Below are 57,671 nucleotides of genomic sequence, written 5' to 3'. Positions count from 1 at the left end.
AGTACCTGCAGCATTTAATTTTGCCGTAGTTCTTGCTCCTAATGCATCCGATCCAGAACCTGGTTCAGTTAGTGCATAAGCTGCGATTTTTTCTCCTGTTGCAAGTGCAGGTAAATACTTTTGTTTTTGGTCCTCATTTCCAAATAAAACTATTGGAAGTGATCCAATCCCAACATGCGCACCGTGAGTGATGGAGAATCCTCCTGCACGTGACATTTTTTCTGCAATCAATGCCGAGCTAATTTTATCCAATCCTAATCCACCGTACTCTTCAGGAACGTCAGCACCAAGTAAGCCAAGCTCTCCAGCTTCCTTTAATAGCTTCACCGAGCGATCGAATTCATGGTGTTCTAAATATTCAACTTGTGGAACTACTTCATTGATAACATAGTCCTCAGTCATTTTAGCAATCATTTTTTGCTCATCCGTATATTCTTCTGGAGTGAAAACTTGTTCGATAGAAACATCATCAATTAAAAAGCTTCCGCCTTTGATCAACTTTTCAGTTTGGTTTGTCATTTTTTTTGCCCCCTTCAATTGGTTATTACAGTTTTTAAACGAAATATTTCGATTCAAATTGATTTATATGTTTAAGCTAGTAATTCAAATACACCCGCAGCACCCATGCCGCCACCAATACACATGGTTACAACACCAAATTGTTGGTTTCTACGTTTCATTTCATGTAACAAAGTCAATGTCAACTTTGCACCGGTACAACCAAGTGGGTGACCTAGTGCGATTGCTCCACCATTCACATTCACTATTTCTTCATCAATGCCCAGTTCTCGAATAACTTGGATCGATTGAGAAGCAAATGCTTCATTCAATTCAAATAGACCGATATCAGAAAGCTCTAAACCAGCAAGTTTTAATGCTTTAGGTATAGCAGCCACTGGCCCGATACCCATAATTTCTGGCGGAACCCCTGCTACTGCGAAGGAACGAAATCTACCCATTGGAGCCAATCCTAATGAGTCAGCCTTTTCACGGTCCATAACCATAACTGCTGCAGCTCCATCGCTAGTTTGAGACGAATTCCCAGCAGTAACCGATCCCATAACGTTAAATGCTGGTCTCAATTTCGCTAACCCTTCCATACTTGTTTCAGCACGTACACCTTCATCGTTTGTAAAAAGAATGGATTTTTCCTTTAATTTGTTGTCGCTTCCAACGGTGCGAAGAGTTACATCAACAGGAACAATCTCATCGACGAACTTTCCTTCTTGGATTGCTCTTAATGCCTTTTGGTGGCTTCGAACTGCGAATGCATCTTGGTCTTCTCTTGAGATGCCATATTTCTTCGCAACTTCTTCAGCAGTGTGACCCATGCCCATATAATATTGAGGTGCCGTTTCTGCAAGCTTTGCATTCGGTCTTACAACATGCCCCATCATCGGTACTAAACTCATGGACTCTGCTCCACCTGCAATAACGGTATCTGATTGACCAAGCATGATTCTTTCCGCCGCATAGGCGATAGTTTGAAGTCCGCTTGAGCAATAACGGTTAACTGTAATAGCTGGGACTGTATTTGGAAGTCCAGCTAAAGCACCAATATTCCTTGCCATATTCAAGCCTTGCTCTGCTTCTGGCATTGCGCAGCCGATGATTAAATCATCAATGTTTCCTTCATAGTTTCCAGCACGTTTAAGAGTCTCCTTTACTACTAGTGCTCCTAAGTCGTCCGGACGTACATTTGCAAGTGTACCTTTTTTTGCTCTACCAACCGGAGTTCGTGCTCCAGCAACGATTACCGCTTCTCTCATGGGGATCCCCCTTGCAAAATTTATTTACTTTTGTAACAGCCCATATTTTTAGGCTGTTACAAAAGGGTTAGGATTCTATTAATCTATCTTGATTCATTAATTACGTAATGGTTTACCTTTGACGAGCATATGCTGCATTCTTGCTTGTGATTTTGGTTGCGCTAATAAGCTTAAGAATGCTTCTCTTTCAAGGTCTAATAAGTATTGCTCATCTACTTCTGTTCCAAATGGTACTTTTCCACCAGCGATGACATATGCTAGCTTTTTAGCGATTGCTAAATCATGCTCGGAAATGTAACCTGATAAAAGCATATTTTGAGCTCCTAACAACAATGTCGCGTATCCCGTTTCACCAACCACTGGAACCTTTTTGCGAACAGGAGCTTTATATCCTTTTTCATAAAGAGACAGAGCAGCTTGCTTCGCATCATATAATAGATGGTCACCATTTACGCTTACCCCATCAGCGAAATTCAGGAAGTTTAGGTCTCGTGCTTCTTCACCTGATGTCGATACCTTCGCAGTAGCAATAGTTTCAAACACTTTATTTGCTACATTTTGCAGGTCAAAATCCACATCATTAGGCATGCTCTCAAGATACTTAATGTAAAGCTCTTTGTTACCGCCTCCACCTGGGATTAAACCTACCCCAACTTCAACTAGACCCATGTAAGTTTCTGCTGAAGCTTGAATGTGAGCAGTTGGTAAACAAACTTCAGTTCCTCCACCAAGTGTCATACTAAATGGTGCAGCAACTACTGGTTTAGAGCTGTACTTGATTTTCATCATCGCTTGTTGGAAGTGACGGACGACCATATCAATTTCATAAATATTGTCATCTTGTGCTTCCATTAGAATCAAGGCTAGGTTAGCACCTACACAGAAATTTTTACCTTGGTTACCTATTACAAGTCCTTTGAAGTTCTTTTCCACTTCATCCACTGCAAAATTGATCATCTGGATAATATCCATGCCAATCGCATTATTAGGTGAATGGAATTCAAGCAATGCGATACCATCACCTAAATCGATTAAACTTGCTCCAGAATTCTTTTTAATTACACCTTTTTGCTTTTTAAGACGCTTTAAATTGATTGCTTTTGGATTTTCTTTAACTTGCTTATACTCACCGTTGTGGTAGAAATAAAGGCCATCTTCTTTTTCTTCATAGAAGGTAGACTGGCCATTTACAATCATGTCTTCGATCCACTGAGGAATATTTCTTCCTTCTTCTTTCATCTTTGCAACAGATTTTTCTAATCCGATTGCATCCCATGTTTCAAAAGGTCCTAACTCCCAACCAAATCCCCATTTCATCGCTTGATCGATTGCCACGATGTCATCAGCAATCGTTCCTAATAGCTCTGCAGAGTATAGTAAGACTGGGCTAATAATATTCCATAGCAACTCACCAGCGCGATCTTTACTATAAACAAGCGCTTTCATTTTATTAGAAAGTCCTTTTTCTTGTTTGCTCATTTCTGTTGATGCGGTTTTTAATTTCTTTCTTTCTACATATTCTAGAGTTACAGGATCTAGTTCTAGAATTTCTTTACCTTTTTTCAAGAAGAATCCTTGCCCTGACTTAGAACCTAACCAGCCATTTCCAAGCATTTTCTTCATGAACTCTGGAACTTCAAATACTTCCTTCTCTTCACCTTCGACTTGGTCGTATACGTTTTTTGCAACGTGTGCAAATGTGTCAAGACCCACTACATCAAGTGTTCTAAACGTTGCGCTTTTAGGACGGCCAATTAATGGTCCTGTAACGGAATCTACTTCTCCGACACTGTAGCCACCTTTTGTCATCTCTTTTACTGTAACTAGCAATCCATATGTCCCAATGCGGTTTGCAATAAAGTTTGGTGTATCTTTCGCTTCTACTACGCCTTTTCCAAGTACGTCTTCTCCAAATTGCTTCATGAAAGCAAGAACTTCTGGATTCGTTTTCTTTGTTGGAATCACTTCTAAAAGCTTCAAATAGCGAGGTGGGTTAAAGAAATGCGTTCCAAGAAAGTGGCTCTGGAAATCTTCAGAACGGCCATCTGCCATCGCCTCTACAGATATACCCGAAGTATTAGAGCTTACGATGCTTCCAGGTTTTCTATATTGATCTACTTGTGAAAATACTTGTTTTTTCACATCTAGATTTTCGACCACTACTTCAATAATCCAATCCACTTCTGAAAGGCGTTTCATATCATCTTCAAAATTGCCTGCTTCTATCAATTCAAGATTTTTCTTTGAAGAAAGTGGAGCAGGTTTTTGTTTTAAAAGTTTTTGACGGTTACTTTCGCTTATGCGGTTTTTAACGACTTGATCTTCTAGGGTAAGTCCCTTGCTTGCTTCTGCTTCTGTTAATTCACGTGGCGCAATGTCAAGAAGCAATGTAGGAATTCCAATGTTCGCAAGATGTGCTGCAATACCAGATCCCATTACTCCAGATCCTAAGACTGCTGCTTTTTGTATTTGTCGAACCAATTTCATATCCCCCTTCAGTCTTTTGAATGAATACTCATTCATTTTTATGACAAAAAAAATTTCAAATATTTTCTTATACTCTTACTATAAAAGATTTTTGAAAATTCCGCAATAAATAATAATCTAACATTTGAAAAAACTTCTTAGTAAACATAATATGTGGTTTTTCAAGAAAAGATATTGTTAAAGGGGTGATATTTCATGGCAAGAATGAAGAAAAATCCATCCAAAGCTGGTGTAAGTGCCGCTAGCGTAAAAGGTAATGCCGGTCCGAAAATGCAAGTTGGTGGAGAAAGAAAAGTAAACAGCCAAAATAGCCAATATAAAGGTTAATCAAACGATTGATTAACTTTGACAAGCTGTTGGAAAGATTCATCTCTTCCAACAGCTTGTTTAATTATTAGACACCGTACCACTACCTTATTATGTTTACGACCTACTTTATATGTTTTATGGACAACTTTTCACATTTAACGCCCAACTTTCCCTGCTTAATGCCCAACTTGTCGAAATTCCTCTTACTTTTTATTTTCCTATACAAAAAACCCAAAAAGTCACCAGACCTTTTGGGTTACATCAAACATCTTTATTTCTTTAACATACCTTTTAAAACGAACGCTACGTTTGCAGGACGTTCAGCAAGACGACGCATGAAGTATCCATACCAGTCTGTTCCGTATGGTACGTAAACACGCATTTTATAGCCTTCTTTTACTAGCTCAAGTTGTCTTTCAGTACGGATTCCGTAAAGCATTTGGAATTCGAATTGATCATTAGGAATGTTATATTCCTTCACAAGTTGTTTAGTGTATTCAATCATTGCATCGTCATGAGAGGCAACAGCAGTATAGTTACCATTCAATAAGTGCATTTTAATGATTTTTTTATAGTTTTCATCTACATCTTTTTTATCTGGGAATGCTACTTCAGGTGATTCTTTATAAGCACCCTTAACTAAACGAAGATTTGGATGGTATTGATTTAAGTCTTCCATATCCCCTACTGTACGATATAGGTAAGATTGGATAACTGTTCCTACATTATCGTAATCTTTTCTAAGTTCTTTAAAGATATCCAAAGTTTTTTGGCATCTCGCATAGTCTTCCATGTCGATTGTTACGAAAACGTTATTTTCTTTCGCAGCATCTAGGATTCTTCTCATGTTGGACATGATTGTCTCATCAGAAATATCCATTCCCATTGAAGTCATTTTTAAAGAAAGTTGTGAATCTAATTTTTCTTTACCGATAGCTTTGATCGCAATAATGGCGTTGTCAGCCATTTCGTTTGCTTCTGCCACGTTATCCACAAATTCTCCTAAGTAATCGATCGTTACACAAAGACCTTGTTTGTTAAGATTTTTAATGACAGCTGTTGCTAGCTCGATTGTTTCACCAGCTACAAAACGAGAAGCTCCAAAGCGAAGGCCATATTTCTTTGCCATCTTTGTTGCAGCTTTGTTTTTAGATAAGAAGAGGAAAAAATCTCTCATTGCTTGCTCCATACCATTAACCCCCTGAGAAATGAAAACGCATACATGGTCTTCAAGTACTGTTACTCTATCTATGATGTTTCATTATTCCTAAAGATAATATTCAAAAATTCGACAAAATTATTCTATCATTTAATTTGCATTTTGGATATGCATATTTATGAATTCCAAGTCTTTTGTTTTATTAGAAAATTCTTGATTTATCAAGGTTTAAAGCGTTATAGCTCACAGGCAGATTCAATTACCAATTCTTCTACAATTTACCTTGATAATAAAAAACAAACTTACCATTTACATCATAATAATTGAGGTATAGACAAAGCTAAAGGACTTGTGAAAGGTATTAATAATTTGTTTCATTGACTGCTACATCGTTTTACTTTTTGCTGGAACAGTAAACCTTTCTATAGAACAAAAGAAAAACCGTTGTCATCGCAACGGTAATAATCATTTAGAGGACTGCCTTTTCACTTCGTTTAATTGTTTTATTTCAGCAATGATTTCCATTAGCTCTCCTTTTGCTTCTGGATAAGTTTCATTCCAATGTTTTGCTAGAGCTGGCATTTGTTTGGCTATATGGGAATAGAGTGCCCAGTAGACCACTTTTTGTTGTAAATCTTGATTCTGATCACCTAATAACAACTCACAGTACTTTTCTATTAATCCATCAAACTGTTCTTTAAAAGAATCCTTCACCTAGACCACCTCTAATTAAGACTATTCTTCAATTGGGTTTTACATATTTGTGGACACGTTTTACAAGAAGCTTTATTAGGTAACCTATTTGACAAGCAGCAAGTCATTCTTATTCTAATCGGTTCTTCATCAATATGGACCTTTGTTTTCTCATAATAATATCGCTTAATAGGATTGGAATGGTAATTGCCATATAAAAGAGCAGCCTCATCAGATAAGATAAAAAGAAAATCATCAGTTATGCGCTCTTTTATAGGCGAATCCTTGTACAAATCTTGTAGCATATCGTAAATCCAAAAAAGATATACAGCCACATTTTCCCAAAGAATTAATTTTGATATTTTTGTTCTTTTAGAAAGGACATTCATTACCTTGTAAATGTGTTGATTAAACAGTTCACTTAGGATTAACCTTCTCCACTCTTCCCGGTTCTTAGATAAATCCTTCACTTCCATAGTGTCAAATGTAAACTGAGGAAGCCATAATCCACTTTCTGTATAGTCTAGCAATGAAACATTTTCAAGAGAATAATCCAATTTTTTATTGAAAGCCGACATCATTACTAAACCGATGACCGGTAAAAATGCGTACCTTTTGATTAAGAGGGAAGCTGCCACTTTGTCTTCATCGGTGCCAATTTTCTCTTTTATCAGTTCCAGGCTCTGATCGATTGAATCCGTGAGAGCTTTACTACTTAGCCTTGACTCTTCATTTAGAGAACTCGCTGCGATGGATAACCGTAACTTTACTAATAGGGTCAATTCCTGTTCTGAGAGCATCATGATTGACCCAAGCTGCCTCCTTTAAGTACACATCGACCTTTTCCATGAGGGATGCATAAAGGTGTTCCAAAAAGTGGATCGACGGTAACCTCACAATCCATTTGGAATACATTTTTCACTAAGGAACAATTTACAACATATTCTGGCTTTCCTTGAGCAAAAATCTTTTTGTCTTTAATAGCTACAATATTATGAGCATATCGACATGCCAAATTTAAATCATGTAAAACCATAACAATAGTACGACTTTCTTTTTCGTTCAATTCAAACAGCAAATCCAGTATTTCTATTTGATGGGTCATATCAAGGTAAGTTGTTGGTTCATCAAGTAAAATGGTATCGGTATCTTGAGCAAGTATCATGGCAATCCATGCTCTTTGGCGTTGGCCACCTGACAAGGAATCTACTGGACGCTCTTTTAAATGCTCAACTCCTGTTGCTTTTAAAGCATACATGACTTTTTCTTCATCTTCTTCTGACCATTGCTTGTACCAGGATTGGTATGGATAACGTCCTTGCTTCACTAACTGTAAGACTGTCAACCCTTCTGGAGCAAGTGGAGATTGAGGCAAGATTGCCATCTTCTTTGCAATTTCCTTAGTTGGAAGTTTTGCAATCGCTTCGCCATCAAGGAGGATGGAGCCGGATTTTGGTTTCATTAATCGTGCAATTGATCGTAGCAGTGTGGATTTACCACATCCATTGCTTCCTATAAAAACGGTGATTTCCCCTTTGGGTATACTGAGGTCTAATTGATCTATAATTGGATTCTCTCCATATGAAAGTGTGAGAGACTTTGTAGATATAGCATCCATTTGTATTCGTTCCTTTCTCACCTACGAATTCCGAGTCTTGTACAATAAGTATATGAAATAAGGTGCACCAATGCTTGCGGTAAATACTCCCGCTGGAATTTCTAATGGAGCAAACACGGTTCTTCCGATTAAATCAGCCAACATGACCAGCAGTCCACCAATTAAGCCTGCCACAGGTAACAACGCACCAAATGAGCTACCAACTAATCTTCTTGCCATGTGTGGTGCCATCAACCCTACGAAAACAATCCCACCAGCAAATGCTACCGCCCCTCCAGTAAGAGCTGTTGCTGCCACTATGAGGATAAATCTTTGCACTTGTATTTTACTTCCTACTCCTACAGCTATTTCTTCACCAAGCTCTTGTACGTTAAGATTTCTCACAGAAATAGAGACAATAATTAAGAGAATAAGGATAATAGGAAATAATACGTTAACATCCCCCCACTTAGAGCCGTTAACAGATCCTGTAATCCAAATATTCGCTTGAGATGCTTGGTAAATAGGGCCCATTACCATCATCAAAGTAGTCCCTGCTTGCATAAGCGCAGAAATACCAATCCCTACTAATACTAAACGTATAGGTGAAACTCCATTTTTCCAAGCAAATACGTAGACAATAAAAGCTGTGACAGACGCTCCAATAAATGCCGACAGAGGTAACCACGAAATACTAACCTGTAAAACATTATCATCGTCCGTAAATATAGCCAAGAAGGCGACCACTGCAAAAGAGGCACCACCGGTTAAACCAATAATATCTGGTGAAGCTAATGGATTTCGTATGACGCCTTGTAAAATCCCGCCTGATATTGCCAAGGCCACACCAACCATTAGTGCAATTAGTATCCTAGGCAATCTAAATGATGTAATGACCGTTTCATGCATGGTCGTCCCTTGCCCGATAAGTGCTCGGATGACATCCATAGGTGCTATATATAATTGACCAATCGATGCACTAATTACCAAAACTCCCACAGTGATTACCAATAAAATTAAGAATACCATTACTGCCTTTTCTTCTAACAAGAAAGAGGGTCCATTTTTTCCCATTCGCATACTACGATATCTTTTCTTCATCATTTTGCATTGAACCCCCTTCTAGCGATGTATATGAAGAAAGGGGTACCTATTACGGCTGTCATTACTCCAACGGGTACTTCTTCCGGCATCATAATGTAGCGTGATGAAATATCCGCTAACAATAATAGGATGGCACCTAAAAGCGCACTAAAGGGTATAACCCATTTATGATTAATGCCTATAAGTGAACGAGCAATATGGGGGATAACAATTCCAACGAAGCCTATAGGGCCGGATACAGCCACTGCCCCACCTGCTAGTAAAATGACACATAACGCAGAGAATAATTTAATGAATCCCACCTTGAGCCCGAGTCCTTTTGCCACATCTTCACCCATCGATAGAAGATTCAATTTGGAGGAAAGAAAGAATGCCAAGAGTAAACCAACAGATATGTAAGGTAATACAGCAATAAGGGAATCTAATTTCCTTCCTGCCACCGATCCCGCTAGCCAAAAGAGGACTTGTTCTAAAGCCGTTTCATTTAAAACCAATAAACCTTGTGTTAACGAAGAGAACATAGCCGCAATCGCCGCACCTGCTAAGGTTAGCTTCATCGGAGTCAAGCCTTCTCTTCCAAATGAACCAATCATATATACTCCAAATGCAGCAATGCCTGCACCTAGAAAAGCAATCCATGTATACGCTTGTAAACTCGATACATTAAATACCGCCACAGCTACTACCACTGCAAAACCAGCTCCAGCATTTATACCAAATACCCCAGGCGACGCTAATGGATTTTTAGTCAAAGTTTGCATCAAAACACCTGCAACCGCAAGACATGCTCCTACTGCTGAAGCAATTAATGCTCTAGGTAACCGAACCGTCTGCAAAACTATATGTTCATTCGAACCATCGTATGATACAAAAGATTCGAATGCCATTTGCCAGGTTGTATTGGTATACCCGAAAACAATACTTGCACAAAGTAAAAATAAAAACGAAAGACATAGCCCGAGTAAACCAAGCCACTTTTGAGAAGTGCTTTTCAAAAGCATCATGATGAAACCCTCTCCCGAAACTTCTATTATTTATATATCATCTTTTTACATTTCCCCTTTATAAGTCTAAAGGATGATGCATACTACGTCAATGACGATGATATTCATTATCAATTAATTGTTGACAAGTGTTTATTTTCCCATTATGATTCTATTTGTGAGTAACAGTGATAATGATTATCATTACTAATCAATAATACATATTTTCAGGGGGAAGAATCATGTTCAAACAAAACAAGAAAAACTTTATGCTTCTTGCTTTAACACTAGTTTTCGCATTGTTCCTTGCAGCTTGTGGTAAAGAAGTAGAAAAAGAAGAGGTAAAAAGTGAAGATAAACCAAAAGAAGAAGAAGTTAATTACACTGTAGATCATGCAATGGGAAGCACTACAATCACTAAAGAGCCTAAAAAAGTTGTCATCTTAACTAATGAAGGAACTGAAGCTCTACTAGCACTTGGAGTTAAACCAGTTGGTGCGGTTAAGTCTTGGATTGGTGATCCTTGGTATGCACACATTGCAAACGATATGGAAGGTGTAGAAGTAGTTGGAACTGAGAGTGAAGTTACGCTTGAAGCAATCGCTGCTCTTCAACCTGACTTAATCATTGGAAACAAAATGCGCCAAGAAAAGCTATATGATCAATTAAATGAAATCGCTCCTACTATTTTTGCTGAAACATTACGTGGTAACTGGAAAGAAAACTTCGAATTATATGCAAAAGCACTGAACAAAGAAGAAGAAGGCCAACAAATCATCGCTGACTACGATAACCGTATCTCAACGATGAAAGAAGAGTTAGGCGATAAATTAACGCAAAAAGTATCTATCGTTCGTTTCATGGCTGGAGATGTTCGTATTTACCATAAAGATTCATTTTCTGGGGTTATTTTAGATCAACTTGGTTTCGCTCGTGCTGAAGGTCAAGACGCTCCTGATTTTGCTGAGAAAAATGTAACGAAGGAAAGAATCCCTGCAATGGACGGAGATATCCTATTCTACTTCACTTATGAAGAAGGAGACGGAAAAGCATCTGCAATTGAGAAAGAGTGGCTTGAAGATCCTTTATTTAAAAACCTATCTGTTGCTAAAGCTGGTAATGTTCATAAAGTGGAAGACGTGATTTGGAATACTGCTGGTGGTGTAATCGCTGCTAATAAAATGTTAGATGACATTGAAACTTATTTCTTGAAATAATTGACTTAAAGAAGCCATGACATTAATCGTCATGGCTTCTTCCTTATTTCATATCACTAGGATATATTAGACCAATTTTTTCGCGAACTTGATCCATAACCTTCATAGTTAAAAGGGAGTTTTGGAAGGAGTTAATAGTTGATTCTGTTTTTCCTTGCTTGACTAAATCAATAAACTCTCTCATTTCATAATACATATGAGGCTGTGGTTGGTCCACCGTTAGATCTTCAACAGTTCCATCATTGTACCTGATTTCAACTTTTTCAGCACGATGAATTTTATCAATTACCATCACACCGTGTTCCCCTTGGATTTCACTAGGTAAGTACGAATTGGAAATTTTCGAATACATGACGACAGCTTCTTTGTCTTCGTATTTCAGAAGTACACTACCCTCTCCATCCACTCCTGATTCCAACATTACTGCAGTAGCTTCGACACTGTTCGGTTCACCAAAGAGTGTAATTAGTGGGTATAAACAATAAACTCCAAGATCCATTAAAGAACCATTTGCAAACTCAGGCTTAAAGGCATTAAGGACCGTCCCCTCTTTGTATTTGTCATACCGAGAAGAATACTGACAATAGCTTGCAAAATACTTACGAATAGGTCCTAATTTATGTAGGTTATCTTGAATGACTTTGAAATTTGGAAGAAAGGTTGAAATCATTGCTTCCATTAACAGCACATTGTTAGCTTTTGCACTATGAATCATTTTACTTACTTCATTTGCATTTGCTGCCAATGGTTTTTCACATAAAACATGTTTACCTTTTTCTAAAAATACTATCGCTTGCTTCGCATGGTATGCGTTAGGAGTTGCGATGTATACAGCATCTATTTCAGAACTTGACGCCATTTCTTCTAGATTAGTAAAAACGTGATTTACTCCATATTTGTTTGCAAAAGACTCTGCCTTTTCTTTAGTTCTGGAATAAACCGCCACTAGTTTAAAACCTTCAACCTCATTCGCGGCTTCTAGTAGTCTTTCTGTTATCCAATTGGTACCAATCACTCCGAAACGAATCATTCTTTTTCCTCCTCTATACAGTAGAAAACTTGGCTAGTGTTAAGCTTTGTGTGAACGTATACTTTATTTTAATCTTTTAATGCACCAATACGTCGACTACTCATTAATTACTTTCCTAAAGTATAAAAAAAGGCGCTCAAAAAGTCGAAAAATCAAACCTCCTGAGCCCCCTCTTAATTATCTGTTGAAAACATATACTTCTTATAATGGTACCGAATACTAAAAATAATTCCCATTCCAAGCATATTTCCTAATAATGAACTGCCCCCGTAGCTAATGAACGGTAGTGGAATACCAGTGATGGGTAATACCCCAATGGTCATTCCTATATTTTGAAATACGTGGAAGGTGATCATGCTGATTACCCCTACACAAATGTATGAATAGAAAGGATTTTTTGTTTCCATTCCAATCTTCGTAATATGGTAAATCAATAGGAAGAATAAACTGATGACCACACTCGATCCAATAAACCCGAATTCCTCACCGATAATACTGAAAATAAAATCTGAATGACTCTCAGGTAAGTACACTTCCCTGCTTCCAATTCCTTTTCCAGTTGTTTGTCCTGAACCGATAGCCAATAAGGAGCGGGTTAAGTGAAACCCTGTGGAGCTTTGGTAGTTATATGGGTCGATCCAAGAATAGATTCGTCCAAATTGATACTGTTGAACTCCTAGATACTTTTCTAAAATATCTGGGTGCCAAATAACGAAAAACATGATCGTGGAGGCTAATACTCCCCCAGAAGCTAGTAAAGGAACGAGAATTTTCCATGTAATACCAGAGATGAAGGTCATGCCCAAAAAGATGGCTATCAAAACGAGTGACGTTCCTAAGTCGGGTTGCTGCATCACTAATATTAATGGTAGGAAAGTGACTAAACCAAGCTTAAGGAATAGCCAAAAATCAGACTCAATCGTTTTAATTCTATTATTAGCATTATGGTTAGTAATAACATTCGCTAACGCCAAAATCATGAAAATTTTCATGAACTCCGAAGGCTGTAAGGAACCAAAACCAGGGACTCTAAACCAACTCTTAGCACCATTAATATATGGTGCTATACTATCGGGAGCCACAATTAGGAATGCAAGTAAAGCTATTCCAAACCCGTAGGCATACCATGAAATTTTCTTTAACTGATCAGAGTCTAACGTGATGACACCGAGAATAATTCCGATACCCGCCGTATACCAGACCATTTGTTTCAATAAGAAGTTCTCACCATATTGCCCTGTCGTTTGCGCGCTATATATGGCAACACAGCTAGAAATAAACAGTAGAAAGATGATAAAAGCGAGACTAAAATCTATTTTTGAATTTTGATTGTTTTGCACTACAAACTCTCCTTATGAAAAGGATGAATAATATGTTTTACTCTTAAGTCCTTTTTAAGTTTCACTTTATAATTATACTTCAATGCCATAAAATCACAACCGACAAACTATGTATGGCTAATTTTTCTTGTGAATAGTAAACTGTCCAAACAAAAAGAGAGCATTTCTATAAGCATCCGTACATCCAAAACCATTCATGGAGGTTAATGGAATAAGGGATGCTATAGAAGCCCTCTTACACTTATTTATTATTAAAATATGATACTAGTCCTTCATAAACTCCCTGAGCAGCTTTAGTTTGATATTCTTCTGTTGCTACCAAAATTTCTTCATTTGGATTGGAAACGAATCCTAACTCCAGTAAGACTGCAGGTTTTTTATTTTCACGTATGACATGAAAATTCCCATAGCGAACGCCTTGGTCCTTCATCCCTGTATGAGCGACTAAACTTTTATGAATCGTATCTGCCAATCTTTTTTCCTTAGCTGCAGAGTAGTAAAAGCTAATAATACCAGAACTAGTTTTAGTCCCAACATTGTAATGAAAACTTACAAAAGCATCAGCATTAGCTTTATGACTAACATCCACTCTTGCCTTTAATGAAATATATTTATCAATACTTCTAGTCAAAACAACGTTCGCACCTGCTTCTTTTAACAGAGCAGCCGTTTTAGAAACCGTTAATAAGGTAAGAATGCTTTCATAATTATGTAATCCAACTGCACCAGGGTCTGTCCCACCATGACCTGCATCTAAAACAATCGTTTTTCCTTTTAGTCCCTCTGTTTCAGGTTTGCTTATAACTGGCATAACTAGCCATGATGCAACCCATGCCTCAGTACCATCATTTAATAAAATCTTAAACCAATCAATCTCAGATCCGACTTTTTTAAAAGTCTCTCCTTTTAATCCAAGGATTACTTGAGGAAATTCTGTACCTGGTCCTGTACGAATATTTGCGTTATCCGTTAAAACAACCATTTCATCGACTGTTGTGTCAGTTTCTTCCTCAGGTTTTTCAGGTTTAGGTTCTTCAATGTCACCACCGAGCTTTTCATCTGTTAAGTATTGGGATGCTACCCATCCTGTCAGTGCATCTTTTGTAACCTTTGTCCAACTACCTTTTACTTCACCAGCAAGTACCTCTTCATTTGTAAGCAGTTTACCTAGAATCTTCCCGTTCATCGAAGGCTCGCTTCTTACATTCAACGAGCTTGCCTTAACATATAAGGTTTTTGTAATCACTACTGGAGGTTTTGTCACAGGAGGATTGGTACTAGTACTTTTTGGCGGAGTAGTTGTCACATATTTTTTAGCGACCCAGCCTTTTATCTTACTTTCTGTTTGTATGTAAAACCATGTACCGCTAGTTGAAAGTATGGTAACTTTAGCATTCTTTTTCACACTGCCAATTAATTTACCTTTATCCGAAGCTTGGCTTCTGATATTTAGCGATGTAGCTGTTATGTATCCTACCTGCTCATTAGCCTTTAAGTATTGGGAAGCTACCCAACCTTTTTTCTTATTAAACTGAATTTGCGACCAACTGCTTGATTTAGATACGACTTCTACTTTTTGATTTTGTTTCAGTTTTGCGACAATCGATGCTTTAGAATTTGGAGAAGATCGGACATTTAAGATATCCGCCTTAACAACTGCCGAAGAGCTTATAGCAGCATGTGACGCGCTTGGATGATATTGAAAAAAAACTGTGAATATCATCATGAGTGCAATCAATCCTGAATACGACTTTTTCCTCATGTTGCCTCACCTCGTTTATTTTATTTTCTTAGATGGATAAATCTATGAATCGACTGTTTTTTCAATCATACTTCTTTTTCAGTGGTTTTTTGAGGGTAAAAAGACTTAAAGTTATGTAGAATTATAGAAAATTATAGCATTAAATGTGATATTTGTTACATAAAGTCGAAATATTCTTTTTAATTATTATGATTTAGGATAAAATACCCCGTTCAGAAATCCTCTTAATTCACGCTCATAATTAGGGTAATATTTTACTAGAATAATTCTAATAAGTTATGTAGTAGTTTAATATTGATTTTTTAATAAAGCTGTTTTTGTAAACTTTAAAGTTTGTCCGTTGATTTCCTCTCCGAGCACTTGCTTTCCGCGGGGAGGGTGGGAGCCTCCTCGGCGTTACCGCCTGTGTGGTCTCCCACTTCCCTCTATTTCCCGCAGGAGTCAAGTGCCCTCCGCTCCAATCAACTCAGACTTATAACAATATTTAAATTAAAAAGCATCTATAATATAAAAACAACAATCTAAATAAGCCTGACCAAACGCGGAAAAGGAGCGGGATTTTATCGATTATTAACAATGTTGTTTTATTAAAAAAACACGCAGAAGTGTGCGTGTTTTCAATACTCTACTTATTATAATGATGAATTAATTCTTTGATTAGTTCATTCATATCCTTAAATTTAAATCCTTTGCTAAGTGCATAATCTACTTTTTGTGATAATGATTGACCTAAATCATAAGGTGAACGATTGTGTGAAGGATCCGATGAATACTGAACAGGCTTACCTACAATTCTGCTGATTGTCTCTAGATAGTCATTCATGGAAATATCTCCGGCAGACCCTGCATTTATTGGTCCACTGACATCGCTTTTTGCTAATGCTAGTAAGAAGCGAGCAGCATCCCCAGAATCTATAAATCCAAATTTAGCGCCTTTATTAGACACACCAACTTCTTTTCCTTCTTTAATAGCATCTACATGAAATTGAAATCTGTTTGTATAATCATCTGTACCTACAATATAAGGGAAACGGACAGTCGCTACGGGTACATCACTATATTTATATAGAACTGCCTCTGACACCCGTTTTGCTTCTTTATACCCTTCTATACCTGGGTATTCTCTACGTCCTTTCAACTCAATTGAATATGTATATGGATTAAAATTCTCTTCAACCCAGTCACTACCAAAATCATAGACTGCTACAGTTGAAATAAAGATATATTTAGAAATACTCCCTTTCAATGCTTCCAAACTTTGCTTTGCTTCTAAAGGTGAATAGCAGCTATGGTCAAATACATAGTCCCATTTCTTTCCTACCAACGCATTTGCTACTGTACCACCATCTTCACGATCTAGCTTAATTCTTTCAACTTGATCGCCAAACGGGTCAGGATTATTCCCTCTTGTTGCAATCGTGACATTCATACCTTCATGAATCATTAATTCTACAAGACGTTTCCCTACAAATTGAGTGCCACCAAGAACCAGTGCCGATTTCATTGAAACTCCCCCATCATTCAACATTTTTTCTATTTATTCATCAGTTAAAATTATCCATCACCTAAATATTTCCGTCAACAAAATCATTCCATACCATTGTTAACAGCCATTTTATTAGAAAACTTAGTTGCATTTATACTTTATTCCTAAAATTGGCTATTACGTTGGCTTACTTCTTTTTTTCCAATTTATACTTAAAAGCTGTGAAAATAAAAGGCCGGAAAGGAAGTGTGCATGTACACTCCTTATCCGACCTTTTTATTCCGCAACACCTGACTGAACGATATGAACATCTGCCTTAACTTTGATAGGCATATCTTTATATAACTGTTTCCATTCCTTACGTTTATATTTTTGATTATAGAGAAAATATCGCTTCTCCAGTCCGATAGAATCAATACTATCCATTCTTAAAAAATCGATAATCTTAACCGTCTCTTTTTCTAACTGATTTTCAATGTATTTTTCCACTTTATCTATTTCTTTAGGAATCTGAAGGTTTTGATTTTCAGGATATTCAATAATTTGGCCTTCGACTTTCAGTTTGATATGTAATGTTGGGCTTTCCTTAGGCCCTTTGTAAAAGACCTTGCTTTTAGAGGATATATTCTCGATAGATGCATACTTACCATTTTTAGCTATCTCAAATTCATAAGCACCATTCCTATAATCATCTAAAAGCATTTTGAATATAAACATTTGTTTCAAAGGTAATTTTTTTATATATTTATCTTCTCTAAATAGGGCTACACCATCAATGGAAACTGTTCCTAACTCCTTTTTTAAATGAGGTAAATAAGGATCTCTTCCTTTTTGCAAATAATAATTGTAAAACAAATGAAGATTGGTTTGTGGAACCGTTTCATATTTAATATTCTGATCGATTAGTGTGGATAAATAAACAGCAGGGTTTTCATTTGCATTATATTTCATGTTTAAATAATCTTTTGGATCTTGTTCAGTAACTGCCATGCGTAGTAATGTACCTAGCTCATGGTTACGATAAAGAGTATCAACGGTGTCTTCTATTCCTTTTTTTGAATATTCTTCTCCAAATAATGCAATTCTCAATTGACCTAAAACGAGTGGTCTCGGTGTTTTCATGGACGTTTTAGCTATAAACGAAGCGCCAGTTACGGACCTTGCCGTTTGAGTATTGAATTCCCCTGTGTTGCCTTCAGAAAAGACTGGAATCAATGCAGTTCCTTCTAAAAGCTCTTCTTTTCCTTTCTTTTTGATATATTCATAAGAGATTCCTTGAACAATATCAACATCATCCAATATTTGATTTTCAGTCCCACACCCCACCAACAGGACGCTGACAACGAGAAGAATAAGACTAGGCTTGATGTATTTCATGCTTGTTCTTCCCCTTTACCTTACTCATAGTCATTCTTATTAAAAATAGGACAGGAATATAGACATAAACAATCCAAAAGCCTACCTTACCATTATAATTATTCAACATATCAATTTTGCCTCGGTCATCCACTACGAACATACACAGAAAATATACCCCCATAAAAAACCATGTCGGATATCGCTGGTTCACCTTCAAAGTATGCTTGACCAGCTTTGATGCACACCAGAGAAGGAGCATGATATTAGGAATTACCACTAAAATCCACCATGAGACCTTAATATACTCAAAGCGTTGGATAAAGCTAAATTGGATAATTTTTGTCATCGATAAATGTGCCCAAACGGTCGATTGTAATTGTTCAGCACTAAAAAAAACAAAGGTTGCTATACAGGTCAATAGGTAAAGTATCATCGTGTGTAATGCACTCCACTGAGCGTATTTGTGCGATTTTTTAGGATTTCTAATATATGGGTAGTACACTAGTAATGTTTCATAGCCAACATAGGTTAATGACATTGCCTTAGTGCCTTCCCATAAATCCTTTATTGGATGATTGAGTAATGGAAGAAGGTTCGTCCAATCACCATATTTTAATGGAATAATAATCGTAAAAAAGAGCCAATACGGTAAGACAAAACCGAAAAAGCACATTCCTGCAACCACTCTGAATCCCCCTGATACGGCTCGATAAATAGGAAATGCAAATAATAAATAAGCAAACCATGGATGGATTTTCGGGAACATCCAGACTTGAATGACCTCTAAATATGTTCGTAATATTGTAAATCCTGAAAATGCAAAATATAAAGCAAATAGTAAATTGAAAGCTCCGCCTATCCATTTACCAAACGTTTCATCCTGGATTTTTTTCAAATCCATGGAATCGTCATCCTTAAACATTCGATAAATGAAATAGATAATTACATGTACTAAAATGCCCGCCCATATCACACTCATCCATCCATTGTAGCCTGCAACTTTTGCAATGACCCGTTCAAATCCAAGAATCCCAACACCCACCTGCGCTGAAGAAACCATGAAGAAAACGATAAAAGGGGAGATCTGATAGGCTTTCATTTTATTTTCCAATCGACATTCCCCCTTTTTTATGGTTCATCATAAAAATCATTATTTGCGCTTGGAACTGGCTTTTTATGAATATTTCCAAATCGTTTTGGTTGTTTCGTTCTTAAATGGGCAGGCCTATTTCTGTTAAATTTCAGTGGTAATCTAATAAAGAAATCCTTCATATCGGCCAACCTTGGAGGAAAGATTGGTTCCATAAATGGGTTTCCTAACGAACTTAATCGAAGTAAATGGATTAAGAGCTGTGTAAAGAAAAGCAAAATACCAACCAAACCAAGTAGTTGAGCCATCACTAAAATAGGAAACCTTATAATCCGAATGGTATTACCCATTTTATATATAGGTGTTGTAAACGAAGCCAACGCTGCCATTGCAACAATAATTAGAAGGATATTACTAGTGAGACCTGCTTCAACTGATGCCTGTCCAATAACAATCCCGCCTACAATACCTAGCGTTTGGCCTACTTTGGTTGGCAGTCGGGCACCCGCCTCACGTAGTAGCTCAATTGCTAGCTCAAGGATGACTGCTTCGATAATCGGAGGAAATGGGATTGCACTGCGAGAGGAAATCAAAGCCTGCAATAAGTCCTTCGGGATAATTTCATAATGATAAGTCAAGACAGCTACATAAGTAGGTGTTGCAAACATAGAAAAGAAAATAGCAATGAAACGGACAATTCGAATAGCAGAAGAAGTTATCCAGTTCAAATTGTAATCTTCGATTGTAAAGAAGAATTCAGTAAAAGTAACAGGTGCAATCAACCCGTGCGGAGACCCATCAGACATAATCACTACTTTACCTTCAGTTAAAGCAGCCACGACACGATCTGGTCTTTCGGTATTGATGAGTTGTGGAAATATCGACATCGGTTGGTCTTGTATAAGCTGATTGATGTAATTGACATCGATAATCTCGTCATAATCAATATTCTCGAGTCTTTGCATAACCGTCTGAACATTTTGATCACTAGCGATGTCCTCGAGATAGGCGACAACTACCTTCGTTTTCGTTACGGTACCTATGGTAAATTCCTTCACCATGAAATCATACCTAGGCAAACGTTTACGAATCAGATTTAAATTGGTAGTAATATTCTCAACAAATGATTCCTGTGGCCCAACCACACTGAACTCAACTTCTGGAGAACCAATTGCCCTCTTTTCTTGAGTTGAAGCATTAATCAATAAAATTTTGTTTTCATTTTCTAACCGAAAGGCAATATTACCTGCCAATAATCTTGAAAAAATCTCTGTTGGAGTCGCAGATATTAGACAATCTGTTACTGGAATACTATCCTCTAATTCTTGAAGGTCTTTAAAATCATTGATATACGGTAAAATATCACGATGAATCGAATTTCCATCTACAAGAGATTTAAAATAATAGATTTTTAAATGAGGGTTCCTCGTGATGACCTCTTCTAATAAATCATCTGACATCCGAAGCGTAGGAATTAAATCATCGAATGTTCTACAGTTTTCTAAATTCCCTATCTTACCTTTGTCCTTTAATTTATTTAGACGACGTTTGAAGTTCACGATAATCCCCCCTTTTCTGTTCCGTAGATAAACATCCGTCAATCAGGTTACCAATCCATTTATTATTTATTGTGTCAACTGCTAATAGAGAATATGCATGTTTAGATGGATGACAAATAGAAAAGGGTGAACCAAAAGTCTTGAATCTAGACTTTCGAATCACCCTTTGATCCTTACTTATTCTTACTCTATCAAGTTCTTATCATAAACTTCCTCTTATCCCCTGCTATAATGAGGAAAATCAACCTCCTCGTAGCTAAAGTGATATAGATTGCCTTCTTTACCAGATACCATACCTTTCTTAAATACCTAAACCTAGAGAGAATAAAACAATCGCCAGTACAACACCGATGGCTGGTACAATAACCGTTAACGCACCTACTGCATTGTAAGCATCTTGATGGGATTCTCCACATACAGCTCTGATTGTTGTTACAACATAACCATTATGAGGAAGTGAATCTAATGCGCCAGAAGATATCGATACTACCCTGTGAAGTGCCTCAGCATTAACACCCATGTCCATATAATGAGGGGCAATAAGCGGCAATGCAATTGCTTGGCCTCCAGACGCCGAACCAGTCATACCTGCAATTACGCTAACTGCAATGGCGCTTCCAATTAATGGACTACCAGGAATGTTTGTCATAAATTCTACTGCTTGAGTGAAGGCAGGAACTGCTTTGGCAACTCCTCCAAAACCTACTACTGCCGCTGTATTACCAATTGCAATTAAAGCTCCTAATGTTCCTTCTGAAACAGCACCCCAGAAATTCGTGAAATATTTGCGATTTAACACATAGGTTGCAATGACTCCGCTTAGTAACGCAACAATTAGGGCAGATTGTTTTAAAGAATCATGGAATACAAATGAAATGATAAGCACCACGATTAATGGAATAGCAGCCATCATCGGATTAGGAAGAGCACGATTTAAGGCTGCAGGATCGTTATCACGACTAACGAATTTCTCACCTTTCTGAACTGCTTTTGTAATCATCCGCTTTAACCACCAATAGCCAAAAACAGCCATGAACACCGCAACAATTAAGCTGACTTCCCAGCCTGCGTATGGCGATGTATTTAAGAAACTGATTGGAATCCAGTTTTGGATTTCTGGAGATCCTGCTGATGTCATCGTGAATGTAACGGAACCGAATGCCAAAGCAGCAGGAATGAATCGTCTAGGAAGATTTGCCTCCTTAAACAAACTTAGTGCCATCGGATATACCGAGAATGCTACAACGAACAAACTTACTCCACCATAGGTCAAGATAGCACACGCAGCCACAATCGCCAACACGGCATATTTCATTCCAAACTTTTTGACAATATATTGGGATACACTGTCCGCTGCTCCACTGTCTTCCATTACTTTCCCAAATATAGCTCCTAATAGGAACATTAAATACCAGGCAGTTACGAATCCAGAAAACCCACTCATGTAGTTACTTACTAAATTCGCTTCACCCTCACCTACTAACTGAGGAAATAATGGCAATCCGCTAAACAAGGCAACAACAAGTGCGGATAGTGGCCCCACAATTAATAAGTTCATACCACGCATGGTTAAATAGATGAGTAAAAATAATCCACCAATAAGTCCAATCATACTCAGCATTTATAATCCCCCTTATTTTTTATGCAACCGCTTTCAAATTTACGCGCCCCCTCCATTTCTAGGTTTATTTACTACTCCTACTAAATGTAATATGTACAAGTTAAAAAATAATTACATAATATTCTGAATTTAAATAAATTTTTCAAAGAGAAACGCTGAAATTTACTTTCATGGTTTGACCTTTCTAATTTTTTCTTTCTCCTTTATACTAGTATCACAAACAAAAAAGGAGCGTTAGGACTATGAGTGAGCATAACGAATCACAGGCCCCAAAGAAATTAAGTTTGCAAGATGCCATTAAACAAAAGCTAGCTCAAAAAAAGCAAGCCGGTAGCGGTGGAGCATCCTTAACCGGAAGCACCGATACAAAAAAACTTACTAGCCAGCAAACGAAAAAAACAAACAACCAACGAAGACGTATGGGAGTTTAGAAAGTTATACATCAGTAGATTAGCGGACTAAATAAAAAAGGACCACACATTTTCAATATTGAAATGTGTGGTCCTTTTTCTATTCTTCCCGCTTAGAAAGGCAACGATCGCACTCCATTAAGTATGATTCCGCTTGCTCATAAATTTTTTCCCCGCACTCACAGCAGCTCTTTTGTGGAATACTTTGATAAAATTCGACCGATCTTTTCATTTGTATTTCCTCCTTTTATATTACAGTTTAGGTTATCTCTTTTCTGTTATAATACAGTATATAACCTTCCTTGTAAAATGTGAACCCCAATTTTTAAATTTTTTTAAAATTTGAATAGGAACACGATAAACTATTCGCAAGCATAAAAAAAACAACCTCAGATTGAGATTGTTTTAGAAAGTCGTTATTTCCCTTTCGTCCTTGATGATTGCTGCTGTCTACGTTGACTAGAACTATTCCTCTGGGATGTAGCTGAGTGGTCTCTTCCTCCACCCTCACTCTTTCGTCTTCCAGAAGAAGCGCCAGATCTAAAGCGACCTTTATTTTTAGCGATGTTTTCCTCTCTTTTTTCCTTTGCAGAGAGTGGCTTTTCTTTTTTGGATCCACTAGGATTATGAGTAGGTTCAACAATTATTTGTCTTTTTTCAATCGCAAACCCTAATTTTTGTTCAATCGTTTCTAAGAGTTGTCGGTCTTTCCCAGATACAAAGGTTATCGCCATGCCATCCTTTCCAGCCCTGCCTGTTCTACCAATTCGGTGAACATAGCTTTCGACATCTTCAGGGATATCGTAATTATATATATGGGTAACTCCTTCAATATCTAAACCTCTTGCTGCCACGTCCGTCGCAATCAAGAGTTGAATTTCAGCATTGCGGAATCTCTTCATGACAGCTTCTCTTTTTGCCTGAGAAAGGTCACCATGTAATTCATCTACATTTAAACCTTTTTGACGTAATTCTTGAAACAGCTTACTAACTCTTCGTATAGTCCGGCAGAAAACGATACCCATGAATGGCTGTGCTTCATTCAATATCTCTATAAGGGCTCCTTGTTTACTTCTGTCTGTTGTTTCTACAATCAACTGCCTTATTTCCTTCACCGTTATTTCCTTTTCATGGACGGAAATGTGCTGCGGATTTTTCAGGTATTTTTTCGCAAGCTTACGCACATCTTTTGAAATGGTAGCAGAGAACAACGCGGTTTGCCTAGTAAAAGGCGTCTCTCTCATGATGGTTTCCACTTCGTCTAAGAAGCCAATATGGAGCATTTGATCACATTCATCAAGAACAAGTAAATCCACTTTATGAAGTGAAATAGTTTCTCTTCGGATATGATCTAGAAGTCGACCCGGAGTACCCACTACGATATGGATTTCACCCTTCAATGCTTTTAATTGTTTTTCCACATCTTGTCCACCATAAACGGCTAAAGCGTGGATAGCTGGGTCTACATTTTGGATAAGCTTATTCAGCTCTTCTGTTACCTGTATAGCAAGTTCACGTGTTGGGGTGATAATGAGGGCTTGTATGTAATGCGCATCCCGATCGATTTTTTCTAAAATTGGAAGCAAAAAAGCAAACGTCTTGCCGGTACCAGTTTTTGCCTGGGCTATTAAATCTTGACCATCCAACACTACTGGTATAGAGCGTTTCTGGATATCCGTCGGTTCTTTAATTCCTTGTTTAATCAACATGTCACTCCATGTTTTTGATATTCCTAATTGTTCAAATGGATTCAAAATAATCCTACTTTCTTTTTAAGATAAGAACAAAAGCGCAAGTGGCTTTGTCTTCACTACGCCTTTTGCGTCGTAGCTAGACGTGGACAATTCGTATAAGATTAAATAATTTCCTTAACAAAAATAATGATGAGGGACTATCATTAGTCTCCTCATCCTAGTATACCCTATTTTTGATTTGTCTCGTTTTTTTGAAGTTCTGCCATTTTAGCCAGTAAAATATGTTGTGGCATATGCATAATCTGTTCGATGGGTATGTTTAATGACTTGGATAGCTTTTGAGCAGTTTCTGCAGATATTTGTAATGGTCTCATGTTCGAATCCCCCTTTATTTTCTATAAGTTATTTCGAGACGTTTTCGCTCTTGGGTGTGATATCAAATAACGTACAAACTTTATAGACTTAAAACAACACTCTATTTGGAGAGACCTTATTGTAGGACATTATCAATTTACTATTATACACGTTAAGTCAAAAGAGTTCCCCTTATTCACCAAACTTCTTATTGTATAATGCAACCTTATATGGAAAGAGCTCTGCAGTCATTATACCTTCTTTAACCGCAGGGTCATTCTCCATGTACTGTCTTGCTTCTTCCTCAGATTCTGTATTCAGCACCACTATTCCAAATGTTTTTTCATCCATTTGCAATGTTCGGCCAGCCATAATCAATTTGTCTTCTTCTAACAGTTTTTTTAGCGCTAAGAAATGGTCAGAAACTATTTTATTTTCTCGTTCAGTCCAATTACTCTCTTCAAGCAATTGCGGGATTAATTTCAACGTATAAATATATTGCTGTTTTTCCATATATACATTCTCCTAATTTTTATTAAGGTTGTTAGCGAAGTGTTTGTTGAATGATTATTTTAATTTCACTACCTAACTCAAGCATTATAATTCGACAAGCTCCTTAGCAAAACCCTTCTTATAAAATGGGTAATATAAGTTTTTTAGGAAAGGATATGAATATCCTAATAATTGAGGAGGGATATCATGAAGGGGCCTAAAGACCAAGATCAATCTGTAGATGGACTCATGGAGATTTTTGAAATCATCAATGCCAAGGGTGATGAGGGTGAATTAAAAGAAATCATTAATCGCTATGATAATAAATCATCTGACAAACAAGAGCATCAAAATCAAAATCATAATCATGATTTTTTCTATCAAGAACTTCGTGTGATATCTGAAGATGCCACAAGAGAAGATTAATACTAGTAAATGGTGACTCACTCTTAATTTTGAGTCACCATGTTTTGATTAATCTAAATATACAAGTGTGATAGACTCAAATTCCACCGTGACGGTGTATTGCTCAAACTCCTCCTTTAATCTTTTCGTCACGGTAAGCACCGCGTCCTTCCAAGCCTCTAAACTGTTTACATATTCACGATTAGCACTAGTAGTGAATGTAACAGTATCTTCCCCTCCCACTGGACAGTCCCATTCGGTATGGTAGATAGCCTTACTTTCATTCGCAATTGCAGATATATAAATTCCTGATTCCTTATATACTTGAGCGGCAATCCTCTGCCATCCAGTCGATGCTTTTAATAGTGGATTTTTCTCTATATTTTCACCGTAACCTTTATTCACTCCTAACACGATGACAGCACGTACCGATTTTTGTTCCATCTAACTCTCCCCTTTTCTCTTAAACTTTTTTCTTGAATAAAATAGGGTAATTCAGAATAATAGAAGATAATGCCATGAACAAGGAGTAAGAATAATGATAAGATTTCTAGTGCATATCCTTTCAACCAAGCTTTGGCTCCTAATCGTCATGGTCAGCATACTGACTTACTATTCCCCTTTCTACCTTCAAGTACCCTCTTGGGTGCCGAGATTATTCTTAGGAATGGTCATTTTTTTAACAGGCTTAACCATGAACGTTGACTCTTTACGTTCTATTCGATACAAAAAGAAGGAATTGCTGATTGTTACCTTATTGAAATGGTCTGTAACTGTCCTAATTTCGATAATATTGGCCTATTCATTTTATTCTAATCAACCTGAAATAGCTGCTGGTACCATCTTATCGGGTACTGTACCTAGTGCAACGGCAGCAACACTGTATACCTTTGTGGCAGGAGGAAATGCATCATTGGTCATTGCCGCTTCTCTTCTTGATGTCGCCATCAGTCCAATTATCACCCCATTAGCCATGTTAGGATTAGCAGATCATCAAGTGACGATTTCTTTCTGGAATTTATTACAGTCATTTTTTCTTATTGTCATCGGTCCCCTTTTCCTTGGATTAATGACACAAAGAATATTTCCACAAGTTACTCAGACATCTCCTATCATCATTAAAAGTGGCTCCTCCTTGTCCCTACTTTTAGTGATTCATACCCTTGTCGGAGATGGAAAATACCATTTCCAAGAAGAATGGTTATTGTTAGGAAAAATGATTTTCGTTTCATTCCTGCAAATCTTGATTCCTATGGTTATTGCCTATTATCTATCCAAGTATTTGTCTTTATCAGATGAAGATACAAAAGCTGTCATGTTCCAGGTCTCACTTTGCAATACCGCGTTAGCTGCCATCCTTGCTTTTGATATGATTGGTGGGGCCGGTGCCATCCCTCCCATTATTAATCTAATCATCAATTTATCTCTAGGAGCACTCATATCCAATAGCATGGCTAAGCTAAACGAATTAGTTGCTCTGTAAAACGCCTAAGATTAAAAAAAGTGCTCAATTCGGAGTGTAATTATCACGCCTCGAGCACTTTTTTATCAGTATTCTAATATGTATTCTTCGACAAACACAGCCGTCCCCGATATTTCAATCTCCAAACCCTTTTCCTTACGTGTAACCTGCACATGTACTCTCCCATTGCGTCCCATTTCCATGCCTTGTTCCACTGTGAGCTTTAAAGATTGATCAAAATTTGGTTGAAGAAAGGTGGCATAATATGCCCCCATCACACCAGATGCTGTCCCAGTAACTGGATCTTCCACCGTACCAGCAAAGGGTGAGGAGAAATGCCTAGCATGCATATCCGCGCTCTCATCGATCACCTCTAAACTGAACGGATGAAGAGAAGCTCTCGGCATTTCTTTTAATACTTGTGGAAAAAGATGTGTTAATGGATTCATGCTTTTGAATGCATCCAAGCTTCTTATCGGGATGAGTAGGGTCCATACACCCGTACTTCCATAAAGAATAGGAAGATCAGTATCGATAGCTTCTTCAGGGATAGAGAGTAGACTTGCCAGCTCCTTTGTAGAGCCTTCAAATGACTTAAATAAGGGAGCTGCTTGTCTCATTGTTACCGTTAAATCCCCGTTATCCAATTCATCAATCCTAATAGGTAGAACACCAGCTTTTGTTTCAATTGTTAATTCAGTTTTATTTAGAAGCCCTTTCGTTTTTAAAGCGAAAATGGTCGCAATGGTTGCGTGGCCACATAAATCCATCTCATACCCAGGCGTGAAATAACGAATCCTCACATCTGCAATTTGAGAAGGAAGAAGAAAGGATGTTTCCGTAAACCCTGCAGCTTTTGCTATACTCAGCATCTCCTCATCCAATAATGTTTCCGCCTCTAATACAAGACCTGCCGGATTTCCTTTATAGGGTTCTTTCGTAAATGCTTCATAATGATAAAATTGGACTTGTTTCATCGTTTCACCTTGCCTTCAAGATGTGTGCTTTTCTTTCTATGAACCTATTACCTAGTTTCCGCTTCTAATTCCTTGGAAAAATATTCAACGGTTTCCTTAAGGCCTATCTCGAAACTCGTTTCTGGTCTCCAATTAAGTAAGTTTTGTGCTCGATTAAAAGATAGATAGCTAGTTTCGATATCACCAACTCGACGATCCTTATAGTGGACTACGAGAGGATAGTCGGCAAATTGTTGCAACTGGGAAATCAACTCGTTTATTGAAATGGGCTGATTCGTACAGATATTTAAAATTTCTTGATCTCCAGATGTCATCGCTAGAACATTTGCTTTAGCAACATCTCGGACAAAAACAAAGTCACGCGTTTGGTTGCCATTCCCAAATACATGAATAGGCTGCTTTCTAATCATTCGGTTGACAAATATACTGATGACTCCTGCTTCACCCGATTGTTTCTGCCGCATTCCAAACACATTGCTATAACGAAGAATGGTATAGGATAATCCAAAATTCTGATGAAAAAGTTGAATATATTGTTCAGCCGAATACTTGGATAGACCATAAAATGATATCGGTTTTTGTGCACTTTCCTCACTAATCGGTACCGTTATAGATTCACCGTAGACTGCTGCAGATGAAGCGAAAATAAATTTTCTAACCTGATATTTCACACACAGGTTAAGAAGGTTTAATGTTCCATTTATATTAATCTGACAGTCATTCAAAGGATCATTTTTGGATTGACCTACAGATACTTGTGCAGCTTGGTGAATAACTATCGAAGGTTTATGATCCTGGAAAACCTGTTCCAAAGACGATGACCGTATATCCACGTTGTAGATTGGGATACCCACACTAATAAAACCAGGATTACCCGCACTGAAATTGTCTACAACAATTGGCTGCCAATTTCTTTTTAACACTTCTTCGACAATAAATGAACCAATAAAACCAGCTCCGCCTGTTATAAGTACCTTCATACACTCACCATATTCATTATTATTTGACAGCAATTCTTTATAATATATTATTAGAATAATAGGTAAATGTACCCAATGCCAAAAAAGCTGAACATTTAACATACCGTTTGCACATAATTCTTTTTTACGAGAACAAAATCACCTATAATATTCCATTATTTAGGCATGTATTGTGTTAGGTTTTATTCAAATAATTATGGTTATTTTCAGATTATCAGTAGGCACTCTCAAATTTCTCTCAAACCCTACATTTCAAGGGCCTATTTTACCATTTGTTCTTTTTTGTACTATTACTCAATTGATGGACCATGGATAGCCCTAACGATGGTCTTGCAAAAATATGGCCACATCGTTTTCCGAAATTTAAAAAAGCCACGACTGATATTAGTCGCAGCTTTCATTAGTTTTTTATTTCATTTATATTCATTCATTACTTCTAGGAAATGATATAGAACCCTCGCAGTCAATCCCCAAATCACTTTATCCTCAAAATGATAAAAGTACTCATCCATTTTCCTTACTTGCCAATTGTAATTTTCCCCACCTGCAATGAGGTGGAAAGGAAAATGCTCTTCTGGTTTTATTTGAAAATGCATTTTGTACACATTTGGTTTATGATCCTCAAAATAATCAAGGGGCACCGTGAAGATTTCACCAACCTCATTCGGATTAGGCTTTATTTCATCTGGCTTTGATATGATGCCAACAAACGGATAAATGATTGTTCCAAAAGGCGATACCATATAATCTAACGGTTGTACGGAATGAATTAATTCCTGAGCTATCCCTAATTCTTCTGATGTTTCTCTAATTGCAGTTTCACTCGGGTTAGCATCGATTGCATCTATTCTTCCGCCTGGAAAACAAATTTCGCCAGGTTGTCTTCTTAGTTGAAGGGACCGTATTTCAAATAACACATGTACCCCATCTTCTTTTTCAATCAGTGGCAATAGGACAGCATATTTCGAAAATCGATCGCCACCTAAAATACCGGGCTGTCTGGCTGATAATCGGTCAATCCATTTTTTCATATTCATCCTTTCACCTCTTTTTCTTCAAGTTAAACGGATTTAGCAAGTAAAGTCGAATCAATGAATCTTCACGCTGATGATTTTCCCGCCTCTTGTTGCTACCACGACTTGCTGATTCACTACAATTGGTGATGCTTCAATATTGGCACCTACATTGATTTTAGACATAATCTTACCTTGTCCATTAATAAGAAAAAGATTGCCAACTGAATCCCCTTGAATGAGATAAGCTTTATTGTCGGTCGTGTAAATAGGGACGGTAGATGACCAAGCATAATTGGTTAGCGGGAGCCTCCATTTTTCTTTTCCAGTCTTTGTATCAAAACTTATGAGTAATCCACCATTGAACGTTTTGTAGCGAGAGATGTTAAAGATTATCTGTCCTGCTAGTGGTCCTTTCCCCAAAACAGGTGTGCCAAGTACCCCGCCATTTACAGGTCTTTCACCCTTTAATGAGAATCCTGGTATTTTATGTTCCCACACAACTTTTCCATTCAAACCGTTTATTTTTTGAATGCGGGCAGTTCCTTTTGTTCCTTGCTTGTCAATTTCAGAACCTGTGTAAATATAGGGAATCTCTTCGACTGCTTCAATTACGAGTGAAGCATCTGTATCATCGTAAGGGTCATTTGCCCAAACCAATCTTTTGGAGATAATGTCAAGAGCCTGAATTCCCCCATTATTATCAGAGAAAAAGGCGAGATTTTTATAGACTGCCATACTGTTCTCAATTCCCTGATAGTGGTTCTTTTGCTGTTTGTATCTGTATTTGGAAATAATCGGGGCAACGTTGATTTTCTTTGCAGCAGGATCATATTTCGTTCGTAGCTTGATAAAATAGACTAGTCCGTTTTCTCCAGCTAACAACATCGAGTCATCTTCACGATTAATGATTGGGGCACTGTCAAACGCTCCCCACTTCCTATATGCAAATGAATCGATACCAGGAATGAAGGCCAATAATTTCCCGTCTATTAAACTATAAATACGATATCCAATTTTCCCTACCTCAGGGATACCTTGTCCAACATACAGCAGAGGATAGCCTCTTGGATCTAATGCCACACTCCCTTTAATTGGATTGCCGATAGATATCGGATTTCTTGTTTGTTTTCCAGAATCCGAATCCAAGAAATACACCATTCCATCCAGTGATGCATAGATTATTTCTTTTAGGCCAACCTTCTTCTTATAAGCCGGGAACAAATTCATAATGTTCTTTTCCCGGTCATTCCACTGAATCACACTAGCTTGTCCGGTCCAACCAGCGCCGCCACCCCAATTTTTTGAAAGGGACGTTTTCAGTTCCCACTGTTTCACAAGCTTATTCTGCTTAATGATGGCTTTTCCCATGGAAGCAGTGTCTCGCATTCCATTTCCACGGAATGTAAGAATTCCTTCTACAGATTGATATTGTTCTGGAAACGGTTTTGTGAAAGCTTTACTAGAGTTACTAAATGAATAGGAGACTTTTTTACTGCTTGGCAGTGGGGATGCAGAAATTGGTTTCCACGGTTTGATCTGCACTTGATTTGTAGTTGAATTATTGCTAATTAGGGTGTGCACTTCTTTACGTTGCAATTGAATATTTTTTTGTTCTAAATTCATTCCAATATGTATCGATCCTTGACAACCTGCAAGTAATAAAAGAGACATTACTGCAGCACCATAGTTTATCTTCCTCATCTTCACACTCCCATCCCAAAACTCTCTCTCTTTTTTCATTTATATTCCCTATCATTCTTAGAAATTCCTTGTATGTTTTGTTGAATAATTTCTAATGAGATAAAAAGGCCTACCAGTGGTAAGCCTTTTTATTATCGAAACATTAATGTTTAATAAAACCATCTCTGTATTGCTGTATTTTACCTTCAATTTTCTCCTGTAATTCCATGACCCATTTATTTCGATTGGTCACGTCTACTACAATTTACAATCTAGTAAATGTAATGAGATTGTGAAGCCTCAAGAAAATAGGAATAGTCATTACCTCTTCGGCAGTCAGCTCTGTTTCAGAACGGTATCCCTCCAGAAAAAGCTGAAAATTTTCCCCTTCTAAATCTATACTGCCTTCAAAAATATCTCTCAAAGCAAAAGCAATATCAGCAGCATAAGGACCGATTTTCCATCCCTCTAAATCTATGATGAATGGCTGATGTCCTTTCCAAATCAAGTTGTCTAATTCAAAATCAAAATGGATAATTCCTGAAGTTAAATTACCTAGCTTCGAAAAATGCTGGGATAGTGACTCGAGTTCCATCCTGGCTTCTTGCTCTGTTTCAGGTAACTCAAGATTAAGCTGATTAATATCTATCTTTCTACGTTGAATATCTATACTAGTAATTTTTTTAGAAGCGGCATGAAGTTTCCCTAATGCTTTACCCCATTCTTTAAGATATTCTTGACCAATCTCCTCATACTCGAACTGATCTCCTTCTATGAAGGTGAAAACAGTCGCTAAATATGTTTGATAGTTTGATAGAAACATTACATACTGTTCATCACTAGAAGTTTGTACCATCAAATGAGTGTTAATATGTTGTTCTGATAAAGAATTTATAAAATGCAATTCTTGTATTACATCCTGAACAATCCCATCAGGAATAAGTCGAAGGATAAGTTTTTCACCCAATCTAGTGAAAGAGAAAATAAATGTGCTGCTAGCACGGATCAACTTTAAAGAACCCTCATCATACCCCCAATTTTCAAGTAAATGATATAGTTCTTTTCCCAGTTCTTTGCTCCAATGTATTAGCCATCACCGAAAGTTTCATCATATAAAATTAAGCTCCCCTTTTTATGATTCATGCCGAACCACTAGTTAGGAGACATACAATGCTCGTATAATTACATATGCTCCCTTAACTTGGAGCAAAGCGACATCGTATACAACTGCCTCGGCATAAATTCCCTAGCATTATGCAAGATATCACCTCCCCTTCCTTTTTGGAAAAATTTCCTAACAAACTAATTGTAGAGGTTCCAATTAGCTTTTTCAATAAAATATTTCTTCTAGATTCCACTGATATTTTCTGGATTTACCTTCTGGGGAGCAAAGTACGCTAAAGTCCCGGACCAAATCGCCATCATTTGGGATCTTAATTATACAAAGCGATAATCCGTTGTCATCCTCTCCTATACCAAACAGGAGAGGATTTTATCTTTAACTTCTTATATAATAAAATAGACCCCATGTATTATGAGGTCATAAAGGAGGTATTCAAATGGAAAAAGATTATCAAAAGCCGGAACCATCCCATTCTCTTGATGAAGAAACGCTATTCATTGTTTCCCAAACATTCAAGGCACTAGCAGATCCTACAAGGATTCGTATTCTTCACCTTCTATTCAATGGTGAACACTCCGTGAATGAGATTGCAGAAAAACTGTCATTACATCAATCTACCGTCTCACATCAATTGCGATTTTTGAAAAATTTCCGCCTTGTAAAGTTCCGTCGTGAAGGTACTACACTTTTCTATTCATGTGATGATAACCACGTTATGGATATATTAAAACAGACGATTGAACATGCAAACCATCATTAATTACAAGTACCATGATAACTTGGACAGCCTCTTTCTATATGCTCGATTTGGATAGTACTATGCTCAATATGGTAAGAATCATGGAGAATGTCCTGTGCCTTATGAAGAACTTCATCATGTCCATTGCGATCAGAAATGCTCATATGACAACTTAACATGATAAAATCCGATGTGATAGACCATGTATGCAAATCATGAACATCCTCCACTCCAGAGATTTTCAACAATGATTCCTTGATTTTATCTAAATCTAGCTGTCTTGGTGTCCCTTCCATCAAAACATGAATTGATTCCTTGGTCACCCTCCAACCGCTGATTAATACTAAGATTGCAACGATGACACTTGCAATGGGATCAGCAATTCCCCATCCAAAAAACATGATGAATAGAGCAGCGATTATAGCCCCAACAGATCCTAACATATCTCCTATAACATGAAGAAATGCACTTCTGACATTTAAATTTTCATCCTTATCCCCGCTCATTAATATCCATGCAGCAATAATATTTACCAGAAGCCCAAGAATGGAGATGATGAGCATTCCTGTGCTTTGTACTTCTGGAGGATTTGAAAAGCGATGATAAGCCTCGTAAAAAATATATAACGAGATTAAAAGTAAGGTTATGCCATTTAAACTTGCCGCAATAATCTCAAATCGTTTATAACCAAAGGTTTTGGTTAATGTAGCTTTTCTCTCCCCTAACTTAATTGCCAAAAAGCTTAATCCAAGAGCAGCTGCGTCACTGAGCATATGACCAGCATCTGATAATAACGCTAAGCTATTCGTCCATAATCCACCAATGACTTCCACAATCATGAATGCAAAGATGATGATAAAGGATAATAGTAATGCCCGCTTATTACTTGTATGAGCATGTGAATGGCCATGCCCATGTGAGTGACCGTGATGGTGTCCCATGTTCTTCTCCTCCATATATGAATATATGCGCATATACAATTATATTATGAAGAACAATATTAAATAGTTCAAGGATTATTATGAGAATTAAATATTTTGTAATTACCTATTACATAAAAAGGACATATCCGTTGAGGATACGCCCTATCTTACGCATGTAATTTAATTTTGCTTTTGGGATGACAATTAGTGAAAGTATTTCTACCAGGCTTTTGATTAAAGTTCAAAAAGACCCGCCATATACTGGCGAGTCCTCTTTGCTTCATTAAAATGCCCTTAATTTAACAGTTTCTTTCTTTTCTAACTCCTCAACCATACTAATCCATGATTGCGGTTTATTCGGTAGTACTGAGTAATAACGCTTCAAGAAATCTACTACCAAACTTGCAGGTAATTCGTTTGTTCCCTCATCCATCGGTAGGAAGCAGAGGTCAAGGCCTGTAACCGCCTCACCATCATTGTTCCAGGATGGGTGAACATACGTAAAATCAATTCGTTTGTATCCAAGATGAGCCAATACTTCACGACGTACATAAGGGTCCATCGGTTTAACTCCACCGAACTCATAATGATCTACTTGGTATGGATCATAGATTTCTGCAAACATACCGAACAACTTCTTACCATTCTCGGAAGCAAGTGCATATAAATCCTCTGCACGTTTGTTTGCTAGGAATGGCCCTATACCCATGCCTGCTTTTCCGATAATGGTGAAGTCCGTCATAGCTACGTTGAAATCCTCATAGTAACGGTATTCTGTAGCTCCAACCACTTCCCCTTCTTGGACGGCTACGAATACACGAATTCCAGGATCCTCTAACGGTTCTTTCCAAAGTGAGAACTCCAACACCTCTTCAGGAGGGAACACGGTTTGCATTAATTCATGCATTTGCTTAAATAATGGATCTTCTATAGAAGTAATTCTGCGGTATTCCATACTAAAAATGCCTCCTCTTCCTAGTTTTTAAATGGATTTTTCCATTCCATTAACGTCCCGTAATTACAAGATTCTTCGTCCTCTAAATAATTGGGAACGACCTTCAGTGGCGTCCGTCCGCAGCGTAGTAGGAATGTAATGACTGGATCTTTTAGTTCCCCTTTTACTACAGCATCAATATATTGTTCGGGTGAAAGTTCACCTGCGTGTGCATGGTATCCAGGCATTCTTCCCCCACCTAACAATCGTTCTAGTCCTTTATGGACGACAACATCATACATCGAAGACATAAGCCACTTTCCTAATCCGAGTTTCCTAAAGATAGGTCTTACGCTAATATCAACGACATATAAAGTGTTACCGTTTGAATCATGGTTACGAATATATCCATTGTCTGTTATCTCTTCCCATGTATGTTCTGGATGTCGAGGATCAAAATTGACTAATAAGCCGGTCATACTTCCAGCCATCTCACCATCCACCTCAATACATAAAGCACCTTCTGGAAACAGAGTCACATGGTTTTTCAATTGCTCCTCATTCCACCATAGCTCAGACGGAAATGGTGGTGGAAAGCTTTCCTGTTGAATCTTGATCAACCCAGGAAAATCCTTTTCTTCATAGTTGCGAATCACTGCTGGAATTGGTTGGTCTTTGTCGAAAACAAAAAATTCTTTCCGATACACTCTAAAACCCCCCTATACTTTTTCAAGTACCTCCACCTTAGTTTCCCAATCAGGATAAAGGTCGGTACGGCGGTCACGCCAAGTTGTAACCGATCCACTTTCTCTTACTTTATATAAAAGTTCTAAGTTAAGGTCTGCCGTTACAAGCATGTCTTGGTTGATTTCCCCTTCAGCTAAAATCCCTTTTGGAGGAAATGGGATATCGTTAGGAGTGATAATTGCCGCTTGACCGAAATTAGCGCGCATGAAATCAACTGTCGGTAAGGAACCAACAGTACCGGTTGTTACAACATATACTTGATTTTCCACGGTTCTTGCATGAGCTGTGTAGCGGACACGATGGAATCCGTGACGGTCATCCGTACATGATGGACAGAATATTACGTCAGCACCTTTTGCTTTTGCGATGCGGACGATTTCTGGAAATTCGATATCATAACAGGTTAATAGAGAAATCGTTCCTTTGCTTGTTTCAAACACTTCTAGTCCTTCACCAGGAGTGATATTCCATTCATGGATTTCCGTTGGTGTAAGATGTAGTTTTGCTTGTTCAGCCACTCTTCCATCTGGATAGAAAAGATGAGCTACATTATATAGCTTGCCCTCTCTTCGAATGATATGGGTTCCCCCAATAATGTGCATCCCTGTTTGGATGGCAAGATTTATAAATAAAGAACGATATTGTTCTGTAAAGTTTGGTAAGTCTTGAATCGTTAATGGATTTCCATTGGAATCTCCAATTGTCATTAACTGAGTTGTGAAGAATTCAGGGAATAAAACAAAGTCTGTTCCGAATTCTTGAGCTGTTTTCACATAATGTTCAACTTGACGTGCAAATTCGTCAAAAGAACGAATTGTATGAAGATGATATTGAACAGCCGAGGCCCTTAATTGCATATCATAACCCCCTATATCTAATTTCCCATAATAATCGTGAGGTAGGAATATCTAACCACGATAATGATATTATTCAATAAAAACACCAACCTAACAAGTACGCACTTTTCCGTCACATAGTGTAGAAAAATATACTATACAAAACATGTCATACTACTTTTACCTCATCCAATAATAGACTCTATTATAAAAATATACTTATATGTATATTTCTTTTGCATGAATGTAGAAATAGTCACAAAAACCCTATGAAAAGAAGTGATTAGGCGCTTTTTCGGAAAATCCTATTCTTTTTACATCTAGTAATATAAGACTATAAACTTCTAGGAGAGAGATTTTATGCAAAGGGAAGAAGTAATCTATAACGGGGTTATATATCATATAATTCATAGGTACGAATCTGGTTATCTTGAAATTCAAGACCCGGAAATTAAGTTCAAAGTTAAGTTAGTCCACCAAAATGATGTTAAAAAATTGAATGATTATTTCGAGGATTTAAGTAAACCTATATATTAACTAAGCAGGATAGTGTTATGGCTACCCTGCTTTCGTGTGCTTTTTATGCACTCACTAACATGAATCATATTGATATTGCCCCATTTAAATAATCATTAGAAAACTTGCTTAGCGCTGGGCAATGCCAAGTTTCAGCTAAATCCCCCTAATATTATCCACTATTTTGACTTACTTCTTTGCTTCCAAATGATATCTTCTTACAACCAAAAAGGGTATCCAATCAACCCTATGATGGATACCCTTTATCTTCTGTGTATATAGCCTAATAAATCAAAACCTTATTTCTTTTCTACTGCATGTCCACCAAATTCGTTACGTAGAGCTGCTACCACTTTACCTGTAAAAGTATCATCATCTAATGAACGGTATCTCATTAATAAAGACATCGCTATGACTGGGGTAGCTGCTTGTAGGTCAAGTGCCGTTTCGACAGTCCATTTCCCTTCACCTGAGGAGTGCATTACCCCTCTGATTTCATCTAATTTAGCATCTTTAGAAAATGCACGTTCTGTTAAATCCATTAACCATGAACGAATGACTGATCCATTATTCCAAACGCGTGCAACTTTTTCATAATCATAGTCAAAATCACTTTTCTCTAAGACTTCGAAGCCTTCACCAATGGCAGCCATCATTCCATATTCAATTCCATTATGGACCATTTTCAAGAAATGACCGCTACCAGCTTTACCTGCATACAAATAACCATTCTCTACAGAAGTATCACGGAAGATTGGTTCAACGATTTCCCATGCCTCAGCGTCTCCACCAATCATGTAACAAGCTCCGTTACGTGCTCCTTCCATACCTCCAGACGTTCCAACATCCATAAAGTGGACACCGAATTCCTTCATCTGGTCATATCTGCGAATGGATTCTTTATAATGAGAGTTACCAGCTTCTATTACAATATCACCTTTACTTAGTAGAGGTGTTATTTCATCAAGAACTGAATCAACTACAGCATGAGGAACCATAATCCAAAGGATTCTTGGTGTTTCCAAAGACTGAATCATATCCTTTAAACTATTTACCCCTTCTGCACCATACGTTTTCATTTCTTCAACAGCAGCACTATTTAAGTCAAATGCAACTACTTCATGTTTATTATCTAAAAGATTTTGTCCTAAATTTAGACCCATCTTCCCTAAACCAATTAATCCAACCTTCATTATATTAAACCTCCACAATTTAGTTCCCATTTCTTTATGCAACTAGTAAATTTTATTTCCAAAGGGTATATTACCATACTTTCCTGTTGTGTTTCCTATTAACTTTTACAGGAAAGACAATTTCTACTACTTCAATAGCAAAAAAAAGCCTTAGTATTTAACTTAGGCATCGGGATATTTATTATCACTAAGCAAGATAGTTACAAGGAATTTTAATTTTTCATCCAGACAAACACATAAAAAAGAAAAGGGCTTGCAGCGCAAGTCCCCCCTACTTGGTATAGTTAATTGACCAAACTGGTATGTGCTTTTCCTGATTGAACTGATTCAGCAATTGATCTAGTTCTTCGCTTAACAGCACAGTTGTTGCATCTGTAAATCCTTTTTTAATGCCTGCTGAAATCATCTCAAGTCTTTTAAGTTCAATTTGATTACTTAATACTTGGCACATCATGACCCCACCTAAAAATAAGATAGTAAAGTAATATAGAAAAAATATAATTACAGGTAGTAAGACATGGAAGATATCAACTAATACCCTTTGCTTGATCTAATAGATAACTCTGTAAATATAATTTAAATAATGAAAATTGAGTTGCTAATTGAACTTTATCAGGTCCAAGATGAAACCTATGTACATAGATTCCGTCGCAAAAAGTTGTAATTATTCTTGCTGTTGCTTTAATATGAATCGAAGCTCTAAATTCTCCAGATTCAATACCTCTATTTAGGATCATCGATAGACTATCTAATATTCCTTCAATCCTAGCTTCTAAATCTGGAATATGTCTTTGGCTTTTTCGCCCTACTGTGAAGTAGTATTCATAGACCGCGGGCACTAAATGGTCACTTTCATGTTCAATCGCATCCCTGATTTGGTCAAGAACAAGGGAAAGTACTTGCCAGCTTGTCCTTCCTCCTTGATATAAACTATCAAGGCTCCAAACCTGCTCGATATCCCTTTTTCTGAGGATTTCTAGGAAGATGTCTTCTGTATTTTGAAAGTAGGTATATACTCCTCCCCTACTTACGCCTGAATGCTCTATAATATCTTGCATCGAGACAGCATTAAAACCCTTTTTGATAAAAACTTCCCTGGCTGCATCAAGAATACGCATTTTTCTTTCTTCCCGGTGTTGTTCTGAAACAACTGGTGCCAAAGTCACACCTTCTTTTAATAGAGTCATTATTGACTCTTATAATATAATCGTAGGAATATAAAGTCAACTGCATTTTTATGAAAATTCCAATAACTTATTTTTAGCAAGATTATTCTAAATAAATTGAAAATCAAACCTACTAACATTGCAAAATATATACAATTATTAACAGTAATATTGCATATGTTTATTCGGAAGGAATTCACTATTACTATTCATCATAACTAACTTCCAATGGTATACTACTACCATTCCAGCTAAATATGAATTGGAGTGATATAAGATGAAAATATTAGCCGTACTTGGTAGTTCTAGAAAGAAAGGCAATACAGCATATATGGTGGACCGCATAATGGATGGTGTGAATCATGTCGCTATTAATCTTGCTGACCACCAAATTTTACCTATTGATGATAAAAGACATACTGTTGATGGTTTTTCACTAGTTGATGATGATTATGAAAAGATTCTTCCCCAACTGCTAGATAGTGACATCATTATATTTGCCACGCCATTATATTGGTATGGAATGTCTGGCCATATGAAAACATTTTTTGATCGCTGGTCCCAATATTTACGGGACGAACGCTTTGACCTAAAAGGAGAATTAAGTAAGAAAAAGGCATATGTGGTTGTAACAGGCGGAGCTAATGCACCTATAACTGCATTGCCGTTAATCCAGCAATTTCAGTACATATTTGATTTCGTAGACATGAAATTTGAAGATTACATTATTGCTCGTGGGGTAAAACCTGAAGAAGTTTCACAGGATCAACTAGCCTTGCAAAAAGCGCAGTACTGGAATAATGAGTTCAAAAAGTTATCATAAAAATGGCTGCCTCAAATCATGAGGCAGCCATTTTTACTAAGCTTCAAATGAATTCCAATTAATAATATCCTCAAGTGGCAGACGAGTTTTTTCAAATCCTGCTTTAACAGCTTTTCCAATAGCTATTAACATAACTGGTTTATAATTTGCTGGGACCTTGAATGCCTCAACAAATTTTTCTGCATTGAATCCACCCATAGGAACAGAATCTAATCCTTTTGCTTTAGCAGCCAGCATTAGTTGCATCGATATTAATCCACCATCAATCATGGCAACACGAGTCGCATCAACCTCTGATAAATTCCCATAATGTTGGTTTATTTGGTTTACATAGAATTCTTTAACTTCCTGAGTCATAGCACCCTTTGCAACCACTTCTCCGTAAATCTTCTCAGCGTTTACATATGCCTTTGTATCTCCTAATACTGCAATAACTACAGAAGCATCGACAATTTGCTGTTGATTGTTTGCGATAGGCAATAATTGTTGTTTCTTTTCTTGATCCTTGATTATTAGGAATCTCCAAGGTTGCAAATTAGACGAAGAGGGCGCTTGGATCGAAACTTCCAATAGTTCACGAATTTCATGATCTTCCATAATAAAAGTTGGATCATAATGTCGGACTGAACGTCTTTCTCTTGCTACAGTGAAGAAATTTTGATCACTTAATTCAGTTGGCTTGTCTTCAAATTTTACTTGATTTATTTTATCGAAATATTCTTGATTACTATTTCTCTTTTGAGTCATTTTTTATTCTTCCTTTCCTTCAATAACTGTTCTCTTTACAGGTACAGTATATTCCCGAAACTGTCCCTTTGTCAAGAACAGTTAATAATAAAAAAATAAAACGAACCATATGGTATCGTTTTATTTCTTGGGAATCATATCCGCAATGGTTTTCTGTTCTAATCCACTCAAAATCCAATCTTCCATCTCATCTGTTAAAGTAATTAATGCTTCATTTGTATAGGAAGATAAACAGTTACTATTTACATCTATTAAGCCTTTCGTAAATGGATCTACTATTTGCATGGCTTTGTACACATCTGCCAATGTAATTTGGTCTGCAGGTCTTGCTAATGAATACCCGCCGTCTCGACCTTCTTTTGCCCGTATTAACTCACCCTTTACTAAATAGGTAAGGATTTTTCTTAAAAAGGCAGACCGTGATTCTAGCTTTCCAGCCATTTCAGCACTCGGACAAATGCCTTCATATGTTGCTAGCACAACCAATGCCTGTATCGCATAACCAAACCATCTTGTAGTTGAAGGTTTATCCGTCATTCTCTTCACCTCACTACTAGTTTATACCATTTCACATGGAAGACAATAAGAAATATAGATAAACCTTTATGTACTTCGCCTTTCTTGAAAATTTAAATTCACCTTCTCTAGATCGCTAATCAATTGTTTAATTTCATTTTGTGTCAGTCTTAAAGGCATTTGATCATATAAAGTGATGATTTGTCCATCACGATCATGCTCATGTTTTTTTAGATATTCATAAATATTAGTAAGCTGCGTTTCTTTTAAAACTGATTCTGTATAAAGATTTTTTACTCTTTGAAGTGAAAATTCATTCTGGCTTGCGTCAAATTCTCCAGATATAATTTGACCATGTATATTCATAAAATCACTCCCTAGGTTTGACTTAATTTAGTTTTCCCTAATACTCTTTTAATTTTCATAAAATTGACCAAGATACTCCATACAAAAAAACACCCCTTAGAGGAGATGTAGACATCCAAAGGGGTGTACACCTCTACTTTATGGGGTGTGATTTATTCAGTAGGAGCTAAAATATTTACTTTGATTTCATTAACCAGCCATCTGTGGTTTTTGAGTTTCATCCTTTTTACTAACAAGTTGTAGGACGATTAATAATATAAAGGAACCTACTCCAATAATATCAGTAATGGTTTCAGGATAGATCAGCATTAAACCACCTGCAATACCTATCAACCTTTCATACCATGACAATCCGCGAAGCCAGTATCCAACAACTCCAGCACCTATAGCAATCATTCCACATAGTGCCGTCGTAATCACCCATAGTAGATAATACCAAGTCGTATCAATCATTAATAATTCTGGTGATAGGACAAAAATATAAGGAATGATAAAGGCAGCAATTGCAAGTTTAGACGACTCAATCCCCGTTCTAAGTGGCTCTCCACCTGATACTGCCGCAGCTGCAAAGGCTGCCAGTGCAACCGGAGGCGTAATATCTGCAATGATTCCAAAGTAGAAAACAAATAAGTGAGCAGATAAATCAGGCACTCCAAGCAGGATAATAGCAGGTGCTGCAATAGTTGAAGTAATTACATAATTTGCCGTCGTTGGAGAACCCATTCCAAGAATGAGGGAAGCAATCATGGTCAATACCAAAGTTAGAATCAAATGTCCTCCTGAAAAATCTAATATTCCATTTGCTAACTTTAAGCCAAGTCCTGTTTTAGTTACAACACCAACAATAATGCCTGCAGCAGCAGTCGCTGAGGCAACCCCGAGTGCAGTTCGCGCCCCATCTGCAAGTGCATCTAACAAACCTTTAACTCCAACTCTTGTTTCTTTTTTAAAAGCACTTACTACAATTGTAATCAAGATTGACCAGAGCGCGGCACGCATAACACTCATCCCACTCATCATTAAAACCAATATCGTAATAATAGGAACTAACAAGTATATTTTTCCTAGTATTTCTTTCTTATTTGGAATTTCCTCATCTCTTAGGCCCCTTAAACCCATACGTTTAGCTTCAAAATGGGTCATAATCCAAATACCTGCAAAATATAGGATTGCTGGAATTGCGGCAGCCTTTGCAATATCCCAATAAGAAATTCCACCACCGATAAATTCAACCATCAAAAAGGCAGCTGCACCCATTACAGGTGGCATTAGTTGTCCTCCTGTCGAGGCGGACGCTTCTACAGCCCCGGCGAACTCTTTCCGGTATCCAAGCTTTTTCATCATGGGAATGGTAAATGATCCAGAAGTTACTACATTTGCAACTGAACTTCCACTGATGGTTCCTTGAAGCGCACTTGAGAAAATTGCGACTTTCGCAGGTCCCCCGACTCTTTTACCTGCAATAAAAACTGCAAGGTCATTAAAGTACTGTCCTACACCTGTTTGAACAAGAAATGATCCAAACAACAAGAATAGAAAAATAAAGGTTGCTGAAACCCCAAGTGGCGTACCTAAAATTCCTTCAGTTGTAAAAAACATCGTCTGAACGAGACGATCCAGTTCCAAACCCCTATGGGCTAAGAAGCCTGGCATGTACGGTCCATACAATGCATAAACCATAAATAAAACAGCAATTGTCATAATTGGTACGCCAACTGTACGTCTCGTAGCTTCTAATACGAGCAATATTGCTGTGAGGCCGATATAAAAATCTAACCCCTCAAGTCTACCAGCCCTCATGACAAGCTCGTCTATCATAAGTGGCCAATATGAGCCTACAGCGATTGCTGCTCCTGCAAGCAAGATATCATACCAAGCCACCCGATTTTTCTTTAAATTTTTTCGTCTAGCAGGAAATAACAAAAAGACTAAAGCTAGTGCAAATCCAAGATGGATGGAGCGTTGAAGCTGTGCCGTCAAGACTCCAAACAAGGAAGTGTACAGCTGAAATAGAGAAAAAGCTAATAATCCAATAAAAACAATCCAGCCCATTGAGCCACTTAGCTTCCTAGTGCCCGCTTCCGGATCGTATTTCTCCAATAATTCCTGTTGCTGTTCTTGGGATAGTGTCCCATCATTCATGCTCAAGAATGTTCACTCCTTTCATTTGTTGAACAAAATTTAGGGTTCTTATCTTTATTCGGACCCTTGTCCCAGGTTCTATATATCGTGCTAAAGGATATTGCATGTCTTGATATATAACGGTATGATTAGCCCTTACCTTTCCAATCCTTAAATCAAAAAAAGGAAAAACTCGTTTCATATTCTTTATAAAGTATTTTCCATCTTTAACTTCAAATTCTTCCCCTTCATCTGCATTCGATGGCATGCCAATCGAAAAATTTTCATACATCAATTCATATTGCTGGATTTTTTGATTTGAATTAACTTTGTAGCTTTCAACAACATCCGTTAAATGGATGGAATGGGTATATTTAATTTGAAATTTCTGTTTGTCAGCAAATGGAAGATACGCTAACACTTGACCACTGTTTTGAAATTCGAATACTAATGACTTTTTATATGGAGTAAATGCTCCCAGTAATATTAGTACGATGAGGGTTAATCCTATAATGATGTTTTTTTTAAGAAATAAAGTTATCATTTCTCCCCCACTAATCCAGATCAGACGCATAAAGCCAATTTGACCGGCCAGAGTACCTTTTATCAGGACTTTGGCCGGTCAAATGTTATTTACATCTTAAGTTTATGAAATTTATCAAAAGATGCTTCGTTTTGAAAAGTCTATTCTGCTTTGATATTTTTTTCATCATAGTATTTTTGAGCGCCTGGATGTACTTCAATCCCGACACCATTTAATGCTTTTTCAGCTTTAATCAACTTACCTTTTGCATGAGTAACCTTATCTAGGTTTTCAAAAATCGCTTTTGTAATGTCGTAAACCACTTCTTCAGACAAATCTTCTCGAACAACTAACATTGCCTGAACAGCAACTGTTGGTACAGCTTCAGTAAGTTTATATACGCCAGAAGGAACTTCGTCAATTGTGTAGTATGGATATTTCTTAATTAACTCTTCTGCTTTATCTTGATCAACTGGTACAATCACTACTTCTTCTGTCGCAGCTAATCCCTCTACTGCTCCAGTCGGTGTACCTGCTGTTACGAAAGCTGCATCGATTGTACCATCTTGAATTCCAGCAACAGACTCATCAAATGATAGATCCTGTTTTTCGATATCATCAAACGACATTCCATACACTTCTAGAATTTGTTGTGCATTCGCATTTGTACCAGAACCTGGTGCACCAACGGATACTTTTTTCCCTTTCAAATCATTAACCGATTTAATTCCAGATCCTTTTGTTGTTACGATTTGAATCGTTTCAGGATATAGTGTTCCAATTGCTTTTACGTTATCAACAACATTACCTTCAAACATGATTTTGCCTTCACTAGCATACGAAGCAATATCGGTTTGAGAAAAAGCTATCTCTGCATCTCCATCTTTCAATGTCTGCATGTTTTCAGCTGATGCACCAGTTGTCTCTGCATTCGTCTCAATTCCTGTTTCATCAGAAATGATCGTAGCAAAAGACCCACCAAGTGGAAAATATGTACCACCTGTTCCTCCAGTAAGTATACTTATGAACTTAGGTTTTTCTTCCTTACCATCCTTCTCATCTGTACCACTTACCTTTTTGTCTGAACCACATGCGGCTAAGAACATTGAAAGCACCAATAGCAATGATGCAGCAAAAAGAAACTTTTTGTTTTTCATCGAATTCCCCCTTAAATTTACTAACAAACATATTTTACCATAATTTATAAATTAATTGTAAAAAAATTCTCACTATTGACAATAATGCCATATCAAAACATTCCCAGCATGATTAATCGCTCATATGAAAAAATTAAATTAGAGGAGAATTTGTAATGTACTAAAATCACTTTTAAGGGAGTGTAGAACAATGAATAACTGGTTACCTGTCCTATTTAGAATGGCGAAAAGTCAGGATTTTTTAAAAATGTTTGGGAGAAAAAAACGTAGTAATGGCATGCTGTGGGCTACTTTAATTGGTCTAGGAGTTAGCGCAGCCGCATTGGGATTAGGAAGAAATAATAAACAAAACACTACAGCTGATACTGTGCAAAGTTTAATGTCAGATTTAAAATTACCTAATATAAATATGGGTCAAATGCCGAAAATGGCTAATTTAACCGAGTTCGCTAAAGAACTGGCACCTAACAACAATGGATTAAATAACCAGAACCAGAACCAGAACCAGAACAAGAACAATAATCCTTATAATAATAACCCTAATAAAAAGCAGTAGTAAAATAAATGCCCACTTTTCATTGTGGGCATTTGAATATTACTTACTATACTTTTTTATTGTTTTGATTAGAATGACTTAACACTGTTACATCATTCCTTAGTAGCCATAACATCTAGGTTTGTATGTACCTTCTGATTGTATAGTGGCAAAATAAAAATCATGCCTATGAAAAATAAAATCGCCGCAACCTCAAACATCGTAACCAACGAAAATTGCTCTTTTAAAATTCCAGCTACACTCATCGTTAATACCATGGAGCCAGCAAAGAGTGGGCTTAATATTCCATTCACTCTACCGATAAATGCCTCTTCGGATTTTTGTAAAATTAATGTATTGATCCCGATATGGATACATGGCATCAATAACCCGTTGAAAAACTCCGCTGTCAAAGTAATCCACAGATTGGTTGAAAAGCCCATTACAGACATCCCAATGGCATTCACAAGCATTCCAATGACTAGCAGTCTTTGTGGAGCCACCTTTTTTGCAAACATCATCGCAACTGCTCCACCTAATATCATTCCAACCCCATTGACCATGAACAGCCATTGAAGGTTTTCCTTTGGCAATCCCAATTGTTCAGTCACTAAGAAAATGGAAAGGGGATGAATAAATCCGATAGCTAGACCTACTGACAAGAAACAGAACCCTAACAGCTTTAATTCAATTTTTCCTAACACATATTTGATCCCACTTTTCATTTCTTGAAGTAGGGTTGTTCCAGCATGTTCTTCCAATTGACGATCTTTTGGTAAAAAAGCGAGTGCGACTGCTGATAGTATAAATGCCGTACCCGTAACAGCTATCGATATTTCAATCCCAAAAGATTGATATGCAAACGTTCCGAGAATGGGTCCTAATACCATAAATACTGCAAAAACAGTTTGATAAACTGACATACCAGCTTGCACTTGATCTTCCGCTAAATGCATTTTAAACAGCTTCATTCCAGAAGGCTGTGAGAATTGTGATAATATTGCGGATATTAACGTTGCAAAAAATACCACTTCCCATGTCCCGAATAATAGTGTTGCTAATACCGCGAACACTGAGATTGCACTTAATATATCACACCAAACCATTGTCTTCTTCGGACGCCATCGATCAGCAAACGTTCCGCCTATAAAAGAAAAAATAAATATTGGAGCAAACTCTGCCACAGAAATCATTGAAACCGCAAAAGCATCCCCATTCGTTTTATCCATTACGAATAGTAAAACTGCAAAGTTCCTAACCCATATCCCAATCTGCAAAAACAATCCAGATATGATGATCGCTTGGAACATACGATTTTTAAACAGGCTATTAGACAAAATAGTTACCTCCCCAGTTTTCTCATCTACTATTTTTTTCTCCCCAAAAAACCTCCTGTTACATTATGGACAGGAGGTAGATCAATACATACAATAATGACATATAATTAAGATTATTTCGTTATGGATAAAAAATCAAGACTATGTAAAACTGATTGCCCCCTCATTATCTAATTACCTTTGAATTTATAGTTTGATTCGGCTAATTATGAGCTTCCAAAATCACTTACTTAAAATTCGTCCATTCAAGGCTAATCCTATTTATTAGAAGAAGATTTATTAACGAAAATTTCGGCAATCAAAGCAGCTTTTTCATATTGTTTTGTACTTACATAATGTTGATATAGCTTATTTCCATATTTATTAATCATGGTCATCTTGTTATGTGTGATTAAATAGGGTAGTACCGATGCTTCTAGATAGTTATAGAAATGATCAAGCTGATTTTCGACTTGAAGAATCAATAACTTAAATAAGCGCAAATATAATGGATTATCTAGGCTTCTGGCTATTGATAAACCATCATAAGCCTTTTTTAATAATTTTTTCGGTGTGAATATCTCTCCTTCTAAACAATTATCCAGATAATTAAATAACCGGTTGAGATATATGGATGATTGTTTATTTGCCATTTTTAAAGCCTGTCCGTAATATTCATGTGCATTGGTGTAACTTTTTCTTTTGTAATATTCAAAGCCTAAGTTGTGAATTAACATAGCAGTAATTTCATTTTTCCCAAGTGTTTTACTGTCATCAATTAACTGTTGGTATCTTTCTACCTTTTCCTCGAAATCAGCATTTGTTGCACTTTCTTTTTGTACAAGCATGACCGCTTCTGCTTGAATTGCTCGGGAAAAATTATTGGTCCTCTTAAAATACTTAAGTGCCTTCTCTGCATAGATAAAGGCCATTGTCCTGGATTCAATCCAATGATATCCAATCGCTAGGTGATAATATAACTCTTCATTTCCATATTCCTTTTCATTCACTTTTTTCAAATATTCTATGGCTTTTGTACGGTTACTGGCTTCAAAATTATTGCATTTTTGCAGGTAAGCTAACCCTAATATATGAAAATGAAGGTTTCTTTCGAAAGGTGAAAAATGGAGGTTTTGTTTATCCATTCGAATGAGTAAGCTGAATGCTTTTTCATTATTTTGATGTAACAAGTGATATCTGATTAAAAGTAAATCATACAACGTAGCATGGTTATTAGAAGGATTGGTTCTAAAGAATTGATCTATTTCTTGTTTTTTCTTTTCAACCTCATTCATTCTTTGCATAATGATTGCGTTATGCCATTGATGGAGCTTTTGTTCAATATTTTGAAAGGATTCGATCTCTTTTTGGATATCGATTTCAAGACGTTTTGAAAACAAAGCAATAATTTCCGATGAATACTTCGTTTGTCCTCGTTCAATTTTACTCACATGGGTTGCTGTACAAATGTCTTTTCCTAATTGCTCTTGAGAAAGCCCTGCTTTTTTACGGTAAAATTTAATAATTTCTCCTTCTAGCATGTGTGTCTCTCCTTTGTGAAAATTAAGAAAATCTAAAGGTGGTTAGAACAAAATATTCATAAAATTATAATATTAATACAGTATTTCTTTACGTTTATAAGGTCTTCCTTCTTAATTTTTCATTTCAAAACTTCCTACCTATGAAATTTCTCACCGTATGGTTCTTAAGAAACAAATAAATCCCATAAAAAAACCATGAAAGATTACTCCTTCATGGTTTTTAAAAAGTTACTCTGCAGGAACTCCAACAGCATTGTAAGCATCAATAACTGCTTTCGTTTCTTTAGATGGAGCACCACTTCTATCAGGATACAGGTCTCTAGCAGCTTGAATAGCAGCTTTACGCATATCTTTGAAACCAGATGATGGTGTCAAATAAAGTGTTAGGGCACGGTAGAAGATTTTCTCTGTTTTTTGTCTAGTAATCCCTGTAACGGTCACTCCGTAATGTGTGCCACCCTCAGAAATAAGATAGGCTGCCTTGTTATTTATACTGCTGTTAATATGAACACCGCCTTTATCTAAAGTCCCTAAGTAGCGACCTTCGTAATGATCTGGGTAGCGGCCTGATGGTAGATAAGCTGTACTTAGAGGTTTAGAGCCTGGATCACTTAAAGAGCGTAATCCACCATCTCCAGCTTTGTATGGAGTGAAAATATCTTCTCCCATTTCCCACTCTGATGGACTAGTAGTTCCATTTGCATGCATTTCAGCCAATGCCCCAAAAATATCAGCAAGAGACTCGTTGATTGCTCCCGACTCATCTTTGTATGTTAAGTTTGCCGTCTTTTCAATTACACCGTGAGTCATCTCATGACCCGCTACATCCAATCCTCCGGCTAATGAGCTGAAAGTCACCCCATCGCCATCTCCGTATAGCATTTGCTTTCCGTTCCAAGCTGCATTATTCCATTTAGAACCAATATGAACGGTACTAACTAACGGCATACCATTACCATCTAAGCTGTTACGCTTGTGAATGCTTTGATAATAGTTGTTCACTTTAATTGCGTTAGTATGAGCTGAGACTGCAGCAGGATCTGCAAAGAAATTCGTTTTTGTTTCGACTTCAAAACCTGTAAACCCAAATAGTCCCGATAAAAGGATGAATGGAGTTTCACCCATACGTCTTGCTTCATAAGTGTGAACAGGTACGATGTTAGGATTAGTAGTTGTCCCCCCTGCAATGGCTGCTCCATGCAAGTAGCTAGTCCCAGATGCAGCATCTTTTACAGCAATAAAGCTCTGCATTTTCCCTAATGCATCTAAACCTCTCCCCGAGATAGGCGTAACCTCTGGTATATCCGCTTCATGTACAGCATTAAAGCTATCAATCACCTCTCCCGTTGTAGCATCTACAAAATAATGGAAGTATCCCGGTGCTGGAACTGATGTGGATGCCTTCACTAAATACGTTAAATAGTATTGACCTTCATGTGGATAAATGGTCAGCTCAGATTCTATCCCATCATAATGCTTCACAGGACCGATTTCTGCCTCAACCCCTTCTTTCGCTGTTGCAATGGCATCATCTTCGGAAATCGATGCTTCAGTTGGAATGATGGTTCGGGCTAATCTTTGTGTTACTTTACCAAATGAAGCATACACGTTGTTATTCTGATCCAACGCTACCGCTTGACCAGTTCCGTAAATCGGAATTCCCTTGTATTGCTCGATAGTACGTACATGATATGTATTCGTGGTACTATCACTCTTTTCACTAATTACTTTAAATTGATTTCCAATGTTGATAGCTGTCTTCGCTCCTACATCAGCCACTTGTGATTGAAGATACGCTTTTACTACCTCTTCCTTACTTAACCCTTCAGCTTGAAATAACACTGTGGCTTCTGTCGCATTCACCTGAGTGGTTGGAAAAGTAAGACCTCCAAATGCTACGGATAACGCTAAAACTGTGGGAATGACTACCTTTGCCTTCATTTTCTTCTGGGTTTTCTTTTTCATGGACTCACCTCTTCTTTAAAATGTTGAGCTGTAACAATTTGAATTATCAAAAAATATCGACGAATGGTCAATTGGGTTAATTATTGGGTGATTTTCTCCCAAAATTCATAGATTGTGAGTCTTTCCGACAAAAATCTACTTCTATTCGAGCTGAAAATAACCCAATAACACTTTTCAAAGCTTTCAGAGATAATGAATGCTATAAAGCGGTCAGGAAAGGAGGCAATGCAATGAAGGATGCTTTCCATAAAGCCATCATCCTTCCCTGTATATGCTGCATTTCTTTTTATACAGGTGTTCAATTAGTAGGTGAAACGGAAGCTTCATTTTCTAGACAAGCATCAATAGATTCGGTTGAAATGTCTGCTGCCTTTGTTTTTCCTTCTACGATTAAACAGCTAGAAAATAAAGCCCAATCTATTGCAGCATCTATTTACAACAAATATGAATCCATCTCACCTTATTCACCTGATTCATCACTTCAAGAATTACAGGAAAATCAGTTTGCAATCATCCAAACTGATCAAGATTTGGCTCATTTATTAAATGAATTGGAAAGCGTACATTTTGAATTAAGCTCACACTCTCAGCAAGCACTTGAAATTCAAGACTATGATTTTGTGCATAAAGGGTATAAAAACGTTGATAGTCTGATAAAGGAAGTGCGAACTAAGATTGATTTTCAATATCTAGCTACCATCCTTTCTTCAATCCGTTCTCAGATTAAAGATTTAGAAGATAAAGCTATGAAAGACAAAGAATCGACATCAGGAGATTTAATTGTGGAAGAGATTAAAAATGAAGATGAAAAAGCTTTGGAAAAACAACAGCCTCAGGAAGAGGAATCAACTCCAAGAGATTTAGTTGAGAGTGAGATAAAGAATGGAGATGAAAAAGCCATGGAGGAACAAGGAGCTCAAAATGAGGAATCCACACCAAGTGATTTAGTTGAGGGAGAGGTAATGAATGAAGATGAAAAAAATACTGATGGTAGCCTATAGATTGATAGGAGGCTCTTTCCTATTTATTGTCTGTATATTAGCGATGATTGTTTTGTCCTCGAGATTATCTGGAGGAGAGCCTACCATATTAGGTCACCAAGTAAAGGCGGTACTATCTGGATCGATGGAACCCACATTTAAAACTGGGTCCATCATATCAATCAAACTAGCCGACAACACAACTAAGTATAAAAAAGGCGATATCATCACCTTCCAAAAAGATCAAAAACTAATCACTCATAGAATCATTTCCGTAGTGAATGAAAACGGAAATGTTAGCTATAAAACGAAGGGTGACAACAATGATGGTCCTGATTTATGGAAAGTTTCATCACAAGACGTCATTGGTAAATATGCGAACTTTACAATCCCATACATAGGCTATGCCATGAACGTGGCTAACTCAAAAGTCGGCTCTGCCCTGTTATTATTTATTCCTGGTTTACTATTGTTCATTTCAGCAGTGCGCTCAATCATAGTTGCCGCAAAGGATTTAGAAACAAAAAAGTCTCAATTATCATGATTCAATATTTGGTTAAGCCTCCTATGTATTAAAGGATACATAAGAGTTTAATATATTTTCTTACATATTTTGAATGGGGGATGAAGTAATGAATTTTACAAAGGCGGTAAGTAAAGGTGTCATGACGGCTGCATTGGGATTATCTTTAATGAGTGGAGGAACGTTCGCCTACTTTAGCGACACAGTCCAAACGAACAATACATTTGCTGCAGGAACATTGGATTTAGCCGTGAATCCTAATGCTGTCATTAACATCAACAATCTTAAACCTGGAGACGAAATCTATCGTGAATTCACTTTAGAAAACAACGGTACATTGGAAATCAACAGAGTATTACTCGATACAAAATACACGGTTGAAGATTGGAAAGGCGATAATTCAGACGACTTCGCCAAGCATATTAAAGTGACGATTATGTATAATACCAGCAGCGCAACTGTCCCTGTTGTTGAGACGACACTATTTGATTTAAAAGAGCAAAAACCAGATTTAACTGCCATTGATGAGTTTGTAGGCAACACTCAAAGACCAGATGGAATCCCTGCTGGCCTTAAAGAAAAAATATTTGTATTATTCCAGTTTGTTGATAATGGAGAAGATCAAAACCAATTCCAAGGTGATAAGCTTCGTGTAGATTGGACATTTAATGCTGAGCAGACACCTGGAACGTATTATGATGACTTAGATCCAGAAAATAATTAGTTTGATTTCAAAAAGAAAAAATCTGTTTCATTCTCTTTAGTTGCTACTAAAAAGAAAGCAAATCCAGCCGTTTTCGGGATAACGGCTGGATTTATGTTTTATTATTAAACAGCTGTATGTTCTGCGCTGGAAGAGAATAATTTCAACACCCCGTTCCCTTGTTCGTTTCGGTTATATTTAATAGGAATTGTTTTTTTAACTAACAGATTATACAACTCTGGTTCAGTCATTTTTTTATTCATGGTCTTTTCGAATTGGCTAAGCAATAGGGCCGCAGCTCCGGACACATGGGGAGTAGCCATCGATGTCCCTGACAACTTTGCATATTCCCCATTTAAATAAGTAGAAAGAATCCCTTCCCCTGGAGCGACCAAATCTACTTCATGATTGGAGTTGCTGAAGTTTGAAATTTCCCCTTGTAAATTCACTGAGCCTACTTGTACTACTTCAGGATAGGAGCCTGGATAATCATATTCATTTGTCCCGTGTTCCCCATCTCCTGAGTTTCCTGCTGCACAAACGACCAGTATGTTTTGGCGAACAGCTTCTTGAATCGATCTATGAAGCCGTAAATCATTCGTACTGCTTCCAAGTGACATGGAGATAATCCGAACTTCTTCCTGATTTGGCCCGCGCCAGTGAATCGCATATTCGATAGCTTGTGTAACCCACTCTAGAGTTCCCGCCCCTGTGCCTGTTAACGCTTTTAACACGAGCAGCTTTACTTTCGGTGCCACCCCAATTACGCCGTTATTATTTTCAATCGCCCCGATTGTTCCGCATACATGTGTGCCATGACCATTGTTATCTATGAAATAATCTACATCACCGTTATAATCGGTTGTGAAATTATAGCCCCCAATGATTTGCCATTCAAAGTCTGGATGATGGGCGTCACATCCTGTGTCAATGACAGCCACCACTACCCCTTCTCCCTTTTCTCCTTGCTCCCAAATCATAGGGGCTTCGACATATTGCACGCCCTCCGGAATTTCAGTGACCTGTCTCACTAAAGCTTGTACCCTATATGGAATTAAATGTACATTACTCATTTGCCATTCCCCTTCCCTTTTTAAAAGTGACATATATTCCTCTTTATATCCTCTTCACGAAAATGTCATGAAGCAAGGTAAATTACGGTATCTTTTAGTGAGGAAACGATTATAATGAAGGTACAGTATACAAATTTGACGACGTTTTCTTTATAAGAAACGTCTTTTTCTTTTTGGTTTCTTCTTCATGTCTTTTAAATTTTTGATTCCTATTGTGATTGTGGTAAATATGGTGGCAGTTACGGCAAACAATTGTAATACCTGTTCAAACCACCTGAACCAAAACACACTATCTCCCCCTTTCTATACAAAAAGGTCCTATTCAGTTATGTGCGTAATGCTAAACTGGATAGGACCTTTACTCTCGATGGAAAGTATATAGGATAAATTTGGAATATATGTCTTGTTTTTGATAATAGCATGCATAATTTGAGGAAACAAGCCTTCTTGTAAGAAATGAGAAAAAGGATACAAGCCCTTCTTTATATTTCCAAACTATTTTCCTAGATTTAGTGGATAAATACTCTTATTATACTAAAATCTATATATTTTTATATAGTCTCATTATTAGTTGAACAAAGACAGGAGTATTTGTTTCCCTTCCAAGAGTACTGATAAAAATTAAATGTTTTATAATCCAATTTAATTTTCATTATTATCTTCAATCCCTATGCGATTTACTGTAAGTTTTGCTCTACCGTAAGTTACGGTCCCAACAACTGAAGTAGGTACAAAAGTAATTATATCTCCTGCGTCTAAGAATACTTGTATTGTTGCTCCAATATGTGAAGTTATTGAAGTAAATGGTGCTAAAGTAAATTCTGAACCAGATATTACAACGTTATTTCTTCTAATGCCGTATATTGCTAATTCAGTAGTATTTAAAGTGGTGTCTAGACTTGCCGATATTTCATAGACACCGCTAACAAGGATGACAATGGTATCAGTAAAAGGATTAGCAGCTGTATTGAATTCAGGACCTTCACTATCAAATTCGATAGGAACGTTTGCTGTTGCAATACGAGCTGTAAAATCCCCATACAAAGACCCATACGCACGAATAAATTGTTCTTGAGATGATGGTGGTGTTGGAGATGGTGGACAAAAACTATGACAACAATTAGATAAACACTTACAACCACAAAAAAAACTCATAAATTTCCCTCCCTTCAAAATAGATTATGAAAAAATACTAGAATAGATTGGACTAGTATACAAAATCTTTGAAAAGAGGATAACAAATTAAATTATGCTAGTTTTAACAGAATAACCCGTATCCCACCTTAAATAAGTTTCAAAAAAACTCTATCATTATTAGTTCGTTCAATTAATAATAATAAACAAACATACAAGGCATCCAAGTTTTTAGAAAAACTTGATAGAAAAATAGAAATACTTGAAAAGAATAAAAAGTGCAGTTTTTTATCCTTTTTTCATTTCCCATTACTGCTCAGTTTGGGTCTAAAGTTAAATTCTTTTCTCCATAGAGGAAAAGGTAAAATTTTTTATAAAAGATTTTATAATAAAAAAAAACAACGCCATCTTTGATGACGTTGCAGATTGTCGACAAAAGGCATAGAGAGGAACCCTCTCTATACCTTTTGTCATTTTTGAATAGGATTGTGGTTAAAATACGTTGATTTCCGCTCCAGGCACTTGCTTTCCGGGGGCAGGCGGTGAGCTTCCTCGTCGCTAACGCTCCTGCGGGATCTCACCTGTCCTGCTAATCCCCCAGGAGTCAAGCGCCCTCCACTCCAATCAACTAGTTTGGCTCACACTCTAGCAGGTTGCCAAGTCCAAGTTGCCATTTTCTTTAAATTGATGGCAGCAAACGTAAGCATCGCCTGCATAGACAATTTTTTGAGACCTCGTAAGGTTGTCCATCGCATACCATGCTTTTCTTTCGCATCTGCAAAAACACGTTCAACCGTCTCCTTGCGTTTCGCGTATATCTGTTTGATTACATCGTTGTGACGTAGATGTTCTGCCTCTTCTAAGTAAGCTTCCCAAATATGACGCTGTATAAGTTTTTGATGGTTTTTACTTTCCGTACATTGCGATAGAAACGGACATTTTACACAAATCGATGAATTTGATTTATATTGCCGATATCCTTCCTTCGTAGTCGTCGTGTATTTTAAGACCTGCCCTTGTGGGCAGAGATAACAATCATAATACTCATCATACACATAATCATTCTTTCGGAAGAAACCATCTTTAGTTTTTGGACGAGTGTAAGGAAGGACAGGTAACAATTGATTTTCTAATAAAAAGTTCGCAATCGCTGGCGTTTTATAAGCTGCATCAGCAGCGACTGCAAGTGGCTTCTTTACTTTTTCTATTACCTTCTCTACTAGTGGTTGTAACAGATGACTATCGTGTACATTTCCCGGAGTTACTATCGTGCCTAATACAAATCCTTTTTCATCTGTGGTTGCATGGAACGAATACGCAAACTGTTTGGTTCGTTCATCTTTCACATAGTAGCCACTTTCAGGGTCTGTCGTACTTTCCTTAATTTCTTTCCATTCTTCTTTTTCCAACTTATCAGGAGGAAATGGCTTTTTCCT

59 protein-coding genes (1 of these 59 only partly in view) are annotated in these 57,671 nt (G+C 37.2%); 12 read left to right on the top strand and 47 right to left on the bottom strand.

Features of this window, described 5'->3' with window-relative positions; translation table 11 throughout:
* From DBX25_RS09900 to DBX25_RS09890, 3 genes are all read right to left on the bottom strand, one after another.
* Positions 1 to 519 carry the 5' end (the start) of an acyl-CoA dehydrogenase family protein gene (locus DBX25_RS09900; RefSeq protein ID WP_108670631.1) on the bottom strand. 1,266 nt of this gene lie to the left of the window's left edge, so the window shows 519 of its 1,785 coding nt (coding positions 1–519); it begins with the start codon at positions 517 to 519; its stop codon lies off the left edge, out of view.
* Positions 520 to 590: 71 nt separating this feature from the next.
* Positions 591 to 1,769: an acetyl-CoA C-acetyltransferase gene (locus DBX25_RS09895; protein ID WP_108670630.1), complete on the bottom strand. Its 1,179-nt coding sequence runs from the start codon at positions 1,767 to 1,769 to the stop codon at positions 591 to 593.
* 96 nt (positions 1,770 to 1,865) lie between these two features.
* Positions 1,866 to 4,250, bottom strand: a complete 2,385-nt coding sequence (locus DBX25_RS09890; protein WP_108670629.1) for a 3-hydroxyacyl-CoA dehydrogenase/enoyl-CoA hydratase family protein — start codon at positions 4,248 to 4,250, stop codon at positions 1,866 to 1,868.
* A gap of 201 nt (positions 4,251 to 4,451) precedes the next feature.
* Between DBX25_RS09890 and DBX25_RS09885 the strand changes: the two genes are divergently transcribed.
* Positions 4,452 to 4,583: a YuzL family protein gene (locus DBX25_RS09885; protein WP_108670628.1), complete on the top strand. Its 132-nt coding sequence runs from the start codon at positions 4,452 to 4,454 to the stop codon at positions 4,581 to 4,583.
* 253 nt (positions 4,584 to 4,836) lie between these two features.
* On the opposite strand, the gene DBX25_RS09880 is transcribed toward DBX25_RS09885, so the two are convergent.
* The 6 genes from DBX25_RS09880 to DBX25_RS09855 form a co-directional block, all read right to left on the bottom strand.
* Positions 4,837 to 5,754, bottom strand: a complete 918-nt coding sequence (locus DBX25_RS09880) for a proline dehydrogenase family protein (protein WP_108670627.1) — start codon at positions 5,752 to 5,754, stop codon at positions 4,837 to 4,839.
* A 435-nt stretch (positions 5,755 to 6,189) separates the two neighbouring features.
* Positions 6,190 to 6,438, bottom strand: coding sequence for a DUF2573 family protein (locus DBX25_RS09875; RefSeq protein WP_108670626.1), 249 nt, complete (start codon positions 6,436 to 6,438; stop codon positions 6,190 to 6,192).
* An 11-nt stretch (positions 6,439 to 6,449) separates the two neighbouring features.
* The gene (locus tag DBX25_RS09870; RefSeq protein WP_108670625.1) at positions 6,450 to 7,220 is read right to left on the bottom strand and encodes an IucA/IucC family C-terminal-domain containing protein; all 771 of its coding nucleotides are present in this window, start codon (positions 7,218 to 7,220) and stop codon (positions 6,450 to 6,452) included.
* Positions 7,217 to 8,035 (bottom strand): ABC transporter ATP-binding protein, encoded by an 819-nt coding sequence (locus DBX25_RS09865; RefSeq protein WP_108670624.1) that lies wholly within the window; start codon positions 8,033 to 8,035, stop codon positions 7,217 to 7,219. Before DBX25_RS09865 ends, DBX25_RS09870 begins: the two co-directional genes overlap by 4 nt.
* Positions 8,036 to 8,056: 21 nt before the next feature.
* Entirely contained in the window at positions 8,057 to 9,115 is a 1,059-nt protein-coding gene (locus DBX25_RS09860) for a FecCD family ABC transporter permease (RefSeq protein WP_108670764.1), read from the bottom strand.
* On the bottom strand, positions 9,115 to 10,119 hold the full coding sequence (locus tag DBX25_RS09855; RefSeq protein WP_108670763.1) for a FecCD family ABC transporter permease: 1,005 nt from the start codon (positions 10,117 to 10,119) through the stop codon (positions 9,115 to 9,117). Before DBX25_RS09855 ends, DBX25_RS09860 begins: the two co-directional genes overlap by 1 nt.
* 224 nt (positions 10,120 to 10,343) lie before the next feature.
* Here DBX25_RS09855 and DBX25_RS09850 point away from each other — a divergent pair, with 224 nt between their 5' ends.
* Entirely contained in the window at positions 10,344 to 11,318 is a 975-nt protein-coding gene (locus DBX25_RS09850) for an ABC transporter substrate-binding protein (protein WP_108670623.1), read from the top strand.
* 43 nt (positions 11,319 to 11,361) lie between these two features.
* Here DBX25_RS09850 and DBX25_RS09845 read toward each other — a convergent pair whose 3' ends face one another.
* From DBX25_RS09845 to DBX25_RS09810, 8 genes are all read right to left on the bottom strand, one after another.
* On the bottom strand, positions 11,362 to 12,348 hold the full coding sequence (locus DBX25_RS09845; RefSeq protein WP_108670622.1) for a Gfo/Idh/MocA family protein: 987 nt from the start codon (positions 12,346 to 12,348) through the stop codon (positions 11,362 to 11,364).
* Positions 12,349 to 12,521: 173 nt separating this feature from the next.
* Positions 12,522 to 13,688, bottom strand: a complete 1,167-nt coding sequence (locus tag DBX25_RS09840) for an FtsW/RodA/SpoVE family cell cycle protein (RefSeq protein WP_108670621.1) — start codon at positions 13,686 to 13,688, stop codon at positions 12,522 to 12,524.
* 241 nt (positions 13,689 to 13,929) lie between these two features.
* A complete protein-coding gene (locus tag DBX25_RS09835; RefSeq protein ID WP_108670620.1) occupies positions 13,930 to 15,450 on the bottom strand; it encodes an N-acetylmuramoyl-L-alanine amidase family protein in 1,521 nt (506 codons plus the stop codon).
* A gap of 625 nt (positions 15,451 to 16,075) precedes the next feature.
* The gene (locus DBX25_RS09830; protein WP_157950933.1) at positions 16,076 to 16,954 is read right to left on the bottom strand and encodes an NAD-dependent epimerase/dehydratase family protein; all 879 of its coding nucleotides are present in this window, start codon (positions 16,952 to 16,954) and stop codon (positions 16,076 to 16,078) included.
* A gap of 258 nt (positions 16,955 to 17,212) precedes the next feature.
* On the bottom strand, positions 17,213 to 18,313 hold the full coding sequence (locus DBX25_RS09825) for a Ger(x)C family spore germination protein (RefSeq protein ID WP_108670618.1): 1,101 nt from the start codon (positions 18,311 to 18,313) through the stop codon (positions 17,213 to 17,215).
* On the bottom strand, positions 18,294 to 19,406 hold the full coding sequence (locus tag DBX25_RS09820; RefSeq protein WP_108670617.1) for a GerAB/ArcD/ProY family transporter: 1,113 nt from the start codon (positions 19,404 to 19,406) through the stop codon (positions 18,294 to 18,296). The genes DBX25_RS09825 and DBX25_RS09820 overlap by 20 nt, the downstream gene beginning before the upstream one ends.
* Positions 19,407 to 19,423: 17 nt before the next feature.
* Entirely contained in the window at positions 19,424 to 20,845 is a 1,422-nt protein-coding gene (locus DBX25_RS09815; protein ID WP_420812943.1) for a spore germination protein, read from the bottom strand.
* 400 nt (positions 20,846 to 21,245) lie between these two features.
* The gene (locus tag DBX25_RS09810) at positions 21,246 to 22,565 is read right to left on the bottom strand and encodes a GntP family permease (protein ID WP_108670616.1); all 1,320 of its coding nucleotides are present in this window, start codon (positions 22,563 to 22,565) and stop codon (positions 21,246 to 21,248) included.
* A gap of 242 nt (positions 22,566 to 22,807) precedes the next feature.
* Here DBX25_RS09810 and DBX25_RS09805 point away from each other — a divergent pair, with 242 nt between their 5' ends.
* Complete coding sequence (locus DBX25_RS09805; protein ID WP_108670615.1) at positions 22,808 to 22,996, top strand: hypothetical protein; 189 nt, start codon at positions 22,808 to 22,810, stop codon at positions 22,994 to 22,996.
* A 79-nt stretch (positions 22,997 to 23,075) separates the two neighbouring features.
* Here the strand turns inward: DBX25_RS09805 and yhfH are convergent, their stop codons facing one another.
* The 4 genes from yhfH to DBX25_RS09785 form a co-directional block, all read right to left on the bottom strand.
* The gene (gene yhfH / locus DBX25_RS09800) at positions 23,076 to 23,207 is read right to left on the bottom strand and encodes a protein YhfH (RefSeq protein WP_108670614.1); all 132 of its coding nucleotides are present in this window, start codon (positions 23,205 to 23,207) and stop codon (positions 23,076 to 23,078) included.
* A gap of 184 nt (positions 23,208 to 23,391) precedes the next feature.
* Positions 23,392 to 24,729, bottom strand: coding sequence for a DEAD/DEAH box helicase (locus DBX25_RS09795; RefSeq protein ID WP_240620236.1), 1,338 nt, complete (start codon positions 24,727 to 24,729; stop codon positions 23,392 to 23,394).
* Positions 24,730 to 24,896: 167 nt separating this feature from the next.
* Positions 24,897 to 25,043 (bottom strand): YycC family protein, encoded by a 147-nt coding sequence (locus tag DBX25_RS09790; RefSeq protein ID WP_108670613.1) that lies wholly within the window; start codon positions 25,041 to 25,043, stop codon positions 24,897 to 24,899.
* 172 nt (positions 25,044 to 25,215) lie between these two features.
* Positions 25,216 to 25,536, bottom strand: coding sequence for a YciI family protein (locus DBX25_RS09785; RefSeq protein ID WP_108670612.1), 321 nt, complete (start codon positions 25,534 to 25,536; stop codon positions 25,216 to 25,218).
* Positions 25,537 to 25,722: 186 nt separating this feature from the next.
* On the opposite strand from DBX25_RS09785, the gene DBX25_RS09780 reads away from it, so the two are divergent.
* On the top strand, positions 25,723 to 25,941 hold the full coding sequence (locus DBX25_RS09780; protein WP_108670611.1) for a hypothetical protein: 219 nt from the start codon (positions 25,723 to 25,725) through the stop codon (positions 25,939 to 25,941).
* A 48-nt stretch (positions 25,942 to 25,989) separates the two neighbouring features.
* Here the strand turns inward: DBX25_RS09780 and DBX25_RS09775 are convergent, their stop codons facing one another.
* A complete protein-coding gene (locus tag DBX25_RS09775; RefSeq protein WP_108670610.1) occupies positions 25,990 to 26,364 on the bottom strand; it encodes a hypothetical protein in 375 nt (124 codons plus the stop codon).
* Positions 26,365 to 26,458: 94 nt separating this feature from the next.
* Between DBX25_RS09775 and DBX25_RS09770 the strand changes: the two genes are divergently transcribed.
* A complete protein-coding gene (locus tag DBX25_RS09770; RefSeq protein WP_240620235.1) occupies positions 26,459 to 27,403 on the top strand; it encodes a bile acid:sodium symporter family protein in 945 nt (314 codons plus the stop codon).
* 65 nt (positions 27,404 to 27,468) lie between these two features.
* Here the strand turns inward: DBX25_RS09770 and DBX25_RS09765 are convergent, their stop codons facing one another.
* The 5 genes from DBX25_RS09765 to DBX25_RS09745 form a co-directional block, all read right to left on the bottom strand.
* Positions 27,469 to 28,359 (bottom strand): PhzF family phenazine biosynthesis protein, encoded by an 891-nt coding sequence (locus tag DBX25_RS09765; protein ID WP_108670609.1) that lies wholly within the window; start codon positions 28,357 to 28,359, stop codon positions 27,469 to 27,471.
* Between the two features lie 47 nt (positions 28,360 to 28,406).
* Positions 28,407 to 29,339, bottom strand: coding sequence for an NAD-dependent epimerase/dehydratase family protein (locus tag DBX25_RS09760; RefSeq protein WP_108670759.1), 933 nt, complete (start codon positions 29,337 to 29,339; stop codon positions 28,407 to 28,409).
* Between the two features lie 413 nt (positions 29,340 to 29,752).
* The gene (locus DBX25_RS09755; RefSeq protein ID WP_108670608.1) at positions 29,753 to 30,376 is read right to left on the bottom strand and encodes an NUDIX hydrolase; all 624 of its coding nucleotides are present in this window, start codon (positions 30,374 to 30,376) and stop codon (positions 29,753 to 29,755) included.
* Positions 30,377 to 30,427: 51 nt separating this feature from the next.
* Entirely contained in the window at positions 30,428 to 32,056 is a 1,629-nt protein-coding gene (locus DBX25_RS09750; RefSeq protein WP_157950932.1) for a PQQ-binding-like beta-propeller repeat protein, read from the bottom strand.
* A gap of 244 nt (positions 32,057 to 32,300) precedes the next feature.
* The gene (locus DBX25_RS09745; protein ID WP_157950931.1) at positions 32,301 to 33,044 is read right to left on the bottom strand and encodes a phosphotransferase enzyme family protein; all 744 of its coding nucleotides are present in this window, start codon (positions 33,042 to 33,044) and stop codon (positions 32,301 to 32,303) included.
* 550 nt (positions 33,045 to 33,594) lie between these two features.
* Here DBX25_RS09745 and DBX25_RS09740 point away from each other — a divergent pair.
* Positions 33,595 to 33,918 carry an ArsR/SmtB family transcription factor gene (locus DBX25_RS09740; RefSeq protein WP_108670605.1) on the top strand — a complete coding sequence of 108 codons (324 nt, stop codon included), beginning with the start codon at positions 33,595 to 33,597 and terminating at the stop codon, positions 33,916 to 33,918.
* Here the strand turns inward: DBX25_RS09740 and DBX25_RS09735 are convergent.
* The 4 genes from DBX25_RS09735 to DBX25_RS09720 form a co-directional block, all read right to left on the bottom strand.
* Positions 33,915 to 34,838, bottom strand: a complete 924-nt coding sequence (locus tag DBX25_RS09735) for a cation diffusion facilitator family transporter (RefSeq protein ID WP_108670604.1) — start codon at positions 34,836 to 34,838, stop codon at positions 33,915 to 33,917. The genes DBX25_RS09740 and DBX25_RS09735 overlap by 4 nt on opposite strands.
* 265 nt (positions 34,839 to 35,103) lie before the next feature.
* On the bottom strand, positions 35,104 to 35,775 hold the full coding sequence (locus tag DBX25_RS09730) for a GNAT family acetyltransferase (RefSeq protein ID WP_108670603.1): 672 nt from the start codon (positions 35,773 to 35,775) through the stop codon (positions 35,104 to 35,106).
* A 20-nt stretch (positions 35,776 to 35,795) separates the two neighbouring features.
* Positions 35,796 to 36,461 carry a GNAT family N-acetyltransferase gene (locus DBX25_RS09725; RefSeq protein WP_108670602.1) on the bottom strand — a complete coding sequence of 222 codons (666 nt, stop codon included), beginning with the start codon at positions 36,459 to 36,461 and terminating at the stop codon, positions 35,796 to 35,798.
* Positions 36,462 to 36,473: 12 nt separating this feature from the next.
* Positions 36,474 to 37,358: a carbon-nitrogen hydrolase family protein gene (locus DBX25_RS09720; RefSeq protein WP_108670601.1), complete on the bottom strand. Its 885-nt coding sequence runs from the start codon at positions 37,356 to 37,358 to the stop codon at positions 36,474 to 36,476.
* Between the two features lie 339 nt (positions 37,359 to 37,697).
* Between DBX25_RS09720 and DBX25_RS20580 the strand changes: the two genes are divergently transcribed.
* Positions 37,698 to 37,874: a hypothetical protein gene (locus tag DBX25_RS20580; RefSeq protein WP_157950930.1), complete on the top strand. Its 177-nt coding sequence runs from the start codon at positions 37,698 to 37,700 to the stop codon at positions 37,872 to 37,874.
* Positions 37,875 to 38,152: 278 nt separating this feature from the next.
* Here the strand turns inward: DBX25_RS20580 and gnd are convergent, their stop codons facing one another.
* From gnd to DBX25_RS09705, 3 genes are all read right to left on the bottom strand, one after another.
* Positions 38,153 to 39,046 carry a phosphogluconate dehydrogenase (NAD(+)-dependent, decarboxylating) gene (gene gnd, locus DBX25_RS09715; protein WP_108670600.1) on the bottom strand — a complete coding sequence of 298 codons (894 nt, stop codon included), beginning with the start codon at positions 39,044 to 39,046 and terminating at the stop codon, positions 38,153 to 38,155.
* Between the two features lie 271 nt (positions 39,047 to 39,317).
* Positions 39,318 to 39,500 (bottom strand): aspartyl-phosphate phosphatase Spo0E family protein, encoded by a 183-nt coding sequence (locus tag DBX25_RS09710; RefSeq protein WP_240620234.1) that lies wholly within the window; start codon positions 39,498 to 39,500, stop codon positions 39,318 to 39,320.
* Positions 39,501 to 39,573: 73 nt separating this feature from the next.
* Positions 39,574 to 40,233 carry a TetR/AcrR family transcriptional regulator gene (locus tag DBX25_RS09705; RefSeq protein WP_108670598.1) on the bottom strand — a complete coding sequence of 220 codons (660 nt, stop codon included), beginning with the start codon at positions 40,231 to 40,233 and terminating at the stop codon, positions 39,574 to 39,576.
* A 262-nt stretch (positions 40,234 to 40,495) separates the two neighbouring features.
* Here DBX25_RS09705 and DBX25_RS09700 point away from each other — a divergent pair, with 262 nt between their 5' ends.
* A complete protein-coding gene (locus DBX25_RS09700; RefSeq protein WP_205685206.1) occupies positions 40,496 to 41,035 on the top strand; it encodes a flavodoxin family protein in 540 nt (179 codons plus the stop codon).
* A 36-nt stretch (positions 41,036 to 41,071) separates the two neighbouring features.
* Here DBX25_RS09700 and DBX25_RS09695 read toward each other — a convergent pair whose 3' ends face one another.
* The 6 genes from DBX25_RS09695 to DBX25_RS09670 all read right to left on the bottom strand — a co-directional run bounded on the left by DBX25_RS09695 (position 41,072) and on the right by DBX25_RS09670 (position 46,465).
* Positions 41,072 to 41,782 carry a nitroreductase family protein gene (locus tag DBX25_RS09695; protein WP_108670596.1) on the bottom strand — a complete coding sequence of 237 codons (711 nt, stop codon included), beginning with the start codon at positions 41,780 to 41,782 and terminating at the stop codon, positions 41,072 to 41,074.
* A gap of 120 nt (positions 41,783 to 41,902) precedes the next feature.
* Positions 41,903 to 42,319, bottom strand: a complete 417-nt coding sequence (locus DBX25_RS09690) for an RrF2 family transcriptional regulator (protein WP_108670595.1) — start codon at positions 42,317 to 42,319, stop codon at positions 41,903 to 41,905.
* 66 nt (positions 42,320 to 42,385) lie between these two features.
* Positions 42,386 to 42,664, bottom strand: coding sequence for a hypothetical protein (locus DBX25_RS09685; RefSeq protein ID WP_108670594.1), 279 nt, complete (start codon positions 42,662 to 42,664; stop codon positions 42,386 to 42,388).
* A gap of 189 nt (positions 42,665 to 42,853) precedes the next feature.
* Entirely contained in the window at positions 42,854 to 44,806 is a 1,953-nt protein-coding gene (locus DBX25_RS09680) for a TRAP transporter permease (RefSeq protein ID WP_108670758.1), read from the bottom strand.
* Positions 44,799 to 45,329, bottom strand: coding sequence for a DUF1850 domain-containing protein (locus tag DBX25_RS09675; protein ID WP_108670593.1), 531 nt, complete (start codon positions 45,327 to 45,329; stop codon positions 44,799 to 44,801). The genes DBX25_RS09680 and DBX25_RS09675 overlap by 8 nt, the downstream gene beginning before the upstream one ends.
* 140 nt (positions 45,330 to 45,469) lie before the next feature.
* Entirely contained in the window at positions 45,470 to 46,465 is a 996-nt protein-coding gene (locus DBX25_RS09670; protein WP_108670592.1) for a TAXI family TRAP transporter solute-binding subunit, read from the bottom strand.
* A gap of 190 nt (positions 46,466 to 46,655) precedes the next feature.
* Between DBX25_RS09670 and DBX25_RS09665 the strand changes: the two genes are divergently transcribed.
* Entirely contained in the window at positions 46,656 to 47,021 is a 366-nt protein-coding gene (locus tag DBX25_RS09665; RefSeq protein WP_108670591.1) for a hypothetical protein, read from the top strand.
* Positions 47,022 to 47,113: 92 nt separating this feature from the next.
* Here the strand turns inward: DBX25_RS09665 and DBX25_RS09660 are convergent, their stop codons facing one another.
* The 3 genes from DBX25_RS09660 to DBX25_RS09650 all read right to left on the bottom strand — a co-directional run bounded on the left by DBX25_RS09660 (position 47,114) and on the right by DBX25_RS09650 (position 51,822).
* Positions 47,114 to 48,370 (bottom strand): MFS transporter, encoded by a 1,257-nt coding sequence (locus DBX25_RS09660; RefSeq protein ID WP_108670590.1) that lies wholly within the window; start codon positions 48,368 to 48,370, stop codon positions 47,114 to 47,116.
* Positions 48,371 to 48,594: 224 nt separating this feature from the next.
* On the bottom strand, positions 48,595 to 49,857 hold the full coding sequence (locus tag DBX25_RS09655; protein WP_108670589.1) for a helix-turn-helix domain-containing protein: 1,263 nt from the start codon (positions 49,855 to 49,857) through the stop codon (positions 48,595 to 48,597).
* A 228-nt stretch (positions 49,858 to 50,085) separates the two neighbouring features.
* Positions 50,086 to 51,822, bottom strand: a complete 1,737-nt coding sequence (locus DBX25_RS09650; RefSeq protein ID WP_420812938.1) for a M4 family metallopeptidase — start codon at positions 51,820 to 51,822, stop codon at positions 50,086 to 50,088.
* A 230-nt stretch (positions 51,823 to 52,052) separates the two neighbouring features.
* Here DBX25_RS09650 and DBX25_RS09645 point away from each other — a divergent pair, with 230 nt between their 5' ends.
* From DBX25_RS09645 to DBX25_RS09635, 3 genes are all read left to right on the top strand, one after another.
* Complete coding sequence (locus DBX25_RS09645; protein ID WP_108670588.1) at positions 52,053 to 52,823, top strand: DUF4047 domain-containing protein; 771 nt, start codon at positions 52,053 to 52,055, stop codon at positions 52,821 to 52,823.
* Complete coding sequence (sipW, locus tag DBX25_RS09640) at positions 52,795 to 53,346, top strand: signal peptidase I SipW (protein ID WP_108670756.1); 552 nt, start codon at positions 52,795 to 52,797, stop codon at positions 53,344 to 53,346. Before DBX25_RS09645 ends, sipW begins: the two co-directional genes overlap by 29 nt.
* Before the next feature lie 88 nt (positions 53,347 to 53,434).
* Positions 53,435 to 54,049, top strand: a complete 615-nt coding sequence (locus DBX25_RS09635; RefSeq protein ID WP_108670587.1) for a TasA family protein — start codon at positions 53,435 to 53,437, stop codon at positions 54,047 to 54,049.
* Positions 54,050 to 54,153: 104 nt separating this feature from the next.
* Here the strand turns inward: DBX25_RS09635 and DBX25_RS09630 are convergent, their stop codons facing one another.
* The 4 genes from DBX25_RS09630 to DBX25_RS09620 form a co-directional block, all read right to left on the bottom strand.
* Complete coding sequence (locus DBX25_RS09630; protein WP_420812937.1) at positions 54,154 to 55,134, bottom strand: S8 family peptidase; 981 nt, start codon at positions 55,132 to 55,134, stop codon at positions 54,154 to 54,156.
* Positions 55,135 to 55,251: 117 nt separating this feature from the next.
* The gene (locus tag DBX25_RS20835) at positions 55,252 to 55,389 is read right to left on the bottom strand and encodes a hypothetical protein (protein WP_170110131.1); all 138 of its coding nucleotides are present in this window, start codon (positions 55,387 to 55,389) and stop codon (positions 55,252 to 55,254) included.
* A 354-nt stretch (positions 55,390 to 55,743) separates the two neighbouring features.
* Complete coding sequence (locus DBX25_RS09625; RefSeq protein WP_108670586.1) at positions 55,744 to 56,256, bottom strand: hypothetical protein; 513 nt, start codon at positions 56,254 to 56,256, stop codon at positions 55,744 to 55,746.
* A gap of 617 nt (positions 56,257 to 56,873) precedes the next feature.
* The coding region (locus tag DBX25_RS09620; protein ID WP_108670585.1) for an IS1182 family transposase at positions 56,874 to 57,671 on the bottom strand (798 nt) is incomplete at its 5' end.

The organism is Peribacillus acanthi, assembly GCF_003073175.1.
Classification (GTDB): domain Bacteria; phylum Bacillota; class Bacilli; order Bacillales; family DSM-1321; genus Bacillus_BN; species Bacillus_BN acanthi.
The sequence above is the reverse complement of the archived record's forward strand: the minus strand, read 5'-3'. Positions and strand labels throughout refer to the sequence as shown.

Bases quoted from the DNA above. Each gene is read 5' to 3' on its own strand.
- DBX25_RS09785 (WP_108670612.1), bottom strand. From the start codon at position 25,536: ATGGAAAAACAGCAATATATTTATACGTTGAAATTAATCCCGCAATTG.
- DBX25_RS09735 (WP_108670604.1), bottom strand. From the start codon at position 34,838: ATGGGACACCATCACGGTCACTCACATGGGCATGGCCATTCACATGCT.
- DBX25_RS09880 (WP_108670627.1), bottom strand. From the start codon at position 5,754: ATGGAGCAAGCAATGAGAGATTTTTTCCTCTTCTTATCTAAAAACAAA.
- DBX25_RS09815 (WP_420812943.1), bottom strand. From the start codon at position 20,845: ATGTCAGATGATTTATTAGAAGAGGTCATCACGAGGAACCCTCATTTA.
- DBX25_RS09675 (WP_108670593.1), bottom strand. From the start codon at position 45,329: ATGATAACTTTATTTCTTAAAAAAAACATCATTATAGGATTAACCCTC.
- DBX25_RS09830 (WP_157950933.1), bottom strand. From the start codon at position 16,954: ATGAAATCGGCACTGGTTCTTGGTGGCACTCAATTTGTAGGGAAACGT.
- DBX25_RS09855 (WP_108670763.1), bottom strand. From the start codon at position 10,119: ATGCTTTTGAAAAGCACTTCTCAAAAGTGGCTTGGTTTACTCGGGCTA.
- DBX25_RS09810 (WP_108670616.1), bottom strand. From the start codon at position 22,565: ATGCTGAGTATGATTGGACTTATTGGTGGATTATTTTTACTCATCTAT.
- DBX25_RS09730 (WP_108670603.1), bottom strand. From the start codon at position 35,775: ATGGAATACCGCAGAATTACTTCTATAGAAGATCCATTATTTAAGCAA.
- DBX25_RS09670 (WP_108670592.1), bottom strand. From the start codon at position 46,465: ATGAAAAACAAAAAGTTTCTTTTTGCTGCATCATTGCTATTGGTGCTT.
- DBX25_RS09755 (WP_108670608.1), bottom strand. From the start codon at position 30,376: ATGAATATGAAAAAATGGATTGACCGATTATCAGCCAGACAGCCCGGT.
- DBX25_RS09705 (WP_108670598.1), bottom strand. From the start codon at position 40,233: ATGACTCTATTAAAAGAAGGTGTGACTTTGGCACCAGTTGTTTCAGAA.
- DBX25_RS09630 (WP_420812937.1), bottom strand. From the start codon at position 55,134: ATGTCACTTTTAAAAAGGGAAGGGGAATGGCAAATGAGTAATGTACAT.
- DBX25_RS09780 (WP_108670611.1), top strand. From the start codon at position 25,723: ATGAAGGGGCCTAAAGACCAAGATCAATCTGTAGATGGACTCATGGAG.
- DBX25_RS09865 (WP_108670624.1), bottom strand. From the start codon at position 8,035: ATGGATGCTATATCTACAAAGTCTCTCACACTTTCATATGGAGAGAAT.
- DBX25_RS09750 (WP_157950932.1), bottom strand. From the start codon at position 32,056: ATGAGGAAGATAAACTATGGTGCTGCAGTAATGTCTCTTTTATTACTT.
- DBX25_RS09655 (WP_108670589.1), bottom strand. From the start codon at position 49,857: ATGCTAGAAGGAGAAATTATTAAATTTTACCGTAAAAAAGCAGGGCTT.
- yhfH (WP_108670614.1), bottom strand. From the start codon at position 23,207: ATGAAAAGATCGGTCGAATTTTATCAAAGTATTCCACAAAAGAGCTGC.
- DBX25_RS09805 (WP_108670615.1), top strand. From the start codon at position 22,808: ATGAGTGAGCATAACGAATCACAGGCCCCAAAGAAATTAAGTTTGCAA.
- DBX25_RS09645 (WP_108670588.1), top strand. From the start codon at position 52,053: ATGAAGGATGCTTTCCATAAAGCCATCATCCTTCCCTGTATATGCTGC.
- DBX25_RS20580 (WP_157950930.1), top strand. From the start codon at position 37,698: ATGCAAAGGGAAGAAGTAATCTATAACGGGGTTATATATCATATAATT.
- DBX25_RS09895 (WP_108670630.1), bottom strand. From the start codon at position 1,769: ATGAGAGAAGCGGTAATCGTTGCTGGAGCACGAACTCCGGTTGGTAGA.
- DBX25_RS09690 (WP_108670595.1), bottom strand. From the start codon at position 42,319: ATGACGGATAAACCTTCAACTACAAGATGGTTTGGTTATGCGATACAG.
- DBX25_RS09635 (WP_108670587.1), top strand. From the start codon at position 53,435: ATGAATTTTACAAAGGCGGTAAGTAAAGGTGTCATGACGGCTGCATTG.
- DBX25_RS09710 (WP_240620234.1), bottom strand. From the start codon at position 39,500: ATGATGTGCCAAGTATTAAGTAATCAAATTGAACTTAAAAGACTTGAG.
- DBX25_RS09625 (WP_108670586.1), bottom strand. From the start codon at position 56,256: ATGAGTTTTTTTTGTGGTTGTAAGTGTTTATCTAATTGTTGTCATAGT.
- DBX25_RS09760 (WP_108670759.1), bottom strand. From the start codon at position 29,339: ATGAAGGTACTTATAACAGGCGGAGCTGGTTTTATTGGTTCATTTATT.
- DBX25_RS09775 (WP_108670610.1), bottom strand. From the start codon at position 26,364: ATGGAACAAAAATCGGTACGTGCTGTCATCGTGTTAGGAGTGAATAAA.
- gnd (WP_108670600.1), bottom strand. From the start codon at position 39,046: ATGAAGGTTGGATTAATTGGTTTAGGGAAGATGGGTCTAAATTTAGGA.
- DBX25_RS09765 (WP_108670609.1), bottom strand. From the start codon at position 28,359: ATGAAACAAGTCCAATTTTATCATTATGAAGCATTTACGAAAGAACCC.
- DBX25_RS09740 (WP_108670605.1), top strand. From the start codon at position 33,595: ATGGAAAAAGATTATCAAAAGCCGGAACCATCCCATTCTCTTGATGAA.
- DBX25_RS09720 (WP_108670601.1), bottom strand. From the start codon at position 37,358: ATGCAATTAAGGGCCTCGGCTGTTCAATATCATCTTCATACAATTCGT.
- DBX25_RS09870 (WP_108670625.1), bottom strand. From the start codon at position 7,220: ATGATGCTCTCAGAACAGGAATTGACCCTATTAGTAAAGTTACGGTTA.
- DBX25_RS09695 (WP_108670596.1), bottom strand. From the start codon at position 41,782: ATGACTCAAAAGAGAAATAGTAATCAAGAATATTTCGATAAAATAAAT.
- DBX25_RS09680 (WP_108670758.1), bottom strand. From the start codon at position 44,806: ATGAATGATGGGACACTATCCCAAGAACAGCAACAGGAATTATTGGAG.
- DBX25_RS09825 (WP_108670618.1), bottom strand. From the start codon at position 18,313: ATGAAATACATCAAGCCTAGTCTTATTCTTCTCGTTGTCAGCGTCCTG.
- DBX25_RS09685 (WP_108670594.1), bottom strand. From the start codon at position 42,664: ATGAATATACATGGTCAAATTATATCTGGAGAATTTGACGCAAGCCAG.
- DBX25_RS09650 (WP_420812938.1), bottom strand. From the start codon at position 51,822: ATGAAAAAGAAAACCCAGAAGAAAATGAAGGCAAAGGTAGTCATTCCC.
- sipW (WP_108670756.1), top strand. From the start codon at position 52,795: ATGAAAAAAATACTGATGGTAGCCTATAGATTGATAGGAGGCTCTTTC.
- DBX25_RS09860 (WP_108670764.1), bottom strand. From the start codon at position 9,115: ATGAAGAAAAGATATCGTAGTATGCGAATGGGAAAAAATGGACCCTCT.
- DBX25_RS09770 (WP_240620235.1), top strand. From the start codon at position 26,459: ATGATAAGATTTCTAGTGCATATCCTTTCAACCAAGCTTTGGCTCCTA.
- DBX25_RS09885 (WP_108670628.1), top strand. From the start codon at position 4,452: ATGGCAAGAATGAAGAAAAATCCATCCAAAGCTGGTGTAAGTGCCGCT.
- DBX25_RS09845 (WP_108670622.1), bottom strand. From the start codon at position 12,348: ATGATTCGTTTCGGAGTGATTGGTACCAATTGGATAACAGAAAGACTA.
- DBX25_RS09850 (WP_108670623.1), top strand. From the start codon at position 10,344: ATGTTCAAACAAAACAAGAAAAACTTTATGCTTCTTGCTTTAACACTA.
- DBX25_RS09665 (WP_108670591.1), top strand. From the start codon at position 46,656: ATGAATAACTGGTTACCTGTCCTATTTAGAATGGCGAAAAGTCAGGAT.
- DBX25_RS09835 (WP_108670620.1), bottom strand. From the start codon at position 15,450: ATGAGGAAAAAGTCGTATTCAGGATTGATTGCACTCATGATGATATTC.
- DBX25_RS09790 (WP_108670613.1), bottom strand. From the start codon at position 25,043: ATGAGACCATTACAAATATCTGCAGAAACTGCTCAAAAGCTATCCAAG.